Genomic DNA, 57671 nt, shown 5'->3' on the forward strand with positions numbered 1-57671 from the left:
CAATTCATCGCTCAGACGAGCGAGGGACTGATTGGCATAGGGATAGTGGAACTGCTGGGCCAGCGCCCAGAGCACTTCGTCCTGATTGGCCAGCCCCAGCGCCACGGCGGCTTCGCCGAACTTGACGTTGTGCTCGCGCTGGTAGGTCAGGATGTTTTCAACCTGTTCAGCAGACAGGTTGTTGGTCTCCCGGATGATGTCGCCAATCGACTTCTCCAGACCCGCTTCGCCAGCCTGTTGACCGACGAACGCGCTGGGCATGATTTCTGTGTCCATATTCATTCTTTACGACGTTCAGGCACCAGGGCCCGCAATGGCATTTGGCGAGGATTGAAGCAACCAGGGCCTGGCCTTGCGACCCAGCAGGCCCGACGGCGCATCCGCGGATTTGAGCAGCACGCCGACCAGCGGCAGATTGAGCTCCATCAGAACGTCGTCGGTCGTGCGGATACGGCGATCATTGAGCTCGATCAGCAGGGCCACCGTCAGCGCCAGGATCAGGCCACCCACGATGCCCAGACCCATGTTGATCAGAATCTTGGGCGAGGAGGCCGAGGGGGAAGGCGATGCCACCTGAACAATGGACACATTGGTCTGGGTCGTCTGGCTCTCCATGCCAGCCTGAACCGCACGTGCCTGAGCCGCGTCGTATGCCTTCTGGAGGTTGTCCACGTCGCGCAGCAGCACGGATGCCGAGTCACGGTTGGCACGCATCTGCAGGACCTTGGCACGCTGCGCTTCCAGCGCAGTACGTGCGCGGGTCAGGCGAGCCTCGTTGACGTTGTTGCTGAAGCCAACGCTGCTGGTCACCTTCTTCGTTTCCTCGGCAATGCGCTTGCGCAGCACCTTCATGTTGGCGCGGGTCTCGATGACTTGCGGGTGAGCATCACCCAGACGCGACTCCATTTCCTCGGCCTTGGCCTCCAGACGCGCCAGATCGGCGGTCAGCGCGCCAACGACCTGGTTGGACAGCACGTCAGCCGAGCTGTCAACAGCACGCTTGGCCTGAATCTCGCGGTTACCGGATTCAGACTGCACGCCCTCCAGCAAGGTGACTTGTTGAGACAGATCGAGCAGCCGACCGTTTTCAATGTCCAGACGCTCGTCGGTGGCGATCAGGCCTTTTTCCTTCTGAAAATCAGACAGGCGGGCCTGTGCCTTTTCGAGCCTCTCGCGCAAACGGGCAGCGAGGCCGTCAAAAATGGCATTGAAGCGGCGGGCCGGATCCGTGCGCAGGTCAGCGGTCGTGTCGATGAAGCTTTCTGCGTAGCCATTGGCCAGCGCAGCCGCGAACTGCGGGTCCGTCGACTCGTAGCTGACCGTGATGACGTTCGACTCACGAGCGGGCTTGACCGTCAGGTTCTTGGCCAGGATGCCAGCCAGCCAGGACTCGAAAGAGCCCACCCCTTTGGTCGCTTCGCGCCATTGCGCCTGCATACCGGGGTTGTCACCCATCTTCAGGCGACGGATCACCTGGATGGCCACACGCTCGCTGGACAGCAGATCGACCTGCGTGGCCATGTAGCTGGGCGACATCATCGCTGGCAGCACCATGCCGATCATGGGATCGGGCGACTTCACGTCAATCAGCACCTGAGCTGAGGAGGTGTACTTCTTGGGCAACAACACGCACGCCAAAGCAGCAATGGCCACCACCGTGAAAAAGACGGAAAGCAACACAACCCACCGGGCTTTGAGGATTGCATAAATCTGGCTTATCGACATGCCTCAACCTTAAATAACTAATTGATACCGAACCGTGTGATCACGACCCAAAGAAACGTGGCCGGAACGCCGACGGTATTTGCTGCTCCAGATCCCGGATGAATGCATCATGCACCTGCTCTGCCGCATGGGCATCGCGGCTTGCCGACGAAACCCGGACCAGCATGCCATCCGCAATTTGCCCGTGCAGGCCGAAACGCAGTTGCGCGAGTTTTCTGCCCAAACCGGGCAAGGTCGCCTTGTCATCCAGGGTGACCCAATATGAAATGTGCTCGACGTAGTTTTCGCGCGTGCCAACCAGCTGGCGCATGGTCAGGGCGTGGTTGGCCAGCTGTGCCTGGTGAATACCCAACTCCCGAACCGTGAAGCCCTGGCCGGTATAACAGAATTCGGGGCGGTGGGCCGCCGTCGATTCAGAGTTCTGGTCTTTGCCGTAAGCAACAGTCAGCATCACAATTTGGCCCTTGTCGTTGACGTACCCGCGCGCCAGGGTCTCCGAATAAGCCGATTCGATCACCTTCTGCACGGTGGGGTCCGGCAAAACGGGCCGCAAGGAGGGCACCTCCTTCCACCCGCCAAACTGGGTGGGAATCAACTGGTCCAGCACGACCTTCGGCCTGATATCGGCCAAACTCTGCGTAGGCTTGAGCGCCTCGGCGCAATACGCGGCGCCGAACATGCATCCGCAGGCCAGTACGAGACCGACAAAGCTATTCTTCGCAGCCATCAAACCCTCTTTTGTCCGTTGGACTCGTCAAAACGGGATGCCAGAACGCGATCCGTCATATAGGTCAAGATCAGGGCCACGACAAACAGCAGCATGCCGGCAAAGCCATGCAAGAAACCTTGCCCCGCCTCGTCCCCCAGGTGATAGGTGACCAGAACCAGCACCATCACCCGGATGACGTTCGAGGCAAACGAAATCGGCACAATCGCCAACGCCAGCAAGGTGTTTCTCGCCCGCGAGTGGTAGTTCATGATCTTCATGTAGAACAGCCCCAGCGATTCCAGCGTGAAAAGCGAGTTGAGACCCGAGCAGGCATCGGCCACCATCAACTGATAGGGGCCGATCGTCAGCGTCACGCCGGAGCGCCCCATGGGGTAATGCGCGGCATGCAAAATGGCTTCGGCCACGATGGACACCGCCACCTTCAAGGGCATCGTGATGGCCTGCACGAGCACCCCGGGCAAAGGCACCATGAACAGCATGAAAAACAGCGGGAACCACGCCAGGCGAACCATTCGCCAACCCCTCAGCATCAACATGCAGGCCATCAGCAAGATGATGTGCGACAGGGCCTCCATGGTGTCGATGCCCTGGGAGCGGCCAAGCACATACATGGCCAGCCCGAACACCAGCACGATCCAGCCCGACACCATCGCAGGCTTGGCTTCGCCCGCGAAAAGCTGCTGGCGGTCATTCCACAACAACCAGAACGACAAGGCAATGATGATGGGAGCGTGCCCGTTGTCATCCTTCATCCAGGCTGTGTTGGCCAGGGAAATATAGGTGGGGATGAACAGCGCAAGCAGGCCCACCCCGAGGATCAACAACTGACGGACGGGCCAGCTCACCTCAGCGGAGGGCGCAACAGGCAAAGACGCTGAAGACTGGCTCATAGAAACGATGGTCGCAAAAGTTGAAGGCAAGCCTGTGATTGTGGCAAGAAGCGCGACTAAGTTCCCGTGAGCCGGCAACAAATCGACTGGTACAAACCCGGAACGCCTCAGCCACCCAGGCGCCGCCGCCCACCGGACGCAGGTGGAGCGGAGCCCTCACTCAGGTGGTCACAACCCGCGCCGCTTGTAGGGCGAAATCCTGAACCGGCGCCCTGGCAGGCACAAGGAGGCCCCGATCAGGCCGAAGATGAACTGGTGAAGCCCCACGGAGGCATGGACCACCAGCATCGTGGCCGAGGCCATCAGCGCCATGGCCATCCCGGCACGGACACCTGTATTGGCTTGCGGCACCCGCAACTCTTCGTAACTGGGGCACAGACGCCAGATCGCCAAACCCAGAATGGCCATGAAGAGCAGGCAATAGATCAGGCCGTAATCCAGCGCGTAGACCAGATAGATGTTGTCCAGGAAGTAGCTGCCGAAATACCCTTTGAACCCAGCAATCTTGGCGCCTTCCCCGGAACCATGCCCCCACACAGGGCTGTCAAAAATCGCTGGGATACCGCGCACAAGCATGCTGACGCGCGCCTCGGAGCTGATCGACTCGTCGGCCGTGCGCCCCCGCAGCAGCTCGAACACCCACAGGGCCGCGACCATCAGGATGAAAGGCAACCACATCAGCTGCACCCTCAAAACGGTGGCCGTCAGGCGGTTGCTGAACTTCGAAGTCCAGGCCATGAACTTCACAACGAAGATCAGCCCCACCAGCCCGGCCCCCAACACCATGCTCGATCGGGTGTAGGTCAGGACCACGCTCCCCAATGTGAGCGCCCCCATGAACATCCAGAACAGGCGCCCCTTGGCACGGTCGAAGAAGCCCTTGGCAAAAAAGGCCACGCCCACCGTGATCAGGAACTGGGCGCACAACAAGGGGTGCTCGAATGTGCCCTTGACCCGGTACACGCCGTCCCGACTTTGGTCGACCAGGCCCACCTGGTTCCACCCTTCCGACGACATGATCTTTTCAAAGACGTTGCGCTTGAGCACGAACTCGATGGGCATGACGCACACCACCACGATCGCAGCCAGGGCCAGCGCACGGAACAGCCATGTGAAGTCCTCTTCACGACGGATGTAGATCGCCGCGAAGGCGAACGCGAGCCATGGGGGCAGGATGTTGTTGATGATGTCGTTGATGAAAAACCCGTTCGAGTAATTCAAGAAGATGTTCAGGACGAAATACCAACTGAAGAAAACCGCCACCATGCGCCAGAGTCGGCGCGTCTCGGCGCCGGAGAACTCGGTCAAGGGCACCCGGAAGGGCTTGATGAGCAGCAAGATGAGCGTCAGGCCGACGAGGGCGAACCGCAGCCAGCGGGCCGGCGAAATATTGGGCAAACCACCCGGGCGAATTTCCGCATAGCTGGGCAAGGCCACCATGCAGAAAATCAAGGCCACAGTCAGCCACAGTCCATAGCGCCGCAGCTGGATCATCACGGGCGCGACCGCGACCCGCGTACGCCCGACGTCGGTGCGTGGCCATGCCTTCATCCCGGAGGCAACAGGTGTCTGACGTGCCATGGTGAATCTTTCGTGTTCAGTTTGTCGCCAATGTGCGTTCCATCGCCTGACAAGCGCGAGACCACGTGAAGCTTTGAATGGACACGCTTGCCGCTTGGGCCAGACGCAAGCGCAGCGAAGGGTCGGACATCAGTGCCAGCACACCCTGCGCCAGCGCATCGGCATTGGCGGGCGGACACATCAGTGCATTGACATCGGCCTGGGCGAATTCGCGATGGCCATCGACATCGGTCAGCACCACAGCCGCCCCGCAAATCATGGCCTCGGCAGGCGGCAAGCCCCAACCCTCGGTCAAGCTGGGCGCCAGAAAAATGGCGGATTGATTGTATATCTCGCGCAAGAGGCGCTGCGAGGGCAACTGGTGGTAGCTGATCCAGTCAGGCAGATCGGCAGGCGCGGGCCCCACCCCGAACAGCGTCACCTTGAGCGTGGGGCACTGGGCACGGACCTGCATGAGTGCCTCCAGGCCATAGCGGCTGCCCTTCCAGGCCGACTGGTGGTAGAGCATGGCCACGGTGTGAGGGTCCCGGTCCTGCGGCGCCACATCCATGCCGAAGGCCTTGAAATCCAGCCCATTCGTGATGTAGCTGGACGGCTCGCCGTGCTGGGCCACCAGGGCTTCGAGCCAGCGGGAGATCACGATCTTGTGCAATGGCAAGTGCCAGGTACGCAGCACCTGGTCGCGGTCCCCTGACCAATCTTCAAAGTGCTGGATCAGGTAAAAGCGGCGACCGTGCCGGGGCGCATAACCCGCCACCCATTCCGCCGTTTCCCAGGAGGTGGCCACCACAGCATCAGATGCCGGCATGAACCAGCGGTGAAGCCAGGGCACGAATCTGAGCTTGACCGCCGGGGCCAGCGTGAACCAGCTTTCGGGCGTGTAGCGGCGCAAGGCCCAGCGCTTGAGAAAGGTCATCCAGTGACGAGGACGCCACAACAGCTTGACCTGGCCCGGTTGCAGGTAAAAGGCATGCGTCACGGTCACGTCATGGCCACGCTGCACGAGGCCGTTGGCGTACTCGTAGACAACCTTGTATCCCCCGACCGGGACGGTCCCGTCGGTCGGCAACACGAAATGCACCTTCATCGACCGAACACTTCCAGAACCCGCTCAAGCCGTGCCTTGCCCTGCTTGGCTGTGGGCTCGATGAAAGAGCCTTCGCCAAACTCGTTCCAGCAGCAAACGACACCCAGTTTCGGGCCCGTTTGCTTCAAAGCCTCCATGGCCTTGCGGCCGTCGCTCAGGTGGCTCTTGAACTCATCCAGGGTGGGCATGCATTGGTCATGCTTCGGGTCGTAAGTCCCACCCCAGGGGCGCCTGTCCCAGCCTGCGGTCAAGGGCAGAATCGCCGGCACCGAACTGACTGAGGCGTACTGCTTCCAGTGAGACTGGTAAGCCGCGCTGAGATCCTTGTACGAGTATGACAACTTGGCCTGCTGCCCCGCGGGCGCATGAAGGTTGTAAGCCGATACCGCGCTGTATCCCATCGCCTTGGCGTCACGCAGCAGGTCGGGCGTATCACCCGTCACGCCCGCCACAAAGTAAAAACCGGGCAGGCCGGCGTCACGGGCACGCTGCTGCGCCCCGGCCAGCAACTGCCGCGTGCTTGAGCCAAACCCTTTGGCCCGCTCAGCCAGATCCAGCGCGGAAAACACGAACACCACAGGCTTGCCATCGACGCGCAGGAACTCGGGGCGCGAAGCGTAGTACTTCACCCACCAGTCCACCATGCGCTCGAAGTTGGCCTGGCTGGTTGGCACATCGCCATGATTGGCCCACAGGATCGAAAATGGCAATTGCGTCTTCTGAGGCGATCGGAAGTAGGCCGACAGCGCGTGATCCAGATACACGCGGTTGTCTTTGCCCCAATACCAATCAAAGACAACAAACTTCAACCCATACTGGATCATCCAATCGAGTTGCAGGCGCATGACATCGTCTTCACCCTCGTCGTACCAGCCCAGCAAGGGTTTGCGCTCAGGATAGGGCTCGATGGGCTGCCACGGCTTGGAGGACGGGGCCGCAGGCGTGTCTGCCCGCCAACCCGGGAAGTAGTAGACGCCAAGGGCCAGATCCGACTGCGCTGCCGACACCCCGCCTGAGGCCAGCGCACAGGCCACACCCAACAAGACAGCGCCCAAACGGCTCAAGCGCGTACCGGCCCTCAGGGGCCGTGCAGCCGGGCTCACTGACTTCTGTGCACTGCAAGCATCGTGATACATATTCTTCTCACCCCGGTTCAATGGGCTTGACGCCAACGGCCAAACACGCCCGACGCAAAGTGGCGGACATCCGCAGACAAGGTCCAGGCCATTGCAGCAAACAACAACATGCTTGTCATCAGCATGACCACGGGCCCCAGCCACGGCCCGGCCCCCAGCCCGTCACCATGGCGGGTGACCCAGGCCAGCGCCGAGACCACCGCCGCGCCAGCCAGGGGCCAACGCACCGCCTGCCAGTAGTCACGCCCGCGCACGCCGATCAACCGCCGCGTGAAGACGACCTGCAAAACCAGGCCGATGGCAGAGCGCCCCACCCACAGCAGCATCGCGAAAATGGGCGCCAACTTGGGCAAGAACAGCAAACCCAGGGCCCACAGCGCCGACGAGACCACGGCGATCCACCAGTTCATGTTCGGCTTGCCGATGGCCATGAAAGCGGGCGGATGAACAAAACCGACAGCCTGCACCGCCCCCATCCCCAAGGCCCATTCGAGGTAGGGAATGGCAGGCTCCCATTGCCCGCCAAACACCAGCTTGACGCCCACACCCGCATACAAAGCGGCACAGACATAAATGGGGGGCGCCAACAAGGCCACATTGCCCAAGACCGACAGAAAACGCTCGCGGAACTGCTTGACGTCACCCGCAACCCTGGCCAGGTAGGGCAACAGGACCGAGGCAATCGGGCCGCACGTCACCTGGAACAGCACATCGAAAATCCTGACGGCCAGAGCGTACACACCCAGTGTGGCCGCACCAAAGACAGCGCCGATCAGCACCTGGTCCAGCCTCACCATGATGGCCTCGAGCAGTTGCGTACCCAGTTGATGGCGAGCCTGACCCACGACAGGCCGGATGGCATCCAGGTAGGTGCGCCAGCGGCCGGCCCAGAGCGGGCGCCAACGCGCGGCCCACCAGACGGTCAACACCCCGGTCAAGGCGTTGGCAACGTGCATGACCACCAGCGCCAGGACGCCTTGCCCGGCATGCGCCATGGCCACACCAATGCAACCACCGACGAATGTCGCCAAGGTATTTCGCAATGCGATGGATTTGTGCTGCAAACGGCGCGACAACAGCGCGTGAGGGACCAAGCCTGCCGCGTTGAGCCAACTGGCGGCACACACCCCCCACAAAGCCCACTGCAGGCGTGGCTCGTGGTACCAACTGGCCGCCAACCCCGACAAAGCGACGATGATCAAACCGCTGCCCGTCGCCAGCGCGATCTGCAACCACAGCACGCCGCTGAAGAAATGGGGATCGTCGGCCGTCTGGTGCCGCATGACCTGCGTGGACAGGCCGAAGTCAATGAGCGCGTCGGCAAAAACGCTGACCGCCAGGGCCATCGCCATGACCCCCAGCTCTGCGGGCGACATGGCACGCGCGATGAGCATGAAGAACACGAAGGACAGGCCACGCGTGCCCAGGCTTCCTGCCATCGCCCACAACGACGCGGACTTCGCCGATGGCCCAGCCGAATCAGAACCCATGCATCACCGCCTCTGCCCCGTCCAATTGTTCACTTTGAAAATCTCGTATGTCTTGGGCTGCGCAGATCCGCCTTGAGCCGCAGTGAATTCTCACTCTAGCATGCCAGTCGGCGAGCAAATCGCCTGCGGAATCATCGATTTCCTCTATGTCGAAGGCGATCAGATCCCGCTGGTTGCCAGGAGTTCCATTGGTCTGAACGTGTTGCCGCGGCGACCCACATCACAACGAACCATCAAACAAATCTGCTATATCTTGGCGGATACTTCGGACGCACCGAAGATCAACTGCGCAGGAGCAAGTGAATGAGCAAGAAAGTCGCCCTGATTACCGGCGTCACAGGTCAGGACGGGTCTTACCTGGCCGAATTTCTGTTGAAAAAGGGCTATGAAGTCCATGGCATCAAGCGCCGCTCCAGCTTGTTCAACACCGACCGCATCGATCACCTCTACCAGGATCCGCACGTCAGCAACCGCAACTTCGTGCTGCACTACGGCGACCTGACCGACTCCACCAGCCTGGTGCGCATCGTCCAGAAGGTCCAGCCTGACGAGATCTACAACCTGGCCGCGCAGTCCCACGTGGGCGTGAGCTTTGAAGAGCCCGAGTACACCGCCAACGCCGACGGCATCGGCGCGTTGCGCCTGCTCGAAGCCATCCGCATCCTGGGGCTGGAGAAGAAAACCAAGTTCTACCAGGCCTCTACCTCCGAGCTGTACGGCCTGGTGCAAGAGATCCCCCAGAAGGAAACCACACCCTTCTACCCCCGCAGCCCGTATGCGGTGGCCAAGATGTACGCCTACTGGATCACGGTGAACTACCGCGAGGCCTACGGCATGTACGCCTGCAACGGCGTGCTGTTCAACCACGAAAGCCCGGTGCGCGGCGAGACCTTCGTGACCCGCAAGATCACGCGCGCCATCAGCCGCATTGCGCTGGGCCTGCAAGATTGCCTGTACCTGGGCAATATGAGCGCGCTGCGCGACTGGGGCCATGCCAAGGACTACGTGGAAATGCAGTGGCTGATGCTGCAGCAGGACCACGCCGAAGACTTCGTGATCGCCACGGGCGTGCAGTACAGCGTGCGCCAGTTCGTCGAGTTCGCGGCCAAGGAGCTGGGCATCACCCTGGCGTTTGAGGGCGAAGCCGAGGCCGAAGTGGGCAAGGTGGTGGCCATCGAGCCCGTCAACGGTGAAACCCTGGCCAAGTGCAAGGTGGGCGACGTGATCGTCAAGGTTGACCCGCGCTACTACCGCCCCACCGAGGTGGAGACCCTGCTGGGCGACCCCACCAAGGCCAAGCAGAAGCTGGGCTGGGTGCCCAAGATCACCCTGGGTGAGCTGGTCAAGGAGATGGTGCTGAGCGACTACTCGGCGGCCAAGCGCGACAGCCTGGTCAAGCTGGCCGGCTTCCAGGCCTACGACCACCACGAGTGAGCCAGACAAGGGCCGACATGGACAAGAACGCCAAAATCTTCGTGGCCGGGCACCGCGGCATGGTGGGCTCCGCCATCGTGCGGCGCCTGCAGGCGGCCGGCTACACCCGCGTGATCACGCGCAGCCGCAGCGAACTCGACCTGCTCGACCAGCGCGCCGTGCACGCGTTCCTGCAGGCCGAAAAGCCCGACTACCTCTACATCGCGGCAGCCAAAGTGGGCGGCATCCAGGCCAACAACGTGTACCGGGCCGACTTCATCTATCAGAACCTGATGATCGAAGCCAACCTGATCCACGGCGCCCACGAGGCTGGCGTGCAACAGTTGATGTTCCTGGGCTCCAGCTGCATCTACCCCAAGCTGGCCCCCCAGCCCATGCACGAAGACGCACTGCTCACCGGCTTGCTGGAGCCCACCAACGAGCCCTACGCGATCGCCAAGATTGCCGGCATCAAGATGTGCGACGCCTACAACGCCCAGTACGGCCGGCAGTACATCAGCGTGATGCCCACCAATCTGTATGGCCCCAACGACAACTACGACCTCAACAACAGCCACGTGCTGCCCGCCCTGATCCGCAAGGCCCACGAGGCCAAGCAACGCGGCGACGCCGCCCTGGTCGTGTGGGGCACCGGCACCCCGATGCGCGAGTTCCTGTACGCGGACGACCTGGCCGACGCCTGCGTCTACCTGATGGAAAAGGGCTACTGCGGCCCGCTGGTCAACATCGGCACCGGCACGGATGTGACCATCCGCGAACTGGCCGAAACCGTGGTCGACATCGTCGGCTTCAAGGGCAGCTTGACGTTTGACGCCAGCAAACCCGACGGCACCCCCCGCAAATTGATGGACGTTTCGCGCCTGAGCGCCCTGGGCTGGAAAGCAAGCACCAATTTGAGGGACGGCATTGAGCTTGCTTACCGGGATTATCTGAACAAGGCGGCTTAAACTCGCCATCAGTATGTCCTCAATTCAGCCGGCAGCCTCTTCATCATTGACCCAAGCCCGCGACGAAACGCCTTCACGCGCCGAGTTGCTGGCCATGGCTGCCGGCCTGTTCGCCATGTACCTGCCCACGTACATGACGCTGGACGCCTCCATCTGGAAAATCGTCGGCCAGGGCCATGGCCCGGTCATGCTGGCGCTCACGCTGTGGCTGATCTGGCAACGCCTGCCCGCCTTCGTTGGCCTGGCGCCCCAGCCCGCCCCACTCAGCGGTGGCGCGCTGCTGGCCGCCGGCCTGCTGCTCTACATCGTGGGCCGCTCGCAAGACATCCTGTTCATGGATGTGGGCTCGCAGATACTGGTGCTCACCGGGCTGACCCTGCTCTACCAAGGCTGGGCCGGTTTTCGGGTCATGTGGTTCCCCATCTTCTTCATCTTGTTCATCATCCCCATTCCGGGCTCCATCGTTGACCAGGTGACGGCGCCGCTGAAAGCCGCAGTGTCTTATGTGGCCGAAGCCATTCTTTACAAACTGCATTACCCCATCGGGCGCTCAGGCGTCACACTGACGATCGGCCCCTATCAGTTGCTGGTGGCCGATGCCTGCGCCGGCTTGAACTCGATTTTTGCGCTGGAAGCCATTGGCGTGTTCTATTTGAGCGTCATCGGGCACACGTCCAGGCTGCGCAATATCGTGCTGGCCATGCTGATATTGCCCATTTCTTTTGTTTCGAACGTGACCCGCGTGATCGCGCTGGTGCTCATCACCTATTATTTCGGCGACGAGGTCGGGCAGGGATTCGTGCACAGCTTTGCTGGCATTTTGCTGTTCATGCTGGCCACCGCATTGACCATTGGTACCGATACGGTTTTAGGGTTTTTCATCCGTGACAAGGCTGAAACCCAGAACCGCGCCGACGCCCTTCAGCCCAAAGTGACCTCATGAACCTCAACCAGCTTCTACTGATACTCAAAGCTCGCAAATGGCTTGTGGTCGGCGTGTTCACCACGGTGGTCGTGCTCATCGTGGGTGTCAGTTTCATTCTGCCCAAGAAGTACACGGCCACGGCATCCGTCGTCATCAACTCCAAGAACCCGGACCCGATCAACGGGATGATCATGCCGGGCACCATGCTGCCCACCTACGTGGCCACCCAGCTGGACATCTTGCGCAGTGACCGCGTCGCCCAGAAGGTGATCCGCGCGCTCAAGCTGGACCAGAACGCGGTGTTGCGTGAACAGTGGCAGGAAGACACCGAGGGCGAGGGCAACTTTGAAGCCTGGCTGGCAGAAGTCCTGCAAAAGAAGCTGGACATCGTGCCCTCCAAGGAGTCCAGCGTGATCAACGTGGCCTATGCCGCAGCCGATCCCAAGTTCGCCGCCGCATTGACCAATGCATTTGTGCAGGCCTATATCGACACCACGCTGGAGTTGCGCGTTGAGCCGGCTCGCCGCTTCACCATGTTGTTTGACGAGCAGGCCAAACAATTGCGCGAGAAGCTGAGCCAGGCACAAGACAAGCTGTCGGCCTATCAACGCGACAAAGGCATTGTGGCCACAGACGACCGGCTGGATGTTGAAAACGCCCGCCTGGCCGATCTGTCCAATCAGCTGGTGCTGATCCAGGGCCTGTCTGCGGAGTCCATGAGCCGCAAGGCACAAGCTGGCGCCAACATTGCCGAAGTGCTGAACAACCCGGTCGTGGCGGCCCTGAAGGCTGACCTGTCCAGGCAGGAAGCCCGCCTGAAAGAGCTGGCGGCATCTCAAGGCAGTGCGCACCCGCAAGTGGTGCAATTGCAAGCCAACATCAACGAACTGCGCGCGCGCATGGACGCGGAAATCAACCGCGTGACCTCCAGCGTGTCGATCAACAACACCGTCAACCTCTCGCGTGAAGCCCAGGTCAAGGCGGCGCTGGAAGCGCAACGCGAGAAGATCCTGCGCCTGAGGGCTCAGCGTGACGAGGCCTCCGTGCTGGTCTCTGATGTGGCCAATGCGCAGCGCGCCTACGACGCCCTGCAGGCCCGTTACGCGCAAACCAGCCTGGAAAGCCAGAGCAACCAGACCGACGTGTCGATCCTCAAGATTGCCACCCCGCCGGCTGACCCGTCCTTCCCCAAGATGATCCTCAACACGGCCATCGCCATCATCCTGGGCGGCATGTTGAGCGTGGGGCTGGCCGTGCTGCGTGAAACGCGCGATCGCCGTATCCGCCAGGAGGAAGACATCATGAACTTCACCAAGTCGACCTACCTGGGCACCATGCCGGTGGCGCTGGAAGCCAAAAAGGGCGCCCTGCTCCCGGTCAAGAGCCCGCCAAGGCTGGCCAAGCGTGCCCTGCCTGAACTGACTGCCCCGAAAAAGGCCTGACCACCTCAACGACCTTGGCCATGAAAAACTCTCAAAACGAAGTCGGCGGTGAAAAGAGCATTGGCAACATCATTGCTGATGCCCACAAGTTGTCCCCTGCGCAGGTCGAAGCGGTCGTTGCCCTGCAACGCTCCAAAGGCCTGAAGTTCGGTGAAGCCGCCGTCGAGCTGGGCTACGTCAAACGTGAAGATGTGCTGTGGGCCCTGTCGCAGCAGTTTCACTACCCCTATGCCGCCGATGGCCGCAACAACATCAGCGCCGAGCTGGTGGTGGCCACCTCGCCTTTCGACTCGGCTGCCGAGTTCTTCCGCGACATCCGCAGTTCGCTGCTGTCCGGCCCCTTCGGCGTCAAGAATGCCCCTCTGGCATTGGCTGTCTGCAGCCCGGACAGTGGTGATGGCAAGACCTTCTTTGCCGCCAACCTGGCTGCCGCCTTCAGCCAGCTGGATGGCCGCACCCTGCTGATCGACAGCGACATGCGCACGCCGCGCCTGCACGAGTTGTTCAACATTGGCTCGGGCACATCCGGCCTGAGCGGCATCCTGTCCGGCCGCTCGGAGACCAACGTCATCCGCCCGGTTGACGCCTTGCCCAGCCTGTATGTGCTGCCGGTCGGGGTCGTGCCCCCCAACCCGCTGGAGCTGGTTCAACGCGCCGCCTTCGACCTGCTGCTGTCCGAGGTCATCATGAAGTTCGACTACGTGATCGTGGACACACCGGCAGCCGTGCATGGCGCAGATGCCCGCGTGATCGCAGCCAAGTGCGGCTCCGCCGTGGCCGTGGCGCGCAAGGGCGTCACCCAGGCCGCTGCGCTCAACACGCTGGTCACGCAGCTGCAAAAAGCCTGCCCTGCCTTTGCGGGCACCATCCTCAACGACTTTGCCTGATGACCACGATGCTGTCCGGCCCTTGGCGCATTCACGCACGAACCTGGGTGCTGGCATCCATCCTGTGTGGTGCTGCCGTGGCCGCCCGGTTGGCGCAGCCCACCCTGCACGAGCAGGCCAATGAGCCGCAGCTGGAAACCAGCATCCCCAACAAGATTGGCGACTGGGCTGCACTGGCCTCGCCACTCACGCAGGTATCGATCACGCAAGGCAACGAGCCCGACATCAACCAGCCTTATGACCAATCGGTGCTGCGCACCTATGCGGACAATCAAGGCCATCAAATTGGTGTGGCCGTAGCCTGGGGCAAGCACCAGCGCCAGGAAGTCAAGATTCACCGCCCCGAGCTGTGCTACCCCGCGCAAGGTTATGCGGTCAAGAACATCCAGGATCACACCTTCGGCGTCACCAGCAGCACCAGCCAGCAAGCCATCATTGGCAAGCGCATGATCGCGCTGGACCGCAATGGCTCGATGGAAGTCGTCAGCTACTGGATCCGCATCGGCAGCATCTACAGCGACAGCGCCTTCAAGACCCGCATGCACATCCTCCAGGAAGGCCTGGCAGGCCGGGTCACGGACGGCCTGCTCATGCGCGTCTCGCAAAAGGTGCCCGCCTCGACCGAGCCGAGCCAGCTGGAGAGCGTCTTCCAACGGCAGGAGCAGTTCGCTGCAGACCTGGTCCGCAGTGTGACGCCGGCCACGCGTGACCTGCTGGCGCGCTGAGCCAGCGCGCGCATTGGGCAACGGCAGGTTTCATGGCTGCGGGTAGTCTGTTCAAGAAAACCTTCCTCATGCTCGGTGGCAACATGGCCGCCGTCGTGCTGCAGGCCATCCAGTTCATCCTGCTGGCGCGCACCCTGGGTGCGGCTGAATACGGTGCCTTCGCATCCGTGAACGCCATGGTGGCCATCGTGGTGCCGCTGGCCGGCCTGGGTTATGGCAACGTCATGCTGATGACCGTGTCACGCGACCACAAGGCCGCGCCGGTCCAGTTGGGCAACTGCCTGGCCGTCACCGTCGCGCTGGGCCTGATCCTGGTCATGGCCATCATGCTGGCCGTGCAGTGGGTGTACGGCCCCAAGAGCAACCTGCCCCTGGCCCTGGTGGTTGGCTTGTCCGAGCTGGTGCTGGTGCGGTCCTGCCTGGTGGCCGGCCAGCTGTTCCAGTCCATGGACCAGATCAAGCGCCTGAGCCTGATCAACGTGTCCATCAGCCTGTGCCGTGTGCTGGCCATTGGCGGCCTGCTGGTGAGCGACACGCCCCAGGCCCTCAACTGGGCCATGATCAGTGCCACGCTGCTCTTGCTGCTGACCCTGGTCCATGTGCCCGCCGCGGCGCGACGTGCTGGCGGGTTGAGCCTGTCACTGGCCGCCCTTCAAAGCCAATGGCGTGATGCCACTTACTTTGCCCTGGGCACCTCGGCCAAGGCCGCTTATACCGATCTGGACAAGGTCTTCCTGGGCCGCACCGCCCCCAGTGCCGAGCTGGGCGTGTACACCACCGCCTACCGCCTGGTGGTCATGGCCTTCATCCCGGTGCGCTCCCTGCTGGACGTGACCGCCTCGCGCTTTTTCAAGTCGGGCCAGTCGGGCGTGCAGCACTCGTTTGCCTTGAGCAAGAAGCTCATCCGCTTCTCTGTGCCCTACGGCATGGTCGTGGGCCTGGGCATGTACGTGTGCGCCCCCCTGGTGCCCTGGATACTGGGCCCCAGTTATGGGGACACCGCTGACGTGCTGCGCTGGCTGGCGCCCTTGCCCGCGATCCAGGCGGTGCACTATGTGCTGTCTGATGCACTCACCGGGGCGGGCTACCAGCGTGTGCGCACACAGATCCAGTTTCTGGTGCTGGCCATCTACGCCGGGCTGGGCCTGTGGCTGATCCCTTTGCATGGCTGGCACGGTGCCGCCATCGTCTGTCTCGTCTCTGAAAGCCTGCTGGCTGTGCTGGTGATCCTGGCCGTGACCAAGCTGCTGCGCCAACCTTGAACATGAACATCCTGATGCTGACCCACGAGTACCCGCCCTACCCCGGTGGCGTGGGACGATACTGCGCAAGCCTGGCCGAGGCCGCGGTGCGTGCGGGGCATCAGGTCACGGTGCTGGCGCCGGATCACAAACAGCCTCAGGCCTGTAGCGACCAAGCTGGCGTGAAGGTGATCCGCTTTGAAGGCGATGTGTTTCACTTCAAGGAGCTCAAGGCCTTGCGCGCGCAGATCAAGCGCACGCTGGCTCAGGCCGCACGCCCTTATGACGTGGTGCATGCCGCCGACTGGCCGGCCATCGTCGCCCTGCGCGGGGTGGCCACGCCCGGCAGCCAACGCCTGGCCACGCTGCACGGCACCGACATCCTGCTGATCAAGCGCTCGATCCGCGCGCGTCTGGCGCGGGCATCCAGCGCGCTGGCCAGCTTTGACCGCTATGTGTGCAACAGCCGCTATACCCAGAGCCTGCTGCAAACCCACTTCCCCAAGCTGGCGCCACGGTCCGTCGTCACACCGCTGGGTGTCGATCACAGCTGGTTCGACACCGCCTCGGCGGCTGACCAGCAGGCCTTGTCTGCACGGGCCGGTTTGCAGTCGGACCAACTCATCGTGCTGACGGTGGCCCGCCTGGATTCGCGCAAAGGCCAGCACCGCACCATCGAGGCGCTTGCGCGCCTGCCCGACGCACTCAAGCGCCGCGTGCACTACGTGTGCGTGGGCAAGGAAGTGGAAGCCGGTTATGGCGCACGCCTTCAGGCTGCCGCGCAGGCAGGCCAGGTCAGGCTCACGCTCACCGGGCGACTGCCTGATGGTGAACTCAAGGCCGCCTACGCGCTGGCCCATGTCTTTGCCCTGACCGGTGAAGACGTGCCCGAGCGCGTGGAAGGCTTTGGCCTGGTGCTGCTGGAAGCCGCTGCACAGGGCCTGCCCGCCGTGGTGACCCAGTTGCAGGCCCTGCCCGAGGTGGTGGCCAACGGCCAGACAGGCTGGGTGTGCGCCACCGATGCCGACCTGACAACAGCCTTCCAGGCCGCGTTGCAACAAGCCGGCACGGGCGCCCTGAGGGCACCGTGCATCGCGCACGCCCGCACCTTCACCTGGGACCGATGCGCCGCCCAGAGCTACACCAGCAAGGCAGCACAGGCATGAAGATCGCCTACATCAACAGCTTTTACGCACCCAACGAAGTCGGTGGCGCAGAAAAGTCGGTGCGCTTTCTGGCGGAAGCCATGGTCCGGCAAGGCCATGAAGCCTGCGTGATCACACTGGGCCCCGAGCGCAGCACCAGCGAGCTCAACGGCGTGCGCATCGAGCGCCTGCCCATTGCCAATGTGTACGACCCGCTGGATGCCAGCCCCAAGCCCGGCTGGAAGAAGCTGCTGTGGCATGGGCTGGACAGCTACAACGTCAAGGGTGCCAAAGCAGTGGGCCAGGTGCTGGACCAATGGCAAGCCGATGTGGCCCACACCAACAACGTGGCGGGCTTTTCGGTGGCCGTGTGGCAGCAACTGGCTGCACGCCGCATCCCCATCGTGCACACCCTGCGCGACTACTACATGCTCTGCCCGAACACCGCCATGTTCAAAGGCGGCAAGCCATGCGAGACACGCTGCACCGAATGCCGCGTACTGGGCACACCGCGTGCCCACGCCACCCGCCTGGTCCACACGGTGATTGGCAACAGCCACTTCATCCTGAACAAGCACAAGGCCTACGGCCTCTTCCCCCACGCGCGGGCAGACGTGATCTACAACGCCTACGCGCCAGCAGAACACTGCCCGCCACGTGCGCCAGGCCTGGCCATCAGGTTTGGCTACATCGGTCGGATCGCCCCCACCAAAGGCGTCGAGACCTTGATCAACGCGGCCAAGGTGGCCATGTCATCGGGTACCGCGTTTGAAGTGCTCATTGGCGGCGATGGCGACGAGGCCTACATCGAATCGCTCAAGCATCGCGCGCAGGGCCTGCCTGTGCGCTTCCTGGGCCGCGTCAAGCCCGAAGACTTCTACACCCAACTCGACTGGACCGTGGTGCCCTCGCTGTGGGACGAACCCCTGGCCCGCGTGATCTTCGAATCTTTCTGCCACGGTGTGCCCGTCATTGGCTCCAGCACAGGGGGCACACCGGAGCTGGTTCAGGAAGGGCGCAATGGCCACCTGTTTGAGGCGGGCAACGCCCCCCAACTAGCCGATATCATGGTCAAGGCCGCGCAGGCAGGGGCCGACGCATCCGGCAAGCGCTCGGCCTGCCTTGAAGGCGCCAGCATCTTTGCCCCAGCCTATGTATGCGGCCGCTACCTGACCGCCTATCAACAAGCCGCCGCGCAACGGTAAGTCCGCATCCATGACGCCAACCGAGCAGCCGTTCCAGCCACGCCCCGCGCACGCCATCCTCGCGCTCGGGTTCTTTTTCGCGTGGTACTTCCTGATGGTGGACGGGCTGTGGGGCTACGCCCAGTACGTGGCCATCAAAAAGAAGATCCTGCCCTCCTCCATCTTCGTGCTGATACTGGGGATCGCCATCCTGGGCTTTCGGCGCCCGAAGGATGCGAGCTATGACCGGCGCATCATGCCCATCGTCTACAGCTGGCTTTGCTGGATGTGGGTGGTGGTGCTGTTCTCCACGGCAGACCCCTTTGCCTCGCCGTTTCGCATCCTCTTTGGCTTCTACGTCAACTACTGGTACTTCTTCCTGGCGGCGCTGGCGATCAACTCCTCGTTCCGCGTTCGCGAGGACTTCTTCCTCAAGCTCTTCTACCTGGGCGCCATCCCCATCGTCTGCCTGGGCGTGGCGCAGGGCATCAAGCAGGACAACTTTGCAATCGGCACCTGGATCTCGCAGGAAGCCGCGGCGTTCAACCTGGGCTTCTTCGGGCAGCGCAGATCCAATTCCGCGTTCGCGCACGCCGATGACTTTGGCTTCTTCTGCGGCATCGTGCTGTCCATCTCGTTGGCGCTGTGGCTGGACAAGCGCCATATATGGCTGCGCCTGGCATTGACCGGCCTGATGGGGCTGGCGGCCCTCGGCCTGTACTTCACGCTGACACGTGCAGCCTACCTGATGGCGGCATGCGCCATGCTGGGCACCCTCATGATCTACCGCGCCAAGGGCAAGCCATCAACGGCGTTGTCCTGGTTGCCTGCTGGCTTCGGGGCCCTGGCCATGATGATCTACTTCGCCGCACCGCTGGTCAGGCTGCTGTCGACCTCCAGCAGCATCCTGTCCTCATCATCCTTGGGCGAGCGGCTTTACGGCAACCAGTATTACTTTTCAGAATTGATCCGCCACGGCTGGTACACGCTGCTCACGGGCCTGGGCTGGTACGTGAACGGGCACTACCGCGCGACGTTCGCGATCGACAACCAGTACATCGCACTCGTGTTGAGCGTCGGCCTGGTGGGCCTGGGGCTCTGGTTCGCCCTGACCATCCTGTTGTGGAAGCGCCTCCTGGCGAAAGCGCTGGAGACACGAGGGCCCCTGCTCATTGGCCTGGCCGGCGCATGCAGCCCCTGGTTGGCGCAGTCGATGTTCAACGTGACCAATACGATTGCGTATGTGTCCATTGTGGCGCTGCTTGTCTATCAACGTGAGCCCACCAAAACGACAAACTGACCATCAAGCTGTCACGGCTGGCTTGGCAATCCTCGCTCTGGTGGTCAGTGAAAATCAGGCGCTGCGCAACCAAGGCAGCTCACTTTTCTTTGCCTTGAGTCTGATTGCCATCCCACTGTGTTTTTTCTGCTTTGGGATGCTGGCTCATACCGCCACCGAGCAGCGCTCTCTATCGAGTTTGATCCTCGGAACAATCAAGGTGTATTGCATTGGCATCGTGCTCTACGCGCCAAAGCAAATCACGGCCATAGCCTCACCAGACCTTACCAGCTCACTGCAAGCGCTCGTTTGGGGCACGGGCAATTCGCTCTACAACGCGCCGCTTTGGTTGCTGACGGCGCTCGTGCCTGGCCTTTGCCTCTACAGGATGGGCATCGTTGGCGGCAAGCCGCTCGGCGAGCGTCTCTGGGGCCCGCTGATTCCAGTCGTGGGGATTGGCGCGAGTTATTGGCTCTTGAGCTCCACATTGGCCAGGTCGTATCTGCCCCATGACCTATGGGAACGCCCCATCGGTTTGCCATTCAGCCTGGATCTGTCGCCTCTCGTCGCTTCGCTGCTTCTACTGGGCGCCTGGTATCAGGCCCACCATCAAGAAGTGTCCCTCCACATTCACAACCAATGGCCCGCCTGGCTATCGATTGTCGCCATCGGTGCAGCTTTCTTGATCATGGTGAACTTCGACCCGGCCCTGGATCTCAATTACAGGGTGATTCAGGCATGGCCTGCTGCGCTGCTTGCCACTCTTGTAGGCATGGCTTTGTGCGTCATGGCGTCTCAGCTGCTCTGTATTAACGCGTGTAAAGCTCGACTACCCCTCGCGCTGTTGGGTAGAAATGGACTGATCATCTTGCTCGTGCACGCGCCAATTCAGAATGCCATCGTCAATGCACTACCCGAGACCTCGCAAAGGTCTCCATTGGCAGTTGTTGCGGCGTCCGTCATCCTTTGTCTGAGCATTGCTGGCATAGGGCAATGTGTCCTCAACCGTCACTCACTCATTAAGCGGATTGTGTATGTTTAAACGCTTGGCTCTACGTTCCATACCCATGGCCATCGCCACTTTGGGAATGATTTCGACCAGCGTCGCTGCTCCGTTTTATTTCGGTATGGGCACCCACGTTGGTCAGAACAAAATGAACCAGTCTGAGGCGATGAGCCTGTATTCAATGGGCGGGTTCAACAGCATGCGTGATGAGGCCTATTGGCACCGGATTGAAAAAGAGAAAGATCAACTGGTGTTCCCCACCTCGTTGACCGATCTGGATGCGGTGATCACTCGCATCAGAAGCGCAGGCGGCTCTCCCATGATTCCGCTGGACTACGGCAACACCTTCTACGACCTCGGAGACCTGCCAACGACGGATACGGGCATAGAAGGTTTTGCGCGCTACGCCAAGTTCGTCGCTACGCACTTCAAGGGGCGCGTACCTCTGTACGAAGTGTGGAACGAATGGGACATCGGCTTGGGCTCCAATCGAAAGCCCCGCACGCTCCGTTCGGTAGAGAACTACATCAGGCTGCTACGCCCCACCATGGCGGCAGTTCGCAGTGTTGACCCCAACGCCAAACTGATTGCGGGCGTAACTGCAAACCCCAATGACAAATGGGTTGATGAGTTCATCTCACTAGGCGGGCTGAAAGGCATCGACGGCTTTTCTGTTCACCCATACGTCTATTCACGTCCCACACAGAACCGCCCCGAGGATGCCAATGATTGGCTCGCCAAATTAAGCGCGAAACTGACTGCGGCCAACCAAGGTCGCCCCATGGACATCTACGTGACCGAGATTGGCTGGCCCAACCACCAAGACAAGACGGGTTGGACAGAAAACCAGACGGCCGATTTCCTGCTGCGCTTTCACTTGCTGGTCAGGGCTCAGCCCACGATACGCGGCGTATGGTGGTACGAGCTTCGCAACAGTGGCAAAGACCCGATGGAGAAGGAACACAACTTCGGTCTGGTCACCAAAGACCTGGGCGTCAAGCCGGCCTTCAAGGCATTGAAAGTGGCTGTGTCCCTATTGTCTGAGGGCAGCAAGGTCAGCGTCAGCAATCCAGCCAAGGGTGTGTTCAAGGCTCAGATCAACACAGGGCAAGAGCAGTGCACCGCCTATTGGGCGCGAGAAGGCCAGGTGAACTACACCATCCCCGCTCGCGATCTGACAGGGCGCCTGGCCTGGGGCGTGCTGCCCGAAGAGAAGGCCGAAACCCAGACGGTCGTGACCGAGACGCCCTTGATCACCTGCAGACCAGGGGCCTGATCAGGCCCCTGGCATCTTCGGCAAACCGCTTCAGTTGACGAAGACGAACACGGGGCCGGCGTCTTCGCTCAGCGTGATCTGCTTGGCCCCGCCTGTGGCGGTAGCCGGGGTGATCGTGGTGCCAGTCCAGGACTTCACGGCGGTCACGCCCGCGGGCAAGGTCACGGTCGTGCTGAAGTCAGGATCGTCGTTCCACATCACAAAGACGCGGGCGCTGGTGCTGCTGTTATCCCAGCGCAGCGCATGCGTGTGAGGCGGCACATCGCTGTGGTAGCCCTTGAAGGTCAACTGCCCCACGCTGTTGTAGAGGTTCTTCAGGGCCACAAACGAAGGCTTCTCGTTCAGGTCGGCGTTGAGCAGGCCAAAGTTGTGCTCGCGGTCGGTCGCGTTGTAGGCCGTGTCATACAGGCTGTAGAGCGTGATCAGCGGGGCATCCATCGCCAGTTGCGTCAGCACACGGCGCAGTGTCAGCACACCCTGGCGGTTCAGGGCACGCGGGTCCAGCCCGTTGCCGTAGCGGGTCGAGTCCAGGAAGAGGTAGGAGGAATAACCCGCCTCGGTGTCCCACATCGGCTTGGTGGAGCCGGCAGCCGTCAGCAGCTTCGACAACACAGCCTGGTCCGCCGCATAGGCCTCGGGGCTGTTGGACACGCGCTTGTAGGGGCCGGTGTAGGTGAAGGAGTCAAAGCGATAAGGGTGCACGCCAATCGCGTCCACCTGACTGAGCTTGGTGGTCTGGCCGGCCAGCTTGTACAGGTAGGACAGATCAGGGCCCAGCACCACGCCACCGGTCACGACCTTGGCCGTGCTGTCAGCAGTCTTGATGCCGCTGGTGGCGCGCGAGACCATGTCGGCAAAGGCGACGGGATCAGGTGAGGTCCAGTAGATGCTGCTGTCTGGCTCGTTCCACAGCTCATAGGCCAGCACCGGCTTGTTCTTGAACGCCGTGGCGGCAGCTTGTGCGAAGTTGGCGTAGGCCTGGCGATCGTCGGCCGTTTGCGGTGTGGTGCCGCCATGATCAGGGTGGCCGTAATCGAGCACCCACAGGATCTTCATGCCGCGCGTCTGAACGCCGGGCATGAAGCCCAGGTTGTAATTGAAGTTGAACACGCCGGCACGCTCGGCGCCTTCCCAGTTCAGGTCACGGCGGATGGTGAAGATGCCGGCCTGCAAGGCCTTGTCCAGGTAGAAGGGCTCCAGGGAGTCTGAAGCCACGGCCAGGCGGCCCTTGTAGCTGGTATAGGCACTGGTCACACGCTGGGCGTTGGTCTGCAGGGTGTAATCAAAGCTGGATGCAGCATGCAGACGGATGTCACCAAAGGCCAGGGTGCCAGCCGGGTAGTTCATGCCGCCCGTGGCGAAGTCGTTGATGAAGGGCTGCGCCGAGACGGCAATCGCCACGATGTTGTCGTGCACCACACCATCGTTGGCCCCTGCCCAGTACGACGAAGGCTTGTTGAGCTGGATGTAGACGCGCTGAACGGCATCGGGGCTGCGGTTTTCAATGCCGCGCAATGACAGGGGGTAGCGCAGGACCTGGCCGGTTGAATCCCACAGCATCACGGCAAAGTTGGCCGAGGCGTCCACATTGCGCACGTCGATCGAGAGCATCGACTTGCCGCTGACGGGCACGGAAGCAGGCAGGAGGCGACGCGCGCTGACGGAATTGCGGCAATCGGTCTGGCGCACGACGATGGCGGAAGTCTGGCAGCCGAAGTCAAATTTCAGCAGCACCGAGCCGGAAACATCGGTCGATACGGAGCCGGCCGAGTAGGCCAGCGTCTTGGTGGAACTGAAGCGCCATTGGCTGGCGCCATCTGCGCCGCTGATGACGGTGCCCGTTGGGGCCGCATAGCCCAAGGTGCTGGCCACGGTTTCCGGGGCCGGCGTGGTGCTGCCACCCGTGATGCCGGCGGTGGGGGCACTGCTGCCGGAGCCAGTGCCTGTGCCTGTTCCAGAAGTGCCGCCGGTCGAAGCCCCACCGCCACCGGTCGTGCCTTCAGCGAGCGTGGGTGCGCCGGCCTGGGACTGCAATTGGTCTGTCGCGCCGCCGGAGGTTGCCGAGCTACCACCGCCACCGCCGCAACCTTCGAGCGTTGCCATGCCTGCGGCGATTGCCATGCTCAACAGGCTGTTCGCAAACAAGGAACCCAATTTAACGTACTGTTTCATTTCACCAACCCTGAACGGTCTAACTACCAGGCTATCGACATCAATGGCCCGAAGCTTACCGATTAGCTGTCTTTGCCCCCGTGACGAGTTCACGCCACGCAGTTTCGTCACAAACTGTTGCATGCCCCACCCAGCGGGCGGCGGGCAAGTATAGGACACAGGGTGGCATTTAATGCACTGGGATCTTTGCTTAGTCCGAGCGATCTGCGGCTTGATTCCATTGGTTTGCGCAAAAACGGTGCGCACCAATTTTCATCAATCTGTAATGAAATATTTCAGGCCGCTGCGGGTTGACCAGCAGATGCAAGCCTGGCCTTCAGCGATAGAAAATCAGGCGGAGCAAAGAGATACTTTGCTCGCCCTGATTTCAACCAGTGCGTCAAAATCAGTGAGCCGCCTATACCCAGGCATATACCTGGCACCAGGTAAATCATGAGCGCATGCGCGTGAATGGCCTTTTGCAGGAAAATCCGTACCGTGGCCACAAACAGCAGGTGCACCAGGTAAATATCCATGGAGCGCTCACCCAGGTAAGCCAACCAGGCAAGGCCTTTCTCGGGCAAGGCATAGCACATCGCCATGAAGAGCACCAGGATAGCCAGCGCCGTTAACAGCGCATTGGGCGAAACGGAGCGCAGGCTGTGCGTCCCCATGTCCCACACGGCGTGCACCATGAAGGTCAGCAGCGATAGCCCCGCCAATGCCAGCATGAAACCCGGCCAGGAAGGTTTTTGCACTTTGGGCAACGCGCCAGCCAGGGTCAGGCCCACAGCAAAATAAATGAAGCTCATGCAGAGCTCGGGCAGGCAAAACAACTTGGGCGCCCAGGGGTAAGCCAGCAACAGCAAAGCACCAATCGGCAGCGCCAGCAAGCGCGCCCGCTGAACGCCCGCCAAGTAGATCACCAGCTCAACCAGGGCGAAGGTGAGCAGCAAAACGTAGAGGAACCAGAATATGCCGTGGGGGTTCCAGAGAATATCCAGCAAATTCCCCCAGCCACCGCTGTGGTTGCGCAACCCGGAGCCCAGCACCTCGAACAGGCCGATCACCACCGACCAGATGAGGTAGGGGTAGAAAATGGCGTCCACCTTGCCGGCAAACTCCTTGAGCCCGTGCCGGCGCTCCATGCCTCGGCCATATAAAAGGCCGGACACGAAAAAGAAAATGGGCATGGACAACAGCGTGCAGGCGCTGCTCACACCAGCAACCAGATCAGGGCGCCAGTTGTCGAGCAAACCGGCGCCACTCAGCCCGCGCCACAGATGGGCAAATACGACAACGACGATGCCAATACCCTTGGCATAGTCCAACGCGATGTTTCTGGAAACCACGGTACGCCCTCTTTTTGAATCGAGGGAGCGTACATACAAGTTCTGTGCCTTTTAAGCCTTGCTGAAGTAAGCTTTGTACCAATCCACAAAATGCTTGACACCCTCGTCAATCGACACGCGGGGGTGCACACCCGTCCAGGCCTCCAGCCGGGAGGTATCGGCATAGGTGGCCACGACGTCACCAGGCTGCATGGGCTGCATGTCCTTGACGGCCTCCTTGCCCAGCGCCTTTTCGATGGCCTGGATGAAGGTGAGCAACTCGACCGGCTCGCTGTGCCCGATGTTGAACACGCGGTACGGCGCCCACGATGAGGACGAGTTTGGCTGCTGGCGGTCGAAGCCGGCATCGGGCTCGGGGATGCGGTCCATGGTGGCCACCACGCCAGCGACGATGTCGTCGATGTAGGTGAAGTCACGCTTCATCTGGCCGTGGTTGAACACCTTGATGGCTTCGTCCGCCAGGATGGCCTTGGTGAACAGCATGGGCGCCATGTCAGGCCGCCCCCATGGGCCGTACACCGTGAAAAAGCGCAAGCCGGTGGTGGGCAGGCCGTACAGGTGGCTGTAGGTGTGCGCCATCAGCTCGTTGGCCTTCTTGGTGGCCGCATACAGGCTGACGGGGTGGTCGACCGGGTCACTCTCGGCAAAGGGCATCTTGACGTTGCCGCCGTACACGCTGGAGCTGCTGGCATACACCAGGTGCTGCACCTTGTTGTGGCGGCAGCCTTCGAGCACGTTGACGAAGCCCACCAGGTTGGACTGCGCGTAGGCATGCGGGTTCTGCAGCGAGTAACGCACGCCGGCCTGCGCGGCCAGGTGGACGACGCGGTCAAAGCGCTCCTGCCTGAACAGCGCGTTCATGGAGGACGTGTCCGCCACATCCATCTGAAGGAAGCGGAAGCGCCCGGCGGGGGCGTGGCGGTCGATCTCGGCCAGACGATCCCGCTTGAGCTGCGGGTCGTAGTAGTCGTTCATGTTGTCGATGCCCACGACTTCATCGCCCCGCTTGAGCAGGTTGAGCGTGGTGTGCATGCCGATGAAACCGGCTGCACCTGTCACCAGGATCTTCATGTCGTTTGGCGCCCGATGCTCTCGTAGCTCAGGCCCGCCTGCTTGACCAGCGAGGGCTCGTACAGGTTGCGGCCATCAAAGATCACCGGGGTCTTGAGGCTGGCCTTGATCTTGTCGAAGTCAGGGCTGCGGAACTCCTTCCACTCGGTGACGATGATCAGCGCGTCGGCCCCTTGCAGCGCGGCGTTGGGGCTGTCGGCGTACTTCAGGCGCGCGTCATCACCAAAGATGCGCTGGGCCTCGGCCATGGCCACGGGGTCGTAGGCCGTGACGGTGGCGCCCCGCTCGAACAGCTCTTGCAGCACCACGCGGCTGGTGGCCTCGCGCATGTCATCGGTGTTGGGCTTGAAGGCCAGGCCCCACAGCGCAAAGTGCTTGCCCTTCAGGTCAGCCCCGAAGCGCTTGACCACCTTGCTCACCAGCACGGTCTTTTGGCGCTCGTTGGCGTCTTCCACGGCCTTGAGCACCAGCAGTTCCTGGTCGGCACCGCTGGCTGTCTTGATCAGGGCCTTGACGTCCTTGGGGAAGCAGCTGCCGCCGTAGCCGCAGCCGGCATACAGGAAGTGCGTGCCGATGCGCTGGTCAGAACCAATACCCAAGCGCACCTGCTCGATGTCGGCGCCCATCTTCTCGGCCAGCAGCGCCAGCTCGTTCATGAAGCTGATGCGCGTGGCCAGCATGGCGTTGGCGGCGTACTTGGTGAGCTCGGCGCTGCGCACGTCCATCACGATCAGGCGTTCGTGGTTGCGCTGGAAAGGCGCGTACAGGGCACGCATCAAGAGGATGGCCTGCTCGTCGTCGGCGCCCACCACGATGCGGTCGGGGCGCATGAAGTCGTCCACCGCCGCGCCTTCCTTGAGGAACTCGGGGTTGGAGACCACGGCGTACTTGACGTCGCTGCCGCGCTTGGCGAGCTCGTCTGCCACGGCAGCGCGCACCTTGTCGGCGGTGCCCACGGGCACGGTGCTCTTGTCAACGATGACCTTGTAGTCGGTCATCAGGCGGCCGATGTTGCGCGCGGCGGCCAGCACGTACTGCAGGTCGGCCGAGCCGTCTTCGTCAGGCGGGGTGCCCACGGCGATGAACTGGATGGTGCCGTGCGCCACGGCGCGCGCGATGTCGGTGGTGAACGACAGGCGCCCGGCCTTGACGTTGCGCTCGACGACCTTGTCCAGGCCCGGCTCGTGGATGGGGATGCCGCCTTCTTCCAGGATGCGGATCTTGTTGGGATCCACATCCAGACACAGCACGTCGTTGCCCATCTCGGCCAAGCATGCACCCGTCACCAGGCCCACATAGCCTGTGCCAACCACTGAAACTTTCATGAGAAACTTTCATGAAAACTCCGATTTAACGCACGCAGGTCACCGTGGGAACACGTTCCGTGCTGAACTCATACAGTCCACACAACTGGGCGTGTACACGCTCCATCGTGAACAACTTTTCAAAGCGGGCCCGGCCGGCAAGGCCCATGGCGCGCCATTCTTCAAGGCTGTGCTGCCTCACGGCACTCACGATGCCCGACACGTCGCCCGGCTCGAACAGCAGGCCTGTTTCGCCGTGGGCCACGACCTCCGGCAGGCCACCCACACGGGCCGCCAGCACGGGCACACCGGCCCGCATGGCCTCGGCAGCGGTCAGGCCGAAGCCCTCCCAGCGCGAGGGCATCACCAGCACGTCAGCGGTCTTGAACAAGGCTTCAAGACGGGCCGAATTGATCCAGCCGACGGACTCGGCGTTGTCAGGCAAGGCCAGGCCATGGGTGTCGTAGAGCACCGAGCCACCGGCCAGCACGCCAAAGGCTTCGTCGCCCAGTTCTCGCAGGGCCGCGCAGAACAGGTCGGCCCCCTTTTGCTGATCGAAGCGCCCCACGAACAAGAGGCGCTTGCGGCCGGGGGGCCAGGCCGGCACGTTGCCCCTGGGGGCGGGCGCTTTTTCAGCTACGCCATTGAGCACCACGTGCAGTTGCTCGGGCGCCAGCCCGGCCTCTAGCGCGGACTTGCGTTCGTGCTCGGAGATGCACACCACCTTGTTGCACAACTGAGCGAGCTCACGCTCCACCCATTGGGTGACCTTGCGCGCAACGGGGCCCATGCTGCGGTCCCAAGCCCAACCATGTGGGCAGTAGATGACGCGGCTGGACAAGCCCATCATGGCCAGCAGCGGGCGCACCACGGCCCCAGCGAAGGTGGAGTGGGCATGCACCACCTTGGGCTGATGCTGGCGCACGAAGCGGGCCACGACAAGGCCCAGTTGCATCGCATTGACAGCCCGACCAGCCTTGTCCGGGTAGGTGACCACGATGACGCCCGGCGGCACAGGCAACTCCGAGGCCTGCGAGGCGGGGATCACCACAGCCACGGCACTGCCCCCGAAATCACGGGCCTGACAGACCAGCAACTCACGCAGGTAGCTCGCAATGCCGCCCTTGATGGTCTCGGCACAGTGCAGCACCTGAACGGTGTTGGGCGGCAACTGCTTCATGCAGGCACCCCTTTGAGCAAACCTTGATTGGCCAATTCTTGTGCGACCCGCTTCCAGGTAAATTGCTGCGCCCTGGCCAACCCTTTTTGCTTGAGGGTGTTGCGCAGCGATACGTCGTTGGCAACCTTGAGCAACAACTGGGCCAATGCGGCCGCGTCCTGGGGGTCAAAGTAGATGGCGGCATCACCGCAAACTTCCGGGATGGAGGCGGCACGCGCTGCCAGCACGGGGCAGCCGCACTGCATGGCCTCCAGCGGCGGGATGCCGAAGCCTTCGTAGATGGACGGGAAGACAAAGCACATGGCGCCTTCATACAAGGCGCGCAACTCGGCGTCGGATACGTAGCCCAACCATTTGACGCGATCGGAGGCCAGCTCGCCACCATGACCGAAGACCTTGGCGTTGCCGCCACCCGCGATGGCGACGTCAAAAGGCGGGTTGTCGAGCTGGGTCAGGGCCTCCAGCACCAGGCTGAAGTTCTTGTGCGCGGCCATGCTGCTGACTGCGAGCACGTAGGGGCGCTTGGCCAGGCCGGCGCGTTCGAGCAAGGCACGGTCCGGCAGGTGCCTGAGCACATGCTCGGCGCTTTCGGGCAAGACCGCGATGCGCTCTGCTTTCAGGGGCAGATGCTGGGCCAGATCCTGCCTTGAAAATTCTGAAACAGTGAGGATGCGCGCGCCCACCAGCGACAGGCCGCCGTGGATGATTTTGTAGGCCAGCCGGAAACTCGCGCTGAATGCCTGAGGCACAGAAAATACCGCCGCGTCGTGAATCACCACGATCTGGTTTCTTTTGAAAATGGGCGCGGTATTGCACAAATTGATCAGGCGCCGTTTGCCGCAGTAAAGGGGCAAATCCAGCTGCTCCCAGAGATGGCCCTGGTGACGGCCAACCTGCTGAACCGGGATGTTCTGAAAACGCACGGTGGGCTCGGTACCAGCAGGCACCGCGAGCACCAGGGACAGGCGAGGTAAAGCCCCCGCGCCCAACAGATGGTCGAGCGCAGTCAAGGTCTCTGCTGCAAAGCGTTCCACCCCGGTGACGGGACGCTGCAGAAAGCGACCATTGATCACAATTTGCCCTAGAGCCTCAGCCATCAACTCCTCGTCCAGTGGCCGCAAAAGGCACGCCCAGACTGCAAGGCTGCCAAGCCTTCAAGTGTACGCACAACAGGGCTGGAAATGTCGCATTGGCTCCCCCCTAACGACGGGTTGAGCCCACATTTACACGGCGCCATCACGACACAGCTGTGTCAAGACGAATGATTTTTGCAACAGAAGGTACGCCCTGGCGGTCAACAGCAAACAGAAAATAGTAACCAGGGGGGGCCACCAAGGGGTTAGATGGCGCAGACACCTCGTACACATCTCCATTTTGTTTGAAATTCAATTCAATAAAACGCTGGTCATATACTTGGGAATGGGTGGCGGAACCCATTTTTACCAAAGTAAAGCGACCAATAGGTGCGCTTGCCTTGAGTTGAAAAGCCTTGTCCCATGAAATGAAGTCCGGCACCGCCTGGATGGCGGGGCGCTCGGCAAACTGCCCGCTGCCGTCGGCTTTGAACAGATAGGGCGGGTAGTAGATTTCGGCATCCAGGTTGTTGTCGGCATCTTTGGCGCCAGCGCCACCAGCCCCCGTGAGCACCGTGCCATCCTGTAGCAACAAGGCCACGGAGTGATACAGGCGGGCCTTGGCTGCGACGGCACCTGGCAACCATTTGTCCGTGGCCGGATCCCAGATCTCGGACAGACGATTGGACAGAATCCCGGAGCTGTTGTCGTTGTTGCGCAGGCTGCCACCACTGACGTAGACCTTGCCGTCGGCCAGCACGGTGGCCGTGGCATTGAAGCGCGCCAGGCCAGACCACGCAGCGCGCTTGATCACAGGCTCAGGCTGGTTGATATCGATGTTGTAGGTGATGCCCCCCAGGCGCATGGACAAGATCTTGCCCGGCGCGTACATCAGGGATGGCAAATAGGAATGACCACGGAATACTTTTTGAGGCAATTTGGTGAAACCGCCCTGCCCGTCCACCTTGACGCTGTACATATCACCCAGGCGATTGAGTGAGAAAACATCGCCGCGAGGGGTTTGCCAGGCGCGTGGGTAATTCCAGTTCTGGGAGCCGAAAAGTTCGTTTTTGTCTGCCCCGGGCAAGGTTCGCCAACCCGTCTGGGGATTGAACAACTCGGGGATGGGCGCGTAATGCTCAAGGTCCAGCCGCCCCCCCAGTATCAGTATCTCGCCGTTGGCCAAGGTCATCACGGTGGGATACCAGCGCGGGCGCTCCATGGTGCGCCCGGCCGATTTGATGACGCCGGTCTTGATGTCATAGAAGTTGATGTCCGGCGACGACCAGTTGCGCACCCCGTTGACGGTGCGGTCTCCTCCCACCAGCAGCACCTGCCCGGACGACGGGATGATGACGGCGCCACTGCAGAAGATGTCGGTGCCCGTTCCATTGGGCAAGACCAGGTGCGCATCTGGCCCCGTCCCTTTGCGGGGGTCCCAGACGTCGAACACCTCGTTGGAGCCTTGCTGCCCCTGGCGATCGGTGCCATAGGCCAGCACACGGCCATCAGACAACACGGCAACCTGAATCGGGATGATGGGCCAGGGGACCACAGAACCGAACTTGCCACGAAGGTGGAACTCGGCAGGTGTGACAGCCTGCTGGCGCCACTGCCACCAGCCCGCGCCGGCCACGCCACCCACCAGGACCACAGCCAGAACGCCACGTAAAAGCCCGCTCGCAAACCTCGCCACCATCAATGCCCCTTAACCTGCCCCCATCACATCACAACAGGTTAACGCCTGAAATGTTTGATCAACATCAGCAACACTCTGTATCACTACCCTTCATTCAGGGGTATGCCATGGGCGTGACACATCGAGGGTGCCCAATGCCTAATCTCGTTTTCGCCCCCAGTTGTTAGCAGCAGATGACAAAAGCCATGATTCTGGCCGCAGGCCAAGGTACCCGTGTGAGGCCCCTGACCAAGGGCATGCCCAAGCCCATGGTGCCCATCCTGGGCAAGCCGGTTCTGGAATACCTGATCGAACACCTGGCTCGCCACAACGTGCGCGAGATCATGATCAACGTGGCCCATCACCACTGGAAGATCGAGAACTACTTTGGTGATGGCCAGCGTTGGGGCGTGGAGATCGGCTACTCGTACGAAGGCGTGCGCGAGCATGGCGAGATCGTGCCCAAGCCATTGGGCTCGGCCGGCGGCATGCGCCACATCCAGGATTTCAGCGGCTTCTTTGACGAGACCACGCTGGTGATCTGCGGTGACGCCATCGTGGACCTGGACATCACGGCCGCACTGGCCGAGCACCACGCCAAGAAGGCCATGGCCAGCGTGGTGACGCTGGAGGTGCCGCGCGACCAGGTCAAGAACTACGGCATCGTGGTGGCAGACCCGGATGGCAAGGTGCGCTCCTTCCAGGAGAAACCTTCGCCAGAAGAAGCCCGCTCCACTTTGGCCAGCACCGGCATCTACATCTTCGAGCCAGCCGCGCTGGAGCTGGTGCCGCGAGGCCAGGAATTCGACATCGGCAGCCAGTTGTTCCCGATGCTGGTGGACCAGGGCCTGCCTTTTTATGCGCAAAGCCGCCCCTTCCACTGGATCGACATTGGCCGCGTGAGCGACTACTGGACGGTGCTGCAACGCGTGCTGGCCGGCGAGATCGCCGACATGCGCATGCCCGGCAAGGAAGTGCGCCCTGGCGTGTGGGTGGGCCTGAACACCAATGTGGATTGGGACAAGGTCGACATCAAGGGCCCTGTTTACATCGGCTCTGGATCGTGCATCGAGGCGGGCGCCAAGATCGAAGGCCCGGCGTGGCTTGGGCGTGGTTGCCGTTTGCGTACGGGCAGCAAGCTGGTACGCAGCGTGCTGTTCGATTACACGCGACTCAATAGTGGCAATGAGTTCATCGAAGTCATTGCCTCACCTTTGTATGTGGTTGACCGCCATGGCCAGACCACGTACCAGGGCGAAGAAACCAAGGGCGTGCGCTGGGGTGATGCACGCGCCTGAGCCTCACCATAGTCCGTTCGGATCACGCCAAAGCCGTGTCTTCGGTAACCGGAGGCAAGTGGCTGGTCAAGCATGATCTTTTCCGCAGTGCCTGCTGACTGATTTGGCCGAAGATGCGTCCGGCAATGGTTGTTGGCGGGGCTTCGGAATGCGACGGATTTTGGTGATTGGTGTGCTGGGTTTGAGCCTGGCAGCATGTGGTGGCGGGCGTGATGCGAGCGCCTCCGATTCAGGTGATGCAAACGCGTTGAGTGGCACGCCCACGCAGCGCCTGGCTGCGGCTGGCGCTGCAATAGATAGCACGGTCACACCGGCGTCCCGGCAGGAAGCGGCGCGCTTTCTGACGCAAGCCACCTTTGGACCGACCGAGCCCGAGATAGACCATCTCATGGCCATTGGCTATGAGGCCTGGCTCAAGGAGCAATTCGACGCGCCCTTGCCAACGCTGTCGCACCAGGCGTATTGGGAGATGCGCAACACGGCCTTGAACGCGGCCAACCCCGGGCATGGCGCTGGCGCAGACGAGCTCGTTCACAGCTTCTGGGCACACGCCCTGGCCGGCCCCGATCAACTGCGACAGAGGCTGGCGTTTGCCCTGTCCGAGATCTTCGTGGTGTCCTGGGCGGACGCCTGTGGCGCGGACAACATTCGCGGTGTGGCCTCCTATCTGGACATGCTGGGGCGCCAGAGCTTCGACAACTATCGGAGCCTGCTGGAGTCCGTGACGCTTCACCCGGTGATGGGCTGCTACCTGTCGCACCTGCGCAATCAGAAGGAAGACTCGGCCACCGGTCGCGTGCCCGATGAGAACTTTGCCCGCGAGATCATGCAGCTGTTCTCCATCGGGCTGTATGAGTTGCAGACCGATGGCAGCCTCAAGCTGGATGGCAACGGCCAGCCGATCGAGACCTACAACGCCAATGACATCGCGGGCCTGGCCAAGGTGTTCACAGGCTGGAGCTGGGACTGCCCGACCTGGCCCCAGGAAGGATGCTTTCTATGGGGTGAGGGCCGCAGCGATGGCTCGGCCACGGGCCGGCAGTTCGTCAACAACATGCGCCCTTACAGCCGCTATCACGCCAGCAGCGAGAAGCGCTTTCTGGGTGTGACGATTGCAGCGGCCAGCTTCTTCCCCTCGCCGGAAGGTGACCTGAGCCTGGCCTTGAACACCCTGGCCAAGCACCCCAATGTGGGGCCTTTCATTGGCCGGCAGCTGATCCAGCGACTGGTGACCAGCAACCCCAGCAAGGCCTATGTGCAACGTGTGGCCACCGCCTTCAATCAATCTGGCGGCAGCATGCGCGCCTTGGTGCGTGCAGTGCTGCTGGATCCGGAAGCGCGCAACACCGCTGCAGCCCTGAGCAGCACGACCTTTGGCAAGGTGCGAGAACCCATCCTCAAGCTCTCTGCAGTCTTGCGTGGCGTGGGCATTCACTCCGACACAGGCTACTTCCTCGTTTCACCCACGCAAGAGCCCGCCACCGCCTTGAACCAGGCGCCTCTGCGCTCGCCGTCGGTGTTCAATTTCTTCAGGCCGGGCTTTGTGCCGCCCAGCTCCGCCACAGCCAACGCAGGGCTCGTGGCGCCCGAGATGCAACTGGTGCATGAGACCAGCGCAGCCGGCTATGCCACCTTCATGAGCAACCTGATGTTTGCGGGCGTGGGCGCCTATGGCTTTGGCAATGGCACACGCAGCGATGTCCAGTTCAACTTCAACCTGGACCCGACAGATGGCTGGTTGAAGTTGAGCGACCAACCGCAAGTGCTGGTCGATCTGTTGAGTGAACGGCTGATGTATGGCGCCATGCCGGCAGCGCTGAAGGCCGAGATCGTCAAGGCCGTGTCGGCGGTGGAGTTCAGGGTGCCGGGTGCGACCACGGCGGAGCAGGTTCGCTCCACTGCCTTGACCCGCGTGCGCAGCGCCGTGCTCTTGACCGCCGTGTCTCCCGAATTCCAGGTGCAGAAGTGAGCCAGAACATGTCTACCCCCATCAGTCCCTGCACCCGGCGCCTGTTCCTCAAGCAACTGGCGGCTTTCGCCCCTCTTGGCGCCGGCGCCCCCATGGCATTGAATCTGGCGGCAGCGAGCTCCGCAGCCGCACAGACGGCCACTGACTACAAGGCCTTGGTCTGCATCTTCCTGCAAGGCGGCAACGATGCCTTCAATACCGTGCTGGCCACCGATGCCAGCTCCTGGAGCCGTTACAGCGCGGCACGCACGCAGTTGCCCGACTCCATCGCCTTGCTGAAAGATGTGGCACCTGACTTCAGCGCAGCCGCAGGCACACCCAAGCGCCTGGGCGGGGTCCTGCCGCTGACGCCGGCCATGAACCTGCAAGGCCGCAGCCTGGCTTTGCACCCGCTGCTGCCTTATCTGCAAGGCTTGTTCAATCAGCAGCGCAAGCTGGCCATCGTGGCCAATGTGGGGCCCTTGCTGGAGCCGCTGACCCGTGAGCAGTACAAGGGCGGCAGCAAGGCCATTCCAAGCAAGCTGTATTCGCACAACGACCAGCAGTCGACCTGGCAGGCTTTGCGACCCGAAGGCGCCACCGTGGGTTGGGGCGGGCGCATGGCCGACATGATGGCCGCCGCAGACAACAGCATGTTCACTGCCATATCGGCCTGGGGCAATGCGGTGTGGCTGTCAGGCCAGCAGACGCGCCAGTATCAAGTGTCGCTGGACGGCGCCGTGCGCATGGGCACCACCGTAGACGCGACGGGCAGAAGCCGCTTGTACAACGTGCCGGAGCTGGCCGATGCCATGGCCCGCGTGGTACGCGGTGGCCGCAGCCAGCACGTGATGGAGCGGGACCTGGCCGCCGTGGCGGCACGCAGCATGGATGCGGAAAAGCTCCTGTCGGCTGCGTTGCCGGGCGCCAGCAGCAAGCCGTTTGGCCCTGCCGAGCTGTTGAATTACGCCGACATCCGGGGCGCGATCGGCCAGAACACGCTGGCCAAGCAGCTTCAGATCGTGGCCCGCTGCATCAGTGCCCAGAAGGCCCTGGGCCTCAAGCGCCAGGTCTTCTTCGTCAACCTGTGGGGCTTTGATACGCACAATGGCCAGAACCAGAGCCACGCAGGCCTGATGGCCCAACTCAACCATGCCATCGCCTACTTTGACGGCGTCATCACCGCGATGGGCATGAGCGATCAGGTCACCACCTTCACGGCATCGGACTTCGGCCGCAGCTTCACCAGCAATGGCGACGGCACCGACCACGGCTGGGGTGGCCACCACTTCGTGATGGGCGGCGCCGTGCGCGGCGGCATGGTGGGCGGGGACATCCCGGTGTATGGCACCCGGAGCCAGACCGGCAACGACTTCGACAACTCGCCCGATCAGATCCAGAACGGCATCTTGCTGCCGCGTCTGGCCATCGAGCAGTACGGTGCGATGCTGGCCAGGTGGTTTGGCCTGAGCAATCAGGACTTGATCGAGGTCTTCCCCAGGCTGCCCTACTTCGCCGCTGACAAGATACCGAATTTGCTGCGCACCTGAGCACCTGCCACAGCAGTCCAGGCCCACCACGCCAGCATGGCGAGCAGACAGGCCATGGATGCACCGGCCAAGGCGTACTTCACGTAGATGACCTGCCTGAACGCACCGAAGAGCCAGGGGTCGGTGAAGTCCATCACGAAGCTGAGGTACTGCATCAGGCACAGCGCGATCAGGCCATACCAGGGCAAGCGGGCCTTGGCCAATGCCGCAGCCGACAACACCACGGCCAGCGGCAAGACGGAGGCCCCCAGCCTGCTGGTGTCCGTGCCCAGCAAGGTCTGCAGCAAGGCGATGGCCGCGCCCCCCATGAACATGGTCAGGATGGGTTGGAGGTTGTCCACCTTGAGGATGAAGGCCAGCGCGCACAAGGGGAACAACCAGCCACCGAGTCGACCTGCGATGCCCGTCCAGTAGGCGGGGTGCGGGAACGGTGAGCTGTGCCAGGCGTCCAGCACACTGAGGTGCTGATCGGGTGCGCCCACCAGCCACCTGATCGACACCAGCACCACCATGGCTGGCGCGAGCAGGATCAAGGCCTGCACGATGGCAGATCGGACAGGCAGCGCCTTGCGCCGGTAAGCCCGCCACACCTCATGCAGCGCGGGCAACACCAGCAGGAAGGACAGCTCCCGGTTGGCCACCATCACGGCGGCCAACAAAGCCATGTACCCGTGCCATCTCCTGAGGTAGAAATAGCCCGCCCACATCGTGGCGGCCATCAAGGGCAAATCGGTGACATAGCCCGCCGTGGCGCACAGCTTGACCACCGCGGTCAGCAAAGCCAGCGACAGCGCCAGCAAGGCATGCTCAAGTCGGATCTGCAAAGCCGTGGCGATGCGCCAGGCGGCCAGCGCCATCAGTGCCACGGAGGTGAGCGAGACCGTGCGAAAGAAGGCCAGCGGCTCCAACCCGGACGCGAATGACATCCAGGGGAACAAAATACGGTACATGAAGGGCGAGGCCACATGCGCCTGTGGCCCTTGATGCCCCATCACCATGTACTTGTAGGAATCCAGCCCATCCTTGCTGAGGATCTCGCCAACCGACAAGACAGGCACCGACACCAGGACGACGCAGGCCAGCCCCAACAGCAGGACCGCGACAAGGCGGGCTGGCGACGTCATCAATTGGCCTCTTGCTCCGGCAAGACCGTTGCAGGCATGCGTGGGCGCGTGGCCAGACCCAGCCAGCGCGCCAGGATGGGTTCTTTGGCGAAGCTCTTTTCCGCGTAGCTGCGGGCGAAGCCGCCCAGTTCACGGCGACGGGCCGGATCATCGGCCAAGGCCACCACCGCATCGGCCAGAGACGGGATGCAGTCGGGCGCCACCACCAGGCCACAATGCGACACCACCTGTCCCAGCTCCGTCCCCGTGCGGCACGTGGCCACCACCGGACGGCCACTGGACAGCATGCCTGTCAGCTTGGAGGGCAAGACCAGGTCCTCTGCTTCGGCGCTTTGCGTCAGCAGGTGCACGTCGGCCATGCCCAGCAGATCGCACAGGCGCTCCGTGGGTTGCAAAGGCAGCAAGTACACGTTGCCCAGGCCGGCGCAGGCGGCCTCCAGCTCGGCACGCATGACGCCATCGCCGCAGATCACGAACACGATGTCCTGGCGGTGCTGAAGCAGGCGCGCCGCAGCGGGGATGGACAGCAGGTTCTGCTTGCTCCCCCAGGTGCCAGAGAAAAGCGCGACGGTCTGGTCGTGGCGAATGCCCAATTGCGCCCGGAAGCTGCTGGGCTGCTGCAGAGGGTTCACGCCAGCGGTGTCCACCCAGTTGGGGAACAGCTCGATGGCATCGCCGTCCAGGCCCTTGAGCCGCAGCTTCTCCACCATCTTGGAAGAAATGGATGAGACCTTGTCAAAGCGGCGCAGCACGCTGCGCTCCAGCCACAAGGCCAGCGACTTCAGGCGACGCCCCTTGAGCAGGTTCATCTGAAAGGCGACATCCACCTCGAAGTCCTGCACATGCAGCCAGGCCGTCGCGCCACACAGGCGAGCCGTCAGCCAGCCCATGGGTGCACAGGCCATGGCGGGTGCCACGGTCAACACCACATCCGGGCTCCAAAAGGTCTGGCGCAGCATCACGGGCGCAGAGCTCAGCGCAAAGCTCAGCAGATGCAGCACGCGCTTGACGCCGCCGGGTTGCGCCGGCACCCACAAGGGCGCACGCCACACGTCCACCCCGTTGAGCGACTCGCGACGATAGGGCGGCCATTGGTAGCCATCGGCCACTTTCCAGTTCGGGTAATAAGGCGGCGCCGCCACCACGCGCACCTCATGCCCCTTGGCCGCCAACCACTCCGCCATCTCGCCGGAGTACTTGCCGATGCCAGTTGGCTCGGGCGCATAGTTGGCGCTGTAGATCAGGATTTTCATCAGGGCTTCCTCGAATAAGCCCGGATGGTTCCGCAGGCGTGTAACGCCTTGAAGTAGCAGCATGTAGTCCGATCGGCCTCCGGTTGCAGGCACGCCATACCGTGATCCATTCGGATCATGGGCGCAGGGTGCGCTTGTTATCTGCGGTGCGCAAAATGCCCTGCTGCCTGATTGTCTGGAGCTTCTTGCTGTGATCCTCGAAGGCGTGGACTCGCGTACTGGTCCTTCCTTTTCCATGAGCAACCGCCTGGCCCGTGGCCTGTGGGGGGTGGTGTGGCTCACGCTGTTTCGGCCCTCCCCTCGCCCATTGCATGCGTGGCGTGTGGCCCTGCTCAAGCTGTTTGGCGCACGCATCGGCGCGCATTTCCACATCCATGCTTCGGCGCGGGTCTGGGCGCCGTGGCAGTTCGAGGCTGGCGACCACGTTGGCGTGGGCGAGGGCGTGAACTTCTACAACATGGCCAGGCTGACCATCGGCGATAACGCCGTCATCTCGCAAGGAGCGCATTTGTGCGGCGGCACGCATGACTACAACACCGCGAACTTTCAACTGCGCGCCGCCCCCATCCACATTGGCGAGCGGGCCTGGGTCTGCACGGAAGCCTTCATCGGGCCTGGCGTGACCGTCCCGCCGGGCTGCGTGGTGGGTGCCAGGGCCGTGATGATGCGCACGCCACTGGGCGGTGCGTGGGGTGTCTACACGGGCAACCCGGCCGTGCGCGTCAAGTCAAGGGTGATCCGAGATGCGTGAACCACTGGCCATATCGGTGCTGATCCTGACCAAGAACGAGCAGCAGGATCTACCAGGCTGCCTGCACAGCGTGGCCTGGAGCGACGATGTGCATGTGTATGACTCCGGCAGCACGGATGAGACCGTGTCGATTGCGCAGGTGCATGGTGCCCGGGTGACCACGCGCAGCTACCCGGACAGTGCGGCCCCTTTTGGTGGCGACGAAGCCGCCCACCGCAACTGGGGCTTGCGCCACATCCCCTTCAAGCATGAGTGGGTGCTGATGCTGGACGCCGATGAGCGCGCTACCCCCGCGCTGATTGCGGCCATGACGTCCATGTTGAAACAGCCCGTGCATTGCGCAGCATGGCGCATTCACCGACGGGACTACTTCCTGGGCACCTGGATCCGACATGTGACCCCCTCGCCTTTCAACATCCGCCTGATCAAACCGGCAACCGTGCGGTACGAACGCATCATCAACCCCGTCACCATCGTGGATGGCCCCGTGGGCGAGATGGATGCGCACTTCGATCACTTCCCGTTCAGCAAGGGGCTGAGCCACTGGTTCGCCAAGCACAACGGCTACAGCACTTTTGAGGCCGTGCACATCGTGGACGGTGGGCGCGGCGGCGGCGAGTTCAAGCTCGGCCAGGCCCTGTTTGCGAGAGACGCCAATGTGCGCCGCATGCACCAGAAGGCCCTGTACTACCGCCTGCCCTTGCGCCCGTTGGTGATGTTTCTGGGGCTGTACATCGGCAAGCGCGGCTTTCTGGATGGGCGCGCTGGGCTGGTGTACGCCACGCTGCGCGCCATCTATGAATACATGATCGTGCTGAAGGTGACGGAGATGCAGGCTGACCTGCAACAGGGTGGCAAGCCATGAAGCTGGTTCTCTTTTGCCACCCGGCGTTCATGAAGTCCGAGAGCATGCCCCGCTTTGCACGCATGATCGGGCAAGCCATGACAGCCAAGGGGCTGGAGGTAGATTACTGGGCACCCAGGCCCTGCTTGCACCGGCTCTTCAATGACACGCGCCTGGCGAAGTGGGCCGGCTATGTCGATCAGTACCTGCTTTTTCCGCTGGAGGTCAAGCTGCGCTTGATCTCGCAAGGCCGCGATACCCTGTTTGTGTTTTGCGACCAGGCACTGGGGCCGTGGGTGCCGCTGGTGAAGCAGCGGCCCCATGTCGTGCACGCGCATGATCTGCTGGCGCTGCGTTCGGCGCTGGGGCAGATCCCGCAAAATCCAACGTCGTTTTCGGGGCGCATTTACCAGCGCTATATCCGCTGGGGTTTCCGGCAGGCCCGCCATTTCATCAGCGTGTCGAGGCGGACCGCCGATGACTTGCGCGAGTATGGCCATGTCCGGCCCCACACCAGCGCGGTCGTGCACAACGGGCTCAATCACCCCTACCAGCGCCTGGAGCGTCACGAAGCCCTTGAGCGCCTGAAGGCAGCTGGCCTGCCCAACACCGAGCAAGGCATGATCCTGCACGTCGGCGGCCCATCCTGGTACAAGAACTCGGCAGGCATCGTGCGCCTGTACAGCGCCTACGCGCGAGGGCACGACAAGCCCCTGCCCCTGTGGATGATCAGCAGCAGCCACCGCAACGCGGATGTGCAGGCGGTATTGAAGGACGTGCCGCCACAAGGTCAGGTCCAGTTCTTCCAGGGTGTAGGCAATGCCACCCTTGAGGCAGCCTACTCGCTTGCATCGGCCTTCGTGTTCCCCAGCCTGGCCGAGGGCTTTGGCTGGCCCCTGGTTGAAGCGCACGCCTGTGGCTGCCCTGTCATCACCACAGACGACGCCCCGATGAACGAGGTGGCAGGGCCCATGGCCTATTACCTGCCCGTTCTCAAGCCAGAGGACGATGTGCGGGCCTGGGCCCAGACGGGGGCGGATGTGCTGGACGGCATCCTGTGTGAGCCGGAAACACGCCGAGCCGAACAGGTCCAGCAACGGATCACATGGGCAAGCCAGTTCACGACGCAGCGCGCAACCGACCGCTATCACGAGATCTACAAGGCACTCATGGCCCGAGTCAAAAGCCCGTGAGCGTACGGTATTGACGAAGCTCTTCTGCGGTGCCGTGCTGAAAGTAAAAGCACGCTTGCTTGAAGTCGATGGGGCGCTCGCGCCCATAGCCAAAGGGCACATGGCCATATTGCTTGCTGCCACGAGCGAACGCCACCCCCATCTTCTCGAAGAGGCGCCGCACCAGCCGGTGCTGCTCGTAAGACATCAAGCGCCCGACGGGCCAACGGCCCAGCGAGGTTGCGGCGATCATGCACTTGAGCTCAGGGGCCAGTAGTTTGTCTGATCGGCTGATGGCGTGCATCTGTTTGAGAAAGCCGCGAATGGCCCGACGGTCCAGCACCATCATCGATTGCTCGACGAAGTCGCCACGTTGCCCGCCAAACAGGATGGGCGTCTTGATCAGGCGCTGCTCGATGCGCTGGACAAGGTCATCGCCATAGGTGAGCGCGTCCTGCTCCAGGTAGAGGCAGTAGTCGACACCAGAGTACAGGGCGTACTCCAGCCCCATGATGAAGCCAGCCATGAACCCGCAGTAGTGATGTGGGGTGTTCTGTGAGTGCCCCGGGTTGACGAGCAACTCCACGGCGCGCACGTCGGTTTGGGTGAAGGCTTTGTCGTCGACCTTGACCGGGGCGGCCGAGTCCACCACCAGCACGTGGTCGGGCTTGACGAAGGTGTCCACCGACTTCCACCACAGCGGCCGAAAGCCCTCGCTGCGGATTTCATCGTCACCAAAGGTCTGGTAGTCGCGCGGCTTGGCGGCGGCAAACCAACCGGAAATCAATAACTGGCAGGCCATAGACCGAATGAACGTAGCTGGGACTGAAAGGAGAAGACCACGGCGCCCAATGCGCCGATGAGGCAAAGCGGTTGGCGCACCGCCTCGGGCAAGGCGTTCGGCAAGATCAGCGCGAGGGCCGACAGCACGCCGACCAGACAGAACTGGCGCATCAAGGCAGCAAACAGTGGCCCACGGCAACATTGCCAGCACAGGCGCAGGCACAGGCTGCCTTGCAGCAGCTCGATCAGCAAGAAGGCAGCGGCCAGGCCACGGGCATCGAAGAGCCAGCCCAGCCCCAACACCAGCAACACGCTGGCCACGAGCACGAAAGCAGCCACGAAGGCCTGTTCACGCACCTTGTTGGCGGCCTGCAGATACTGCGTGAAGGGGGCAAACAGCGCGAACGAGGCGACGGCCAGCAGCAGGATCGAGAACACGACGCTGTCGAACACGATCTTGCCGTGTGTCCAGACCTCGAACAACCGTGGGCCGAGCACAAACAGCAACAGCCCGCCCGGGAGCACCACCCCGGTGAAGAAGCGCCATTGCAGCCGCATCAGGCGGGCGGACTCTGCCGAGAAGCCGTCCTTGCCCTGCGCGCGGACATACTCGGGCAGCAAGGGGGCAGAGATGACCCCGAAGGCTTGCTGCATGGCGCCGACCAGGGTGCGGTGCACGGACAAGCTGGCCATGGACGCCACCGCCACCACCTGAGGCGCAATCAAGCGCAGGCTGTGCTGGCGAATCGTCTCGAACAAGAGCTTGAGCATCAAACCGGCAGCCTGCTTGACCACGGCCATGCGTACCAGGCGTGGCAGCAGCATCAGGCGCACACCCTGACGCCGAAAGCGCGCGCGAAAGTACAGGATGCAGCTGAACCCCGAGATGGCGGTGGCGATGGCGCTGGCCTGGGCTGCCTGCAGCAGGTCCCCTCCCAGGCTGGCGCACCAGGCCGAGGCGGCGCTGCCGCACAACAGTGTGAGGATGGACCACCAGATCTGCGGGGCCACCGAGCCCTGCACCACACTGGCCCGCCCCATGGAGCCCGCCACCGAGCTGGCCAACGGCCACGACAAGGCCGTCACCATCAGCGCCGCGCCGATCTGGTCTACCCACTGCGTCTCTGACGCCGGCGGGTGCAACATCCAGTGCAAGGCACCGCTGTAATGCAGCACCCCACATATCAGCAACTGAAGCACCGACAGCATCAGGCCGGTGCTGGCCCCCATGGACAGGAACATGCTCAGGCGCCGCGAGGAGCGGCCGCTGTGGCGGATGTAGGCCACTTCCACATAGGCCTGCAAGCCCGCATCCGGCACCGTGATGATGACGATAGCCGATTGCAGGAACATCCAGTAGCCGAACTGGGTCGCACTCCAGTGCTGCAAGTAAAGGGGCACGAGGCCCACCTGCATCAGGAACACCACGCCCACGCGCGCCACCGCTGCGGTCGAGCCCGAGAGCATCCTCTGCCAGGGTGCGGGTGTGCTGCTCACGAACGGCCCCAATGTGGGCGCTTGAACGAGCGCTTGAATGCCTTGACGCGAGCCCACCTTTGCCGCCACGCCGGTGGCGAACGCCGGGCAACGCTGTAGTCGGAGACAGGGGCCGGTTGCCACAAGGCCGCCACGTGGCGCAGCACAAAGCACAGCAGCAGGTACAGCGCAACCTGTTGCGCAAACATGCGAGTGAACGAGTCCAGATACTGCACCAGCGAGTCGCCCGCATAGGCGCTGATGAAGTTGAACCAGATGGTCAGCATCAGCACGGGCGAGACGATGTAGACGCCATCCTGGCGCTTGACACTGTAGAGGTCCAGCGTGAAGAACTTGAGCAGGAAGAAGATCACCAGCACCAGCCAGGCCACATCGTCGAACAAGGCATAAGCGTGGGCGAAGATGGAGCCGGTGCGGTAGCCACCCAGGCTCACACCGTCCTTGATGTTGCACAGGTAGTCACCAAAGGAATAGGCCAGCTTGTCTTTGTCCAGCTTGGGGTCGATCGCCTTCATCATCGGCGTGGGCAAAATGGCATAGATCTTGTCGATGGTGGCCTGAGCCAGGTTCGCACGCTCCGCGTCGCTGAAATGGGTCGCGCAGTTGAGCGCGTTATCGTGAAACTTGGTCTCTGTGAACCGGGCGAGGATGGCGTTGCGCACATAAATCTCGTCGTACGTGACAGCCAGCCGCTCGGCCTCTTTCCCGTCTCGGTACAAGGAGATCGCGTTGCGGTCCAGCAGGGTCTCGTAGGTCTCCTTGATCTTCTGCTTGGGCGTGAGCGACTCGGTCTTCTGGCGCACGATCACCATGGCGGTGGCCAGGTCGTCACCCAAGGACACGCCACCGGCAACAAAGGACAGTGCCACCAAGGCCTTCAACCAGGTCCATCGCCCAACCTGAAAGCGCCCGCGCATGGTCTCGAACAGGGCAAGCAACATGATGACCATGGCGCCACTGAAGATGATCACGCGAGCATTGAGCGCCAGGCCGGCCAAGGCCAGCACCACGGCGTAGATACCGATGTAGACCCAGTACAAGCCCAGGTTCTGGTAAGCCGCTTCGCCACGGGCCTTGAAGATGGGCACCAGAAAGGGCAACCAGGCCAGATAGGTGAAACCGGAAATGAACTTGCCCCCCACGTCACCGAACTCGACGCCCCGGCTGATCATCACGGCATACAGCCCGAACAGGGACATCGCCCACAACTGGCGTGGCGACGGTGCCCCGTACAGGCCGGCAGGCGCCAGCAGACGGGAGGCTATCGCGTTGCGCCAGTTCACAATGGACAACAAGTGTCGGTAGACCCAGTGCAAGGCGATGATGCCCAGCAAGGCACCAGACAGCACTGAAAAGGTCATCACCGGCGTCTTGAGATCGGAACTGATGGGCACACCCTCCAGCGTCTTGGCCAGCAAGGCGCCCAGCAAGGTGGTGATCAGGAACCCCAGAATGGCAAAGGACGAAATCGGCGCATCGTCCATGCAATGGGATCGGCGCAGGTAGCTGATACAGAGCATGGTGGCCATCACCACACAGGCGACCGACAGCAGGTTGTCATACCCGGCATCAAGACAGAGCTGGATGCCGCCTGACAGCAAGGCCACAAGCCAGACCACCGCGTACACAAACGAGGACATGGGTTTGGCAGTCGACACCAGACTCGTCATGGGCTGACCTCATCCAGGATGCGCTGCATCACACGCTCATTCATGTGCCCATTGCGATGCAAGCGTTGTTGCCCAGCCAGGGCAATGGCCTGGCGTTGCGCCTCATTGGCCAGCAAGGCCTTGCACTGCCGGGCGCACTCCTCCACGGAGCCCCAGAAAACAGCCTCGTGGTTGCTGGCGTACATGGCCTCGTGCTCACTGGTTCGCTCGGCACACAGCACCCCGCCCACCGCAGGCACCTCCAAGGAGCGCGTGGTGTGCAGATCCCGGTTGCCCTTGGAGAGCAAGCCCAGGCTGACCTTGGCGCCCTGGATGGCGCGCGCATAGTCGTCACCACCGATGGCCCCCCCCTTCCAGAAAGGCTGAAGCATGGGCCACTCCGGGGCCTTCTGCCAATGCGCACCACGAATGCTCAAGGGCACACCGCGCTCGATCAGGCCTTGGAGGAAGGGGCCGCGCTCGGGCATCCACGATCCCAGAAACAACACCTCGCAAGCCCATCTGGCACGATCCGCTTCGTTCATTGGCCGGGGCGCATGTGACACCTCATCTGCCGACATGAACACACGCAAGACACGGCGTGCACCCAGCGCCTTGGCCTCATCCACGTTCATCTGCCTCATGACCACCATCAGGTCGTACGCCGACGCAGCCTCGCGGTAGGCCTTGAAACGCCGACCGTCACGAGGCCCGGTCGGGTCGTCGATGCAATAGCTGACGACCTGACCTGCGCGCTGCTTCAGCAGACGAACGACGTCTGACGTGACCCACTCACCGCAGTCAACATGGCATAGATCAAATGCGGGGCCATCTACCAGGGCCTGCTTCAAACCCGCCTTCAACCAGGGCGCCAGCAGATGCCCACCCAGACGCCAGGTGACACGGTCTGTCCAGACACTCTTGGGCAACAGCCCACGAGGATCGATGTGCACAACCTGGTGCCCCAGACGGCGATAGGCGTTGGCACGGTCCAGGCAGGTGCCGCTCTGGGTGCCCAGATAGAGGATACGGACCGAACTCACGACAGCAGGCCCTGGTAGATGCGCTTGGCCTGGTCACCGTATTCGCGCCAGCCGCCCGCTTGCCGCACATGGGCCAGGGCCTTGTGGCTCATGGCGATGCGCTCTTGCGGGTGATCGGCCAGCCATTGCATCTTGTCCGTGAGCGCATGAGGCTGGCGGATCGGCACAACAAAGCCGTGCTCGCCATCAACGAACAGGTCCTCGGCACCCGTGTGTACGGTCCCGATGACCGGGCAGCCGCAGGCCATCGCCTGCGCCTGCACCAGCGCCAGCCCTTCTTCGATGCTGGGCAGGACCATCACATGGCTGCGGCTCATCAAGTCCTTGAGCGCGGGTTGAGGCACGTGGCCCAGCACGACGGCATCTTCAGGCCACAGCCCGCGTTCACGCATCAGGGCAATCAGATCCGGCGACGGTGCGCCTGCAAAGGTCAGGGATTTGCGGGGGTGCTCAAGCGCCTTGTAGGCCTGCAACAAATAGGGCACGCCTTTTCGCAGGCTCATGCCGCCCGCAAAGAGCACATCAAAGCGCTGGGCATCCGGTTGCGAGGTGGGATGGAAACGTTCAAGGTTGACGCCATAAGGCAGTCGCCTGATCTTGCTGGCGCTCACCCCGCTCTGAACGAAGGAGCGCACGTTGAAGCTCGAAGGCACGGTGATGCAATCAGCCGCGGCATATTCGGCCTCTTCGCGCGCGATGATGCGTGGGTCGATGCCGGTATAGGCCACGCCCCATCGCTCATGCTCTTCGCGCAAGAGGGCATCCTGCATGCGGATGTGAGAGGAGCCCCGGTCACACACATAGCGCCCGCCCCGGCGCTGCACCTTGCGCCCTGTCAGCAAGGCCGAGCTGGACAAGCCTACAAAGACATCGCAGCCCCGGATTCGCGCTGCCACATAGCGATCCAGCGAGGCACGTGCCAGGTATTCCCACTGGCGAACCAGGCGCTCGCCCAGCCTGTCGCGGTAGGGGAAGGCCATGTAGGCACCATGCACCCAGGGGAAGCATTTGATGTGATCGGCGGGTAGCCCTTCGGCCTGAAGCTTGAAGCGCGGGTAGCCGGTATAGATGGCGGCCAGATGTTGGTCTCGATGCAACTCACGCGCCAGATCAAAGCTATGGAAGGTGCCGATGGTCGACAGAGCCACTTTCATCGCGGGTACCTGCTTTGCCTGTCTCAACGGGACGCCATGGCGCCGATGAGCTTGCCGCGATCCTTGCTGTCCACCGCCTTGAGCAGATCGCCAATGAACTGCTCCTGCAAACGAAAGGCACTTTCCTTCTGAAGCGACACCTCGGACACACGCAGCAGCATGCCATCCACCAGATAGCCCTGCATGGCCATGCTCAGGCGAACCAGATTGCGATCCCTGGAGCCACGCACCACACTGTCGCCCACACGGATGAAATAGGTCAGGGGCTCGGGCCGCTCACCCAGGCGCGTGGCCATGCGCACGGCCTTGATGTCGCCAAAAGGGGTGCTCAGCGTTTCGTCGGCCTGGTCTTCAATGCGGAACCCCTGCGAGGGATAGCATTGCTCCGGCGTATGGATCTGGGTGTCCGTGGACTGATCTCGCCCATAAGCAATGGACAGCATGATCAGACGATGGCTGGGCTTGTGCACATAGGTGCGAGCCAAGGTCTCGGTATAGATGCGGGCCAGGTTCTCGGCCTGCACCGGGTTGACCACCACACGCCCTGCATCTGGCAGCTCGACCCAGTCACCAAAGGCCTTGGGCACCATCGCCGCGTAATGCGGCTCGCCCAGGTGAGTCGCCCAATAGCGACTGGGTTTGAAGATTTCAGCCAGTGCCATGGAGCCCATCATCAGGGACAGGGCCAGGGCGATGACCTTTGCACTCAAGCGGCCAGGCAACACATACTTGGACATCATGCGGCGCGCTCCGAACGCGTGGACAACCAACGCAACATGCGGTCGATCCCCATCAACAGCAGCATCGCGCTGGCAAACAGCACGATGCCGGCAAAGCCATGCAGGAAACCCTGCCCGGCCTCGTCGCCAAAGTGGTAGGTGATCAAGGTCAGCACGATCACCCGGATCATGTTGGCCGTGAAGGAAATGGGCACGATCAACATGGCCAGGCCGAGGTTGCGCATCCACGAGCTGTGCTTGATCACGTTCAGATAGAAAATGCCCATGGCTTCGAGCATGAACAGGGTACGCATGCCAGCACAGGCGTCCGCCACCAGCAACTGGTAGGGGCCGATGTTGAGCACCACGCCCGTGTGCGAGATGGGATAGCCGAACGACCACAGCAGGTTGGACACCGCGATCGAGATGTTCAGTTTGACGAAATGGCTGATGGGATCGAGCATGAAGCCTGGCAGCGGCACCATGAAGACGCAGAAGAAAACGGGGAACTTGAGTGCATTGAGCAGCGGCAAACCGCCTGACATCAGCACTAAGCCAGCCAGCATGGGGATGAAGGCCCCCACCTCGAAATAGATGATGCCCAGAGAGCGGCCCGACACATACAGTGCCGCGCCCACCACATAGCAGGGCCATGCCAACCAGCTGCCCTGCATGGGCGAGGTGGCCTTGTCGGTGAACTCCCGCCAGCGCTTGACGAGCAACCACATCGCCAACGTCAACATGATTGGGCCATGGCTGTGCTCGCCCTTGTTCCACAAGCCGGCGTCGTTGTCCTGGAACAGCTCGAACAAGGTCGGCACGAACATGGCCAGCAGGCCCAGCGACAGCCAGGCCAGATCGCTGGACACAGGCAGCCACGACGCTGGAGATGCTGCGGGCGCCGATGGGGCCGCCATGCCCGGTTGATTCAAGGAGGTCGTCATGGCAGCCTCAGAACTCGTTCATCAGGATGCCTGCCACCCTGACCTGGCTCTTGTTCAGCAGCTTGACCAGGCTCTGCATGCCGGGCATGCGCGTGGCATTGCGACGCCCGACCAGCAGGGCCGCGCCGCAATGCACCGAGATGATCCGGGTATCCGACCCCGCTGCATGCGGCGGCGTGTCAACCAGCACATGGTCGAACTTGCCCAGCAACTCACGCAGCAGCAGGCTGAAGGCGGCACGCTGCAGCAACTCGGTCGGGTTGGGTGCAATGACGCCGGCGGGCATCAGGTACAGGTTGGGCAGATGCGCAGCGGGCTTGATCACATTGGCCTCTGCGCGCCCGGCCAACAGGCCCGTCAGGCCGGTACCCGGCTCGACCCCGAACACCTTGTGCAGGCGCGGTTGCCTCAGGTTGGCATCAATCAGCAGGGTCCGTCCGGGGAGCTGGCTGAATGCCACAGCCAGATTGGCCGCCACAAAGGTCTTGCCGTCACCTGCATCCGCGCTGGTGATCGCCAGCGCCCTGCGTGTGTCGGTCTCGGCCAGCACGCCCAGCACCAGCTGCGAGCGCAGATCCCGGAAGGCTTCGACCTCTTCACAGAACGGATCATTGGCCACCACCAACTCTTCGTTGAAATGGCGATGTTCGGTGGGCAGATAGGGGTAGTGAAACTGCTGCGACAAGGCCCAGATCACGTCGTCCGGCTTGGCAAAGCCCAGGGCCACGGCGGCCTCACCGAAACGCACGTTGTGCTCGCGCTGGTAGTCGAGGGCACGCTCGACCTGTTCGGCGCTCAGGCCCTTGGTTTTGGTCAGGATGTCGCCCAACGAAGCAGGCGACTCCGTCATGCCAGCGGCCTGTGCCGCGTTGTGCTGATAGCTCATGGCAACCTCAAGCCTTGTTCGGCAATGCGGGAACGGGCGTGGATTCAAGCCGGAAGCGCTCTGACACGTCGGCGCTGGGCTTGCGCTTCTTGAATGAAGGAATGGCCCCGATCACGCCATGCTGCAGCAGGTGCTCCACCTCGGCCACGGTGCGCAGCCGGCGGTCAAGCCGCTCGATCAACAAGACCAGCGCGAGGGCCACGGCCGCCGCCCCCATGCCGCCCAGCGCCACGTTCAGGAGCACGCGCGGGCTCGACGGCAAGGACGGCGGCGTCGCATTTTCCAGCGCGCTGACGTTGGCCTGGTTGGCCTGGCTTTCCAGATTGGTGTTGTTCATGCGGGCCAGCACACCGTCGTAGGCACGCTGGGCGTTGTCCACATCGCGCTCCAGAATGGCGGCCTCGTCGCGCACAGCCTTCATGCGCATGACCTTGCCGCGCTGCTCCTCCAGCGAGGCGCGCACCTGGTTCATGCGCGACACATTGACCGCATTGCCCACCCCCACGCTGGAGGTCATCCGCTTGATTTCAGCGTCCAGCTTGCGCGCCGTTTCGGTGATGCCCGTCTTCAACTCCACCACCTGTGGGTGCGCTTCACCCAGGCGCGTGGTGAGTTGCTCCAGTGAGGTCTGCTGACGCACCAGATCGGACTTGAGCGAGGCCACCAGCGGGCTGGCCATCACATCGGGCGATTTGTCACCCTGCGCATTGGCCGCCGCCTGCCGGCTACCGGAATCGGCCACCGCAGACTGCATGGTCACCAGTTGCGAGGACAACTCATTGAGGCGTGCGGTCTCCACGTCAATGCGCGCATCGGTCACCAGGATGCCCTGGCTCTGCTGGTAGGCAGACAAGCGCGTCTGGGCGGCTTCCAGTGCCGCGCGCAACGAGCGCGTATTGGCATCAAAGAAGTCCTTGGATTGCTTGGCCGGGCTGGTGCGCAATTCCAGCGTCGTCTCCAGATAGGCCTGCACAAAGGCGTTGGCAATGGCAGAAGCAAAGCCGGGGTCGGCCGCCTGGTAACTCACATAGATGACGTTGGAGCCGCGTGAAGGGCGGGCCTCCAGGTTGATGCGCAGCACGTTGGCCAGCCAGCCTTCGAAGCTGCCCGTGCCCTTGGTGGACGCGATCCAGCGTGCCCGCATGTCCGGGTTCTCATTGAGCTTGAGCGTGCGCACCACCTTCAAGGCCACACGGTTGGACATGATCACGTCCACCTGCGTCATGAGGTAGGCGGGCGACGCGATCGAGGGGGAGACCATCCCCGCGATGGGGTCGGCATTCTTGACGTCCAGGATCACGGAGGCGTTGGCCGTATACGACTTGGGCGTCAGCAAGGTGATGATGGTCACCGTGCCGAACACCAGCGTGAACGCCGCCAGCGCCACCATCCAGCGCGCGCGCAAGACGGCAAAAATCTGCGAAAAGGTCACTGTATCTACTCCGACGAAACTGAGCGTTGAGCTTGTTGTCGGCGAGTGTAGGCAGCGAGTATGACAATACGTAGTCAGAGCCAAACGGCTCATGCCCCTTGCATCAGGGGGCCATGCTGGCCGCGTTTTTCAGCGGCCAGACGCATCACTTCACAGTGAAATTTTGATGAAAACGAACTCGGGGATGTGCTTGATGATCAACATGATCCAGCGCCAGAAGCCCGGCGTGTAGACAATGCGGCCGCCCTTGTCGATGGCACGCGTGATGTCCTTGGCCACCTGCTCGGGCTTGGCCCACAGGGCACCCTTCTTGAGGTGCGCCGTCATGGGCGTGTCCACGAAACCGGGTTTGACGGTGATGACGTTCACGCCCTTCTTGGCCAGGCGCTGGCGCAGGCCGGATGCAAACGCGCTGACCAAGGCCTTGGCGCTGCCATAGACGTAATTGCTCTGACGGCCACGGTCGCCCGCCACCGAGGAGATCACGGCGATCGCGCCGTGCCCCTGCTGCGCCAACTGCTCACCCGCGATCGACATCAAGGACACCACCGAGGTGCCATTGGTGGTGATCTCGCCCAGGGCGTACGGCACATCGGTTTGTGCACGCTCCTGATCCGACAGCGTGCCGTGCGCGATCAGCACGGTATCGAGCCCGTCCATGAAGCGCGTGGCGTCGGCCAGCAAAGCGGCATGCTGATCGAACTGGTTGGCGTCGAACACCTTGCTGCCCACACGCTGCGCACCGCGCGTCTTGAGGTCATCGGCAACGGACTGCAACTGCTGCGCATTGCGCGCGGCCAGAAAGAGTTGGTCGCCCCGTTGGGCCCAGGCACGTGCACTGGCTTGCGCCATGGCCGACGTGGCCCCGACGATGAGGATTTTTCTCATGTGTTCTCCATGACCCGACGCCAGAAACCGGAGTCAAAGCGCGGGTCGACATACGAAGCAAATTCGGTCCAGCGTGGGTAGCCGGCCTTGAAAACCGCCGCGCTCATGCGGCCATCCTTGGCCGGGTAGAGCCGGCCACCGGCGTCCAGCACGATGCGGTCAAGCTGGGCAAACAAGGCATGCAGCCTCGGCCCCTGATTGGGAAAGTCCAGCGCCAGTGTGGTGCCCGGCTCAGGGAAGGACAGCATGCCCCGCGAAGCCGGCGTGCCGAACTGCTTGAGCACCGCCAGGAAGGAGCCCATGCCGCTGGCCGCGATGGCCTCCAGCAAGGCGCGTGTAGCCGGCAGCGCGCGCTCGGGAGGCACCACGCACTGGTATTGGAAAAAGCCTTTGGGGCCGTAGATGCGGTTCCACTCCAGCAAGGCGTCCAGCGGGTAGAAGAACGGCCGGTAGTGCTGCAGGCTGCGCACCACGTCCTGGCGCTGCTTGTTGAAGTACAGCGTGTTGAAGGACTTGAGCGACAGCGTGTTGATCAGCGAGATGGGCGGGGTGATGGGCACCCGCCGGCTGGGCGTGGCGATGCCGGCGGGCAGGCCTTTGGGCACGGCGTCCACATCCAGCACGGCTGGCGCGTGGTTGCCGCGGTTGAACAGCCCCCGGCCCAGGCGTTTGCCCGAGAAGGCGCAATCGATCCAGGACACGGTGTATTCGTAGTCGCGCTCGGAGGCCTGGCTGAGCTCGAAGAATGCTTCCAGGGAATGAAAGCGGATGGATTCGGTGTCCAGATAAGGGTTGGCCACGCGCCGCAGCTGGATCTCGGCCCAGGTGATCAGGCCCGTCAGCCCCAGGCCCCCGATGGTGGCGGCAAACCAGTCGGCGTTGTCAGCAGGCGAGCACAGCCGCCGCGAACCATCCGAGCGCAGCAACTCCAGCTGCGTCACGTGGTTGCCGAAAGAGCCCGTGGCATGGTGATTCTTGCCATGCACATCATTGGCAATGGCCCCACCCACCGTGACGAACTGCGTGCCTGGCGTCACCGGCAGAAACCACCCTTGCGGCACCACCAGTTGGAGGATGGTCGACAGCAGCACCCCGCCCTCGCAACGCAGCAGGCCGGTGGCAGGATCAAAAGCAATGAAGTGGTCCAGCTGCCCGCCTTGCAGCAAGGCGCCGCCAGGGTTGAGGTTGCTGTCGCCATAACTGCGGCCATTGCCGAAGGGCAGGACGCTCACGCCTGACTCAGGCAGGGTCAAAGGCTGATGCCGGCTGGCCAGCCCCACCACCTCGTGTGCTTCACGCAGCACGCGGCCCCAGGAGGTGAACACCTTGCTGCTCATGCCCACCCGGTCACACGGCCAGCCACAAGGCCACGGCGGCGGCCAGGCCCGTCAGCAGGCTGACTCGGTCCTTGAGGGCGAACACCAGCGGGTCATCGTGCATCTGCCCACGGTGGGTCTGCATCCAGATGCGGCTGACCCAGTACAGCATGATGGGCACCAGGGCCCACACCATTTTGGGATGGTGGTACATCGTGCTGACATCGGGCGAGTTCAGGTACAGCGCCAGCACCAGCACGCTCAGGTAGCCGGAAGCCCCGCCCAGGCTTTGCAGCAAGGCCAGGTCTTCGACCTGGTAGCCACGCCCCTGCGCCTTGAGCTTGCCTTGTTGCTTCATGACATACAGCTCGGCATAGCGTTTGACGATGGCCAGGCTCAGGAAGATGAACACCGCGAACATCAGCAGCCAGAAGGACAGCGGGATACTGGTGGCAGCCGCGCCAGCCACGATGCGCACGGTGTAGAGGCCGGCCAGCGTCAGCACGTCGATCATGACCAGTTTCTTGAGGCCGAACGAGTACGCCAGCGTGACCGCGTAGTACGCACCCAGCACGATCAGGAACTTGAAAGGCAGGAAGATCGACAAGGCCAGGGCCACGATGAGCAGCACCGGCGCGGCCATCAGGCCAAACAAGAGGCTCAACTGCCCGGATGCAAAAGGCCGCTTGCACTTGCTGTGGTGCTGGCGGTCTGCAGCCAGGTCGAGCATGTCATTGAGCAGGTACACCGACGAAGCACACAGGCTGAAAGCCAGGAAGGCCATCAGGCTGTGCAGCAGCACGGTGGCATCACCCAGCTGGTGCGCGGCCGCCACGGGCACGAAGATGAGCGCGTTCTTGGCCCACTGGTGCACACGCAAGGCCTTGAGCACCACCTTCAAGCCACTGCCACGCATGGGCGCAAAGGTGGCATCCACCGTGGTGATGGCACGTGCCGAGGCCACCAGCGATTCACTCGCGTTGACCACCACCGCGGCGCGCGAATGGCGCCAGATGGCCTGGTCGACGCGGTGGTTGCCGCAATAGTCAAAGCCCTTGTCACCGAACTTGGCCACGAGTTGCGCAGCCTTGTTGGGGCCAGCCAGATTGGTCTGGCCATCGCTGGCCATGACGCCGTCAAACAAGCCAAGGTGTTCGGCCACCGCTTGCGCCATGCGCGCATCAGACGCGGTGCACAGCCAGATCTGACGCCCCTGAGCCTTTTGTGCACGCAGCCAGTCCACAAAAGGCTTGGTGTAAGGCAAGGCGGCACCATCAAGCTGCACACGGCTGGCGATGTGCTGCTTGAGCCGGGCCTTGCCTTGCAGCAGCCAGAATGGGATGAGCAGGAGGTAAAACGGGTTGCGCTTGATCAGCAAGAGAAAGGACTCGAGCAACAGATCGCTGTGGATCAGGGTGCCGTCAAGGTCCACACACAAAGGAACGTTTTTAGACATATCGGGCTTGCACAGCTTTGTTGTTTTCATCACGCAGCAACCACACACACAGCCAGCCAATCAACACGGCCAGCCACAGCGTGAGCAGACGGCACACCAGCGTCAGCAAGATGGCCTGTGGGGTGCTGTAGCCATGGGTGACCAGCAAGGCCGCCATCACGGTTTCCGTGCTGCCCAGGCCACCAGGCAGGAAAGACAAGGCGCCCACGATGATGGCAATCGAGTACACGCCCATCGCGGCGGGGATGGACATCAGGTCAGGCGTCACCACATCGGCCACCAGCTTGAGGCCGATGGCTTCGGCAGCCCAGGCCACGGCGCCCAGCGCCAGGCCCATCAGCAAGACACCCGGCGACAGGAACTGGCGGGCACTGGCCAGCATGGCCGCCACCTTCTGAACCAGCTTGAGCAAGGCGCCATGAGGTTGTTGCGCCAGGCGCACGGACACATCGGCCCAGGGGACCAGGGCGATGCCGGCGAGCAAGCCGCCCACCAGGGCCAGGGCCACCCAAAGGAAGAACTGATACTGCTTGAGCTCGGCCAGCACCGCGCTGGCCAGCAAGATCATGACCAGCAGATCAAGCAAACGCTCCACAAAGAAGGCGCCTGTCACCGATGACAGCGAGATGCCATGCGGCAGGTAATAGCGCCCACGCACGACCTCACCCACCTTGCCCGGCGACAAGGTGAACGCAAAGCCAGACATGAAGGTCAGCGAAACAAAGCGCCAGGGCAGGACATGACCAAGCTGCTTGAGATACAAGCGCCAGCGCACGACACGCAGCACGTAGTTCAACAAGGACAGCACACCGGCAGCCACCACAGCCATCCAGCCGGCCTTCAAGGGCGTGAGGTCGATCTGAGCGATGTCACGCCGAAAGGCCAATGCGCACCAGCCCGCGAACAGGGCCAGCAAGCCATAAATCAATGCGCGGCGCCAGGCTGGCACCTGACTCGCCGGCGCATCAGGTGGAGCGTTCTGGGTCATCCGGCGATTATCAGCGCTCGTTAATGACACCCAGCACCGCTGTAACCCTCAAAACAGATCAGCACCCCTCAAAACAGGTGCCTGTTCGTCTTTGGGGGCCAGGCGCAGCGTGAGCTGGCCAGCGGGCCACTCGATGCCGATGGCCGGGTCGCTCCACAACACGCTGCGCTCGCTGTCCTTGGCGTACAGGGCGGTCGTCTTGTAGAGGAAATGGGTCTCGTCCTGCAGCGCCAGGAAGCCGTGGGCAAAGCCTTCCGGGATCCACAACTGGCGCTTGTTGTCGGCATTCAACTCCACACCAACCCACTGGCCAAACGTGGGCGAGCCGCGACGGATGTCCACGGCCACATCGAACGCGGCGCCTTGCACCACGCGCACGAGCTTGCCCTGGGCATGCGGTGGCAGTTGGTAATGCAGGCCACGCAGCACGCCGGCCTTGCTGCAGGAGTGGTTGTCCTGCACAAAGGGGCGAGCGGCTGGCAACCCCAGCTTGCCCAGTTCGGTGTTGAAGCGCTCCTGGTTGAAGCTCTCCATGAACCAGCCGCGGTCATCGCCGAACACGGCAGGCTCGATGATGACCACATCGGGGATACGGGTGGGGATGAGCTTCATGCCGTGTGAATCAGAAAATGGTTTCGTTGATGACCTTGAGCAGGTACTGGCCATAGCCATTCTTGAGCATGGGCTGCGCCAGCTTGGTCACCTGTTCGGCCGTGATCCAGCCAAAGCGGTAGGCGATTTCTTCGGGGCAGGCCACCTTCAGGCCCTGGCGTTTTTCCAGGGTCGAGATGAACTGGCCGGCTTCAAGCAGGCTGTCGTGCGTGCCCGTATCCAGCCAGGCATAACCGCGACCCATGATCTCGACGCTGAGTTGCCCCATCTCCAGATAGCGGGCGTTGACGTCGGTGATCTCGAGCTCGCCACGCGCGCTGGGCTTGATGTCGGCGGCGATGTCGCAGACCTGCTGGTCGTAGAAGTACAGGCCGGTGACGGCGTAATTGCTTTTGGGGACCTTGGGCTTTTCTTCGATGCTGAGG

At 62.4% G+C, this 57671-nt stretch carries 50 protein-coding genes (2 of these 50 running past the window's edge); 18 read left to right on the plus strand and 32 right to left on the minus strand.

Going from position 1 to position 57671, the window contains the following annotated elements; genetic code table 11:
• The 8 genes from HY019_RS13115 to HY019_RS13150 form a co-directional block, all read right to left on the minus strand.
• A protein-coding gene (locus HY019_RS13115) for a polysaccharide biosynthesis tyrosine autokinase (RefSeq protein ID WP_290692779.1) crosses the window boundary here: on the minus strand, nucleotides 1–261 show its start. 615 nt of this gene lie to the left of the window's left edge; only the first 261 of its 876 coding nucleotides appear in the window; the start codon lies at nucleotides 259–261; the stop codon falls past the left edge of the window.
• A 33-nt stretch (nucleotides 262–294) separates the two neighbouring features.
• Nucleotides 295–1725: a chain length determinant protein EpsF gene (gene epsF / locus HY019_RS13120; RefSeq protein ID WP_290692781.1), complete on the minus strand. Its 1431-nt coding sequence runs from the start codon at nucleotides 1723–1725 to the stop codon at nucleotides 295–297.
• A 40-nt stretch (nucleotides 1726–1765) separates the two neighbouring features.
• Entirely contained in the window at nucleotides 1766–2452 is a 687-nt protein-coding gene (epsI, locus tag HY019_RS13125; protein WP_290692783.1) for an exosortase-associated protein EpsI, B-type, read from the minus strand.
• The gene (gene xrtB, locus HY019_RS13130; RefSeq protein WP_290692785.1) at nucleotides 2452–3345 is read right to left on the minus strand and encodes an exosortase B; all 894 of its coding nucleotides are present in this window, start codon (nucleotides 3343–3345) and stop codon (nucleotides 2452–2454) included. The genes epsI (HY019_RS13125) and xrtB (HY019_RS13130) overlap by 1 nt, the downstream gene beginning before the upstream one ends.
• A gap of 168 nt (nucleotides 3346–3513) precedes the next feature.
• On the minus strand, nucleotides 3514–4926 hold the full coding sequence (locus HY019_RS13135; protein ID WP_290692787.1) for an O-antigen ligase family protein: 1413 nt from the start codon (nucleotides 4924–4926) through the stop codon (nucleotides 3514–3516).
• 16 nt (nucleotides 4927–4942) lie between these two features.
• Nucleotides 4943–5998 carry a glycosyltransferase family 4 protein gene (locus HY019_RS13140; RefSeq protein ID WP_290692789.1) on the minus strand — a complete coding sequence of 352 codons (1056 nt, stop codon included), beginning with the start codon at nucleotides 5996–5998 and terminating at the stop codon, nucleotides 4943–4945.
• A gap of 11 nt (nucleotides 5999–6009) precedes the next feature.
• Entirely contained in the window at nucleotides 6010–7077 is a 1068-nt protein-coding gene (locus HY019_RS13145) for a glycoside hydrolase family 99-like domain-containing protein (RefSeq protein ID WP_290692790.1), read from the minus strand.
• Between the two features lie 89 nt (nucleotides 7078–7166).
• Entirely contained in the window at nucleotides 7167–8639 is a 1473-nt protein-coding gene (locus HY019_RS13150) for a lipopolysaccharide biosynthesis protein (protein ID WP_290692791.1), read from the minus strand.
• 303 nt (nucleotides 8640–8942) lie between these two features.
• Between HY019_RS13150 and gmd the strand changes: the two genes are divergently transcribed.
• The 12 genes from gmd to HY019_RS13210 are packed head-to-tail and all read left to right on the plus strand — an operon-like array spanning nucleotide 8943 to nucleotide 22130.
• Nucleotides 8943–10073 carry a GDP-mannose 4,6-dehydratase gene (gene gmd, locus HY019_RS13155; protein ID WP_290692792.1) on the plus strand — a complete coding sequence of 377 codons (1131 nt, stop codon included), beginning with the start codon at nucleotides 8943–8945 and terminating at the stop codon, nucleotides 10071–10073.
• 17 nt (nucleotides 10074–10090) lie between these two features.
• Nucleotides 10091–11020, plus strand: coding sequence for a GDP-L-fucose synthase (locus tag HY019_RS13160; protein WP_290692793.1), 930 nt, complete (start codon nucleotides 10091–10093; stop codon nucleotides 11018–11020).
• 46 nt (nucleotides 11021–11066) lie between these two features.
• A complete protein-coding gene (xrtB, locus tag HY019_RS13165) occupies nucleotides 11067–11963 on the plus strand; it encodes an exosortase B (protein WP_290692794.1) in 897 nt (298 codons plus the stop codon).
• Nucleotides 11960–13387: a chain length determinant protein EpsF gene (epsF, locus tag HY019_RS13170; protein ID WP_290692796.1), complete on the plus strand. Its 1428-nt coding sequence runs from the start codon at nucleotides 11960–11962 to the stop codon at nucleotides 13385–13387. The genes xrtB (HY019_RS13165) and epsF (HY019_RS13170) overlap by 4 nt, the downstream gene beginning before the upstream one ends.
• A gap of 20 nt (nucleotides 13388–13407) precedes the next feature.
• Nucleotides 13408–14274: a polysaccharide biosynthesis tyrosine autokinase gene (locus tag HY019_RS13175; RefSeq protein WP_290692798.1), complete on the plus strand. Its 867-nt coding sequence runs from the start codon at nucleotides 13408–13410 to the stop codon at nucleotides 14272–14274.
• Entirely contained in the window at nucleotides 14274–14999 is a 726-nt protein-coding gene (locus HY019_RS13180; protein WP_290692800.1) for an exosortase C-terminal domain/associated protein EpsI, read from the plus strand. The genes HY019_RS13175 and HY019_RS13180 overlap by 1 nt, the downstream gene beginning before the upstream one ends.
• 32 nt (nucleotides 15000–15031) lie before the next feature.
• Nucleotides 15032–16261: an oligosaccharide flippase family protein gene (locus tag HY019_RS13185; RefSeq protein WP_290692802.1), complete on the plus strand. Its 1230-nt coding sequence runs from the start codon at nucleotides 15032–15034 to the stop codon at nucleotides 16259–16261.
• Between the two features lie 2 nt (nucleotides 16262–16263).
• Nucleotides 16264–17406 carry a glycosyltransferase family 4 protein gene (locus HY019_RS13190; protein WP_290692885.1) on the plus strand — a complete coding sequence of 381 codons (1143 nt, stop codon included), beginning with the start codon at nucleotides 16264–16266 and terminating at the stop codon, nucleotides 17404–17406.
• Entirely contained in the window at nucleotides 17403–18590 is a 1188-nt protein-coding gene (locus HY019_RS13195; protein ID WP_290692804.1) for a glycosyltransferase family 4 protein, read from the plus strand. Before HY019_RS13190 ends, HY019_RS13195 begins: the two co-directional genes overlap by 4 nt.
• Nucleotides 18591–18600: 10 nt before the next feature.
• Nucleotides 18601–19869, plus strand: coding sequence for a hypothetical protein (locus HY019_RS13200; RefSeq protein ID WP_290692806.1), 1269 nt, complete (start codon nucleotides 18601–18603; stop codon nucleotides 19867–19869).
• The gene (locus tag HY019_RS13205) at nucleotides 19832–20890 is read left to right on the plus strand and encodes an acyltransferase family protein (RefSeq protein WP_290692808.1); all 1059 of its coding nucleotides are present in this window, start codon (nucleotides 19832–19834) and stop codon (nucleotides 20888–20890) included. The genes HY019_RS13200 and HY019_RS13205 overlap by 38 nt, the downstream gene beginning before the upstream one ends.
• 25 nt (nucleotides 20891–20915) lie before the next feature.
• On the plus strand, nucleotides 20916–22130 hold the full coding sequence (locus HY019_RS13210) for a glycosyl hydrolase (protein WP_290692810.1): 1215 nt from the start codon (nucleotides 20916–20918) through the stop codon (nucleotides 22128–22130).
• Between the two features lie 30 nt (nucleotides 22131–22160).
• On the opposite strand, the gene HY019_RS13215 is transcribed toward HY019_RS13210, so the two are convergent.
• The 7 genes from HY019_RS13215 to HY019_RS13245 form a co-directional block, all read right to left on the minus strand.
• The gene (locus tag HY019_RS13215; RefSeq protein ID WP_290692811.1) at nucleotides 22161–24251 is read right to left on the minus strand and encodes a cellulase family glycosylhydrolase; all 2091 of its coding nucleotides are present in this window, start codon (nucleotides 24249–24251) and stop codon (nucleotides 22161–22163) included.
• A 326-nt stretch (nucleotides 24252–24577) separates the two neighbouring features.
• Entirely contained in the window at nucleotides 24578–25633 is a 1056-nt protein-coding gene (locus HY019_RS13220; RefSeq protein WP_290692813.1) for an acyltransferase, read from the minus strand.
• A 51-nt stretch (nucleotides 25634–25684) separates the two neighbouring features.
• A complete protein-coding gene (locus HY019_RS13225; RefSeq protein WP_290692815.1) occupies nucleotides 25685–26704 on the minus strand; it encodes an NAD-dependent epimerase in 1020 nt (339 codons plus the stop codon).
• On the minus strand, nucleotides 26701–28029 hold the full coding sequence (locus tag HY019_RS13230; RefSeq protein ID WP_290692817.1) for a UDP-glucose/GDP-mannose dehydrogenase family protein: 1329 nt from the start codon (nucleotides 28027–28029) through the stop codon (nucleotides 26701–26703). Before HY019_RS13230 ends, HY019_RS13225 begins: the two co-directional genes overlap by 4 nt.
• A gap of 25 nt (nucleotides 28030–28054) precedes the next feature.
• Nucleotides 28055–29188, minus strand: coding sequence for a glycosyltransferase (locus HY019_RS13235; RefSeq protein WP_290692819.1), 1134 nt, complete (start codon nucleotides 29186–29188; stop codon nucleotides 28055–28057).
• Complete coding sequence (locus tag HY019_RS13240; RefSeq protein ID WP_290692821.1) at nucleotides 29185–30198, minus strand: glycosyltransferase family 1 protein; 1014 nt, start codon at nucleotides 30196–30198, stop codon at nucleotides 29185–29187. The genes HY019_RS13235 and HY019_RS13240 overlap by 4 nt, the downstream gene beginning before the upstream one ends.
• A 226-nt stretch (nucleotides 30199–30424) precedes the next feature.
• Nucleotides 30425–31714 (minus strand): galactose oxidase-like domain-containing protein, encoded by a 1290-nt coding sequence (locus HY019_RS13245; RefSeq protein ID WP_290692823.1) that lies wholly within the window; start codon nucleotides 31712–31714, stop codon nucleotides 30425–30427.
• Between the two features lie 431 nt (nucleotides 31715–32145).
• On the opposite strand from HY019_RS13245, the gene HY019_RS13250 reads away from it, so the two are divergent.
• The 3 genes from HY019_RS13250 (at nucleotide 32146) to HY019_RS13260 (ending at nucleotide 36735) form a co-directional block, all read left to right on the plus strand.
• Complete coding sequence (locus HY019_RS13250) at nucleotides 32146–33237, plus strand: NDP-sugar synthase (RefSeq protein ID WP_290692825.1); 1092 nt, start codon at nucleotides 32146–32148, stop codon at nucleotides 33235–33237.
• Nucleotides 33238–33385: 148 nt separating this feature from the next.
• Nucleotides 33386–35206 (plus strand): DUF1800 domain-containing protein, encoded by a 1821-nt coding sequence (locus HY019_RS13255; RefSeq protein WP_290692827.1) that lies wholly within the window; start codon nucleotides 33386–33388, stop codon nucleotides 35204–35206.
• Nucleotides 35207–35214: 8 nt separating this feature from the next.
• Nucleotides 35215–36735 carry a DUF1501 domain-containing protein gene (locus tag HY019_RS13260; RefSeq protein ID WP_290692829.1) on the plus strand — a complete coding sequence of 507 codons (1521 nt, stop codon included), beginning with the start codon at nucleotides 35215–35217 and terminating at the stop codon, nucleotides 36733–36735.
• Here HY019_RS13260 and HY019_RS13265 read toward each other — a convergent pair.
• Nucleotides 36693–37859: a hypothetical protein gene (locus tag HY019_RS13265; RefSeq protein ID WP_290692831.1), complete on the minus strand. Its 1167-nt coding sequence runs from the start codon at nucleotides 37857–37859 to the stop codon at nucleotides 36693–36695. The genes HY019_RS13260 and HY019_RS13265 overlap by 43 nt on opposite strands.
• Nucleotides 37859–39112, minus strand: coding sequence for a glycosyltransferase WbuB (locus HY019_RS13270; protein WP_290692833.1), 1254 nt, complete (start codon nucleotides 39110–39112; stop codon nucleotides 37859–37861). Before HY019_RS13270 ends, HY019_RS13265 begins: the two co-directional genes overlap by 1 nt.
• Nucleotides 39113–39347: 235 nt before the next feature.
• Here HY019_RS13270 and HY019_RS13275 point away from each other — a divergent pair, with 235 nt between their 5' ends.
• From HY019_RS13275 to HY019_RS13285, 3 genes are read left to right on the plus strand one after another with little or no spacing between them, the layout of a single operon-like run.
• Nucleotides 39348–39863: a putative colanic acid biosynthesis acetyltransferase gene (locus HY019_RS13275; RefSeq protein WP_290692835.1), complete on the plus strand. Its 516-nt coding sequence runs from the start codon at nucleotides 39348–39350 to the stop codon at nucleotides 39861–39863.
• Entirely contained in the window at nucleotides 39856–40728 is an 873-nt protein-coding gene (locus HY019_RS13280; protein WP_290692837.1) for a glycosyltransferase family 2 protein, read from the plus strand. Before HY019_RS13275 ends, HY019_RS13280 begins: the two co-directional genes overlap by 8 nt.
• Nucleotides 40725–41900 carry a glycosyltransferase family 1 protein gene (locus HY019_RS13285; protein WP_290692839.1) on the plus strand — a complete coding sequence of 392 codons (1176 nt, stop codon included), beginning with the start codon at nucleotides 40725–40727 and terminating at the stop codon, nucleotides 41898–41900. The genes HY019_RS13280 and HY019_RS13285 overlap by 4 nt, the downstream gene beginning before the upstream one ends.
• Here HY019_RS13285 and HY019_RS13290 read toward each other — a convergent pair.
• From HY019_RS13290 to rfbA, 15 genes are all read right to left on the minus strand, one after another.
• Complete coding sequence (locus HY019_RS13290; RefSeq protein WP_290692841.1) at nucleotides 41887–42681, minus strand: hypothetical protein; 795 nt, start codon at nucleotides 42679–42681, stop codon at nucleotides 41887–41889. The two genes, HY019_RS13285 and HY019_RS13290, sit on opposite strands and share 14 nt — an antisense overlap.
• Nucleotides 42663–44159, minus strand: coding sequence for a hypothetical protein (locus HY019_RS13295; protein ID WP_290692843.1), 1497 nt, complete (start codon nucleotides 44157–44159; stop codon nucleotides 42663–42665). The genes HY019_RS13290 and HY019_RS13295 overlap by 19 nt, the downstream gene beginning before the upstream one ends.
• On the minus strand, nucleotides 44156–45829 hold the full coding sequence (locus tag HY019_RS13300) for a hypothetical protein (protein WP_290692845.1): 1674 nt from the start codon (nucleotides 45827–45829) through the stop codon (nucleotides 44156–44158). The genes HY019_RS13295 and HY019_RS13300 overlap by 4 nt, the downstream gene beginning before the upstream one ends.
• Nucleotides 45826–46851: a glycosyltransferase gene (locus HY019_RS13305; protein WP_290692847.1), complete on the minus strand. Its 1026-nt coding sequence runs from the start codon at nucleotides 46849–46851 to the stop codon at nucleotides 45826–45828. Before HY019_RS13305 ends, HY019_RS13300 begins: the two co-directional genes overlap by 4 nt.
• Nucleotides 46848–48005 (minus strand): glycosyltransferase family 4 protein, encoded by a 1158-nt coding sequence (locus tag HY019_RS13310; RefSeq protein ID WP_290692849.1) that lies wholly within the window; start codon nucleotides 48003–48005, stop codon nucleotides 46848–46850. Before HY019_RS13310 ends, HY019_RS13305 begins: the two co-directional genes overlap by 4 nt.
• Nucleotides 48006–48028: 23 nt before the next feature.
• The gene (gene epsI / locus HY019_RS13315; protein WP_290692851.1) at nucleotides 48029–48745 is read right to left on the minus strand and encodes an exosortase-associated protein EpsI, B-type; all 717 of its coding nucleotides are present in this window, start codon (nucleotides 48743–48745) and stop codon (nucleotides 48029–48031) included.
• Entirely contained in the window at nucleotides 48742–49668 is a 927-nt protein-coding gene (gene xrtB / locus HY019_RS13320) for an exosortase B (RefSeq protein WP_290692853.1), read from the minus strand. Before xrtB (HY019_RS13320) ends, epsI (HY019_RS13315) begins: the two co-directional genes overlap by 4 nt.
• A 7-nt stretch (nucleotides 49669–49675) precedes the next feature.
• Nucleotides 49676–50554: a polysaccharide biosynthesis tyrosine autokinase gene (locus HY019_RS13325; protein WP_290692855.1), complete on the minus strand. Its 879-nt coding sequence runs from the start codon at nucleotides 50552–50554 to the stop codon at nucleotides 49676–49678.
• A gap of 7 nt (nucleotides 50555–50561) precedes the next feature.
• On the minus strand, nucleotides 50562–51986 hold the full coding sequence (gene epsF / locus HY019_RS13330; RefSeq protein ID WP_290692857.1) for a chain length determinant protein EpsF: 1425 nt from the start codon (nucleotides 51984–51986) through the stop codon (nucleotides 50562–50564).
• Nucleotides 51987–52136: 150 nt separating this feature from the next.
• Complete coding sequence (locus HY019_RS13335; RefSeq protein WP_290692859.1) at nucleotides 52137–52874, minus strand: SDR family oxidoreductase; 738 nt, start codon at nucleotides 52872–52874, stop codon at nucleotides 52137–52139.
• Nucleotides 52871–54211 carry an FAD-binding oxidoreductase gene (locus HY019_RS13340; RefSeq protein ID WP_290692861.1) on the minus strand — a complete coding sequence of 447 codons (1341 nt, stop codon included), beginning with the start codon at nucleotides 54209–54211 and terminating at the stop codon, nucleotides 52871–52873. Before HY019_RS13340 ends, HY019_RS13335 begins: the two co-directional genes overlap by 4 nt.
• A gap of 10 nt (nucleotides 54212–54221) precedes the next feature.
• Nucleotides 54222–55646: a UbiA family prenyltransferase gene (locus tag HY019_RS13345; RefSeq protein WP_290692863.1), complete on the minus strand. Its 1425-nt coding sequence runs from the start codon at nucleotides 55644–55646 to the stop codon at nucleotides 54222–54224.
• Nucleotides 55639–56634 (minus strand): lysylphosphatidylglycerol synthase transmembrane domain-containing protein, encoded by a 996-nt coding sequence (locus tag HY019_RS13350; RefSeq protein ID WP_290692865.1) that lies wholly within the window; start codon nucleotides 56632–56634, stop codon nucleotides 55639–55641. The genes HY019_RS13345 and HY019_RS13350 overlap by 8 nt, the downstream gene beginning before the upstream one ends.
• Nucleotides 56635–56682: 48 nt before the next feature.
• The gene (gene rfbC / locus HY019_RS13355; protein ID WP_290692867.1) at nucleotides 56683–57246 is read right to left on the minus strand and encodes a dTDP-4-dehydrorhamnose 3,5-epimerase; all 564 of its coding nucleotides are present in this window, start codon (nucleotides 57244–57246) and stop codon (nucleotides 56683–56685) included.
• Between the two features lie 10 nt (nucleotides 57247–57256).
• Nucleotides 57257–57671, minus strand: the 3' end of a protein-coding gene (rfbA, locus tag HY019_RS13360; RefSeq protein ID WP_290692869.1) for a glucose-1-phosphate thymidylyltransferase RfbA. The gene runs 485 nt beyond the window's last position; the window shows 415 of its 900 coding nt (coding positions 486–900); its start codon lies beyond the right edge, outside the window; its stop codon occupies nucleotides 57257–57259.

The organism is Aquabacterium sp. (assembly GCF_016195855.1).
Classification (GTDB): domain Bacteria; phylum Pseudomonadota; class Gammaproteobacteria; order Burkholderiales; family Burkholderiaceae_C; genus Aquabacterium.

Excerpts from the sequence above, each read along its gene's own strand:
- HY019_RS13255 (WP_290692827.1), top strand. The coding sequence starts at position 33,386 with ATGCGACGGATTTTGGTGATTGGTGTGCTGGGTTTGAGCCTGGCAGCA.
- HY019_RS13280 (WP_290692837.1), top strand. The coding sequence starts at position 39,856 with ATGCGTGAACCACTGGCCATATCGGTGCTGATCCTGACCAAGAACGAG.
- HY019_RS13300 (WP_290692845.1), bottom strand. The coding sequence starts at position 45,829 with ATGACGAGTCTGGTGTCGACTGCCAAACCCATGTCCTCGTTTGTGTAC.
- HY019_RS13210 (WP_290692810.1), top strand. The coding sequence starts at position 20,916 with ATGGCCATCGCCACTTTGGGAATGATTTCGACCAGCGTCGCTGCTCCG.
- HY019_RS13135 (WP_290692787.1), bottom strand. The coding sequence starts at position 4,926 with ATGGCACGTCAGACACCTGTTGCCTCCGGGATGAAGGCATGGCCACGC.
- epsI (WP_290692851.1), bottom strand. The coding sequence starts at position 48,745 with ATGATGTCCAAGTATGTGTTGCCTGGCCGCTTGAGTGCAAAGGTCATC.
- HY019_RS13160 (WP_290692793.1), top strand. The coding sequence starts at position 10,091 with ATGGACAAGAACGCCAAAATCTTCGTGGCCGGGCACCGCGGCATGGTG.
- HY019_RS13150 (WP_290692791.1), bottom strand. The coding sequence starts at position 8,639 with ATGGGTTCTGATTCGGCTGGGCCATCGGCGAAGTCCGCGTCGTTGTGG.
- HY019_RS13175 (WP_290692798.1), top strand. The coding sequence starts at position 13,408 with ATGAAAAACTCTCAAAACGAAGTCGGCGGTGAAAAGAGCATTGGCAAC.
- HY019_RS13285 (WP_290692839.1), top strand. The coding sequence starts at position 40,725 with ATGAAGCTGGTTCTCTTTTGCCACCCGGCGTTCATGAAGTCCGAGAGC.
- HY019_RS13350 (WP_290692865.1), bottom strand. The coding sequence starts at position 56,634 with ATGACCCAGAACGCTCCACCTGATGCGCCGGCGAGTCAGGTGCCAGCC.
- HY019_RS13235 (WP_290692819.1), bottom strand. The coding sequence starts at position 29,188 with ATGAAGCAGTTGCCGCCCAACACCGTTCAGGTGCTGCACTGTGCCGAG.
- HY019_RS13270 (WP_290692833.1), bottom strand. The coding sequence starts at position 39,112 with ATGAAAATCCTGATCTACAGCGCCAACTATGCGCCCGAGCCAACTGGC.
- HY019_RS13195 (WP_290692804.1), top strand. The coding sequence starts at position 17,403 with ATGAAGATCGCCTACATCAACAGCTTTTACGCACCCAACGAAGTCGGT.
- HY019_RS13275 (WP_290692835.1), top strand. The coding sequence starts at position 39,348 with ATGAGCAACCGCCTGGCCCGTGGCCTGTGGGGGGTGGTGTGGCTCACG.
- HY019_RS13345 (WP_290692863.1), bottom strand. The coding sequence starts at position 55,646 with ATGTCTAAAAACGTTCCTTTGTGTGTGGACCTTGACGGCACCCTGATC.
- HY019_RS13225 (WP_290692815.1), bottom strand. The coding sequence starts at position 26,704 with ATGAAGATCCTGGTGACAGGTGCAGCCGGTTTCATCGGCATGCACACC.
- HY019_RS13265 (WP_290692831.1), bottom strand. The coding sequence starts at position 37,859 with ATGACGTCGCCAGCCCGCCTTGTCGCGGTCCTGCTGTTGGGGCTGGCC.
- rfbC (WP_290692867.1), bottom strand. The coding sequence starts at position 57,246 with ATGAAGCTCATCCCCACCCGTATCCCCGATGTGGTCATCATCGAGCCT.
- gmd (WP_290692792.1), top strand. The coding sequence starts at position 8,943 with ATGAGCAAGAAAGTCGCCCTGATTACCGGCGTCACAGGTCAGGACGGG.
- HY019_RS13310 (WP_290692849.1), bottom strand. The coding sequence starts at position 48,005 with ATGAAAGTGGCTCTGTCGACCATCGGCACCTTCCATAGCTTTGATCTG.
- HY019_RS13230 (WP_290692817.1), bottom strand. The coding sequence starts at position 28,029 with ATGAAAGTTTCAGTGGTTGGCACAGGCTATGTGGGCCTGGTGACGGGT.
- HY019_RS13335 (WP_290692859.1), bottom strand. The coding sequence starts at position 52,874 with ATGAGAAAAATCCTCATCGTCGGGGCCACGTCGGCCATGGCGCAAGCC.
- HY019_RS13180 (WP_290692800.1), top strand. The coding sequence starts at position 14,274 with ATGACCACGATGCTGTCCGGCCCTTGGCGCATTCACGCACGAACCTGG.
- HY019_RS13325 (WP_290692855.1), bottom strand. The coding sequence starts at position 50,554 with ATGAGCTATCAGCACAACGCGGCACAGGCCGCTGGCATGACGGAGTCG.
- HY019_RS13190 (WP_290692885.1), top strand. The coding sequence starts at position 16,264 with ATGAACATCCTGATGCTGACCCACGAGTACCCGCCCTACCCCGGTGGC.
- HY019_RS13215 (WP_290692811.1), bottom strand. The coding sequence starts at position 24,251 with ATGGCAATCGCCGCAGGCATGGCAACGCTCGAAGGTTGCGGCGGTGGC.
- HY019_RS13250 (WP_290692825.1), top strand. The coding sequence starts at position 32,146 with ATGATTCTGGCCGCAGGCCAAGGTACCCGTGTGAGGCCCCTGACCAAG.
- epsF (WP_290692796.1), top strand. The coding sequence starts at position 11,960 with ATGAACCTCAACCAGCTTCTACTGATACTCAAAGCTCGCAAATGGCTT.
- epsI (WP_290692783.1), bottom strand. The coding sequence starts at position 2,452 with ATGGCTGCGAAGAATAGCTTTGTCGGTCTCGTACTGGCCTGCGGATGC.
- HY019_RS13185 (WP_290692802.1), top strand. The coding sequence starts at position 15,032 with ATGGCTGCGGGTAGTCTGTTCAAGAAAACCTTCCTCATGCTCGGTGGC.
- HY019_RS13290 (WP_290692841.1), bottom strand. The coding sequence starts at position 42,681 with ATGGCCTGCCAGTTATTGATTTCCGGTTGGTTTGCCGCCGCCAAGCCG.
- xrtB (WP_290692853.1), bottom strand. The coding sequence starts at position 49,668 with ATGACGACCTCCTTGAATCAACCGGGCATGGCGGCCCCATCGGCGCCC.
- xrtB (WP_290692785.1), bottom strand. The coding sequence starts at position 3,345 with ATGAGCCAGTCTTCAGCGTCTTTGCCTGTTGCGCCCTCCGCTGAGGTG.
- HY019_RS13340 (WP_290692861.1), bottom strand. The coding sequence starts at position 54,211 with ATGAGCAGCAAGGTGTTCACCTCCTGGGGCCGCGTGCTGCGTGAAGCA.
- epsF (WP_290692781.1), bottom strand. The coding sequence starts at position 1,725 with ATGTCGATAAGCCAGATTTATGCAATCCTCAAAGCCCGGTGGGTTGTG.
- HY019_RS13200 (WP_290692806.1), top strand. The coding sequence starts at position 18,601 with ATGACGCCAACCGAGCAGCCGTTCCAGCCACGCCCCGCGCACGCCATC.
- HY019_RS13260 (WP_290692829.1), top strand. The coding sequence starts at position 35,215 with ATGTCTACCCCCATCAGTCCCTGCACCCGGCGCCTGTTCCTCAAGCAA.